General features: G+C 40.3%; 53 protein-coding genes and 1 pseudogene (2 of these 54 cut by a window edge). 31 read left to right on the forward strand and 23 right to left on the reverse strand.

All coding sequences use genetic code 11. The features are described 5' to 3' along the window. Window positions 1–311 carry the 5' portion of a hypothetical protein gene (locus tag M4S28_RS25805; RefSeq protein ID WP_132714993.1) on the reverse strand. It extends 172 nt beyond the left edge of the window, so 311 of the gene's 483 nt are visible here — the first part of the coding sequence; the start codon lies at window positions 309–311; the stop codon falls past the left edge of the window. 709 nt (window positions 312–1,020) lie between these two features. Between M4S28_RS25805 and M4S28_RS25810 the strand changes: the two genes are divergently transcribed. Then, window positions 1,021–2,517, forward strand: a complete 1,497-nt coding sequence (locus M4S28_RS25810; protein ID WP_249633855.1) for a nuclease-related domain-containing protein — start codon at window positions 1,021–1,023, stop codon at window positions 2,515–2,517. 228 nt (window positions 2,518–2,745) lie between these two features. On the opposite strand, the gene M4S28_RS25815 is transcribed toward M4S28_RS25810, so the two are convergent. Beyond that, a complete protein-coding gene (locus M4S28_RS25815) occupies window positions 2,746–3,048 on the reverse strand; it encodes a type II toxin-antitoxin system RelE/ParE family toxin (protein WP_249633856.1) in 303 nt (100 codons plus the stop codon). Beyond that, window positions 3,048–3,308 carry a type II toxin-antitoxin system Phd/YefM family antitoxin gene (locus tag M4S28_RS25820; RefSeq protein WP_249633857.1) on the reverse strand — a complete coding sequence of 87 codons (261 nt, stop codon included), beginning with the start codon at window positions 3,306–3,308 and terminating at the stop codon, window positions 3,048–3,050. The genes M4S28_RS25815 and M4S28_RS25820 overlap by 1 nt, the downstream gene beginning before the upstream one ends. Before the next feature lie 215 nt (window positions 3,309–3,523). Between M4S28_RS25820 and M4S28_RS25825 the strand changes: the two genes are divergently transcribed. Both M4S28_RS25825 and M4S28_RS25830 read left to right on the forward strand, forming a co-directional pair. After that, window positions 3,524–4,090, forward strand: a complete 567-nt coding sequence (locus M4S28_RS25825; protein WP_249633858.1) for a recombinase family protein — start codon at window positions 3,524–3,526, stop codon at window positions 4,088–4,090. 171 nt (window positions 4,091–4,261) lie between these two features. Then, window positions 4,262–4,531, forward strand: coding sequence for a hypothetical protein (locus M4S28_RS25830; protein WP_102340850.1), 270 nt, complete (start codon window positions 4,262–4,264; stop codon window positions 4,529–4,531). 120 nt (window positions 4,532–4,651) lie between these two features. On the opposite strand, the gene M4S28_RS25835 is transcribed toward M4S28_RS25830, so the two are convergent. From M4S28_RS25835 to M4S28_RS25855, 5 genes are all read right to left on the reverse strand, one after another. Continuing rightward, window positions 4,652–5,074: a VOC family protein gene (locus M4S28_RS25835; RefSeq protein WP_249633859.1), complete on the reverse strand. Its 423-nt coding sequence runs from the start codon at window positions 5,072–5,074 to the stop codon at window positions 4,652–4,654. 289 nt (window positions 5,075–5,363) lie between these two features. Further along, entirely contained in the window at window positions 5,364–5,987 is a 624-nt protein-coding gene (locus M4S28_RS25840; protein ID WP_249633860.1) for a DJ-1/PfpI family protein, read from the reverse strand. 375 nt (window positions 5,988–6,362) lie between these two features. After that, entirely contained in the window at window positions 6,363–6,860 is a 498-nt protein-coding gene (locus M4S28_RS25845; protein ID WP_058118984.1) for a DUF4865 family protein, read from the reverse strand. Beyond that, window positions 6,857–7,261, reverse strand: a complete 405-nt coding sequence (locus M4S28_RS25850; RefSeq protein WP_249633861.1) for a tautomerase family protein — start codon at window positions 7,259–7,261, stop codon at window positions 6,857–6,859. The genes M4S28_RS25845 and M4S28_RS25850 overlap by 4 nt, the downstream gene beginning before the upstream one ends. Then, window positions 7,252–7,587 carry a carboxymuconolactone decarboxylase family protein gene (locus M4S28_RS25855; RefSeq protein WP_058118982.1) on the reverse strand — a complete coding sequence of 112 codons (336 nt, stop codon included), beginning with the start codon at window positions 7,585–7,587 and terminating at the stop codon, window positions 7,252–7,254. Before M4S28_RS25855 ends, M4S28_RS25850 begins: the two co-directional genes overlap by 10 nt. 106 nt (window positions 7,588–7,693) lie before the next feature. Between M4S28_RS25855 and M4S28_RS25860 the strand changes: the two genes are divergently transcribed. Continuing rightward, entirely contained in the window at window positions 7,694–8,563 is an 870-nt protein-coding gene (locus M4S28_RS25860; RefSeq protein ID WP_249633862.1) for a LysR substrate-binding domain-containing protein, read from the forward strand. 183 nt (window positions 8,564–8,746) lie between these two features. Here M4S28_RS25860 and M4S28_RS25865 read toward each other — a convergent pair whose 3' ends face one another. The 3 genes from M4S28_RS25865 to M4S28_RS25875 all read right to left on the reverse strand — a co-directional run bounded on the left by M4S28_RS25865 (window position 8,747) and on the right by M4S28_RS25875 (window position 10,336). Further along, entirely contained in the window at window positions 8,747–9,112 is a 366-nt protein-coding gene (locus tag M4S28_RS25865; protein WP_249633863.1) for a VOC family protein, read from the reverse strand. 97 nt (window positions 9,113–9,209) lie between these two features. After that, on the reverse strand, window positions 9,210–9,656 hold the full coding sequence (locus M4S28_RS25870; protein ID WP_249633864.1) for an NUDIX hydrolase: 447 nt from the start codon (window positions 9,654–9,656) through the stop codon (window positions 9,210–9,212). Window positions 9,657–10,069: 413 nt separating this feature from the next. Further along, window positions 10,070–10,336 carry a hypothetical protein gene (locus M4S28_RS25875; protein ID WP_249633865.1) on the reverse strand — a complete coding sequence of 89 codons (267 nt, stop codon included), beginning with the start codon at window positions 10,334–10,336 and terminating at the stop codon, window positions 10,070–10,072. Between the two features lie 1,034 nt (window positions 10,337–11,370). Between M4S28_RS25875 and M4S28_RS26490 the strand changes: the two genes are divergently transcribed. The 3 genes and pseudogenes from M4S28_RS26490 to ltrA (M4S28_RS26495) all read left to right on the forward strand — a co-directional run bounded on the left by M4S28_RS26490 (window position 11,371) and on the right by ltrA (M4S28_RS26495) (window position 16,264). After that, the gene (locus M4S28_RS26490; protein ID WP_277868847.1) at window positions 11,371–11,499 is read left to right on the forward strand and encodes a hypothetical protein; all 129 of its coding nucleotides are present in this window, start codon (window positions 11,371–11,373) and stop codon (window positions 11,497–11,499) included. A gap of 1,360 nt (window positions 11,500–12,859) precedes the next feature. After that, on the forward strand, window positions 12,860–14,332 hold the full coding sequence (gene ltrA / locus M4S28_RS25880) for a group II intron reverse transcriptase/maturase (RefSeq protein WP_249633879.1): 1,473 nt from the start codon (window positions 12,860–12,862) through the stop codon (window positions 14,330–14,332). 460 nt (window positions 14,333–14,792) lie between these two features. Further along, window positions 14,793–16,264: pseudogene (gene ltrA / locus M4S28_RS26495) on the forward strand (group II intron reverse transcriptase/maturase). Between the two features lie 299 nt (window positions 16,265–16,563). Here ltrA (M4S28_RS26495) and M4S28_RS25895 read toward each other — a convergent pair. Next, a complete protein-coding gene (locus tag M4S28_RS25895) occupies window positions 16,564–17,598 on the reverse strand; it encodes an IS110 family RNA-guided transposase (protein ID WP_136994737.1) in 1,035 nt (344 codons plus the stop codon). A gap of 566 nt (window positions 17,599–18,164) precedes the next feature. Further along, on the reverse strand, window positions 18,165–18,656 hold the full coding sequence (locus M4S28_RS25900; protein WP_017098132.1) for a YjaZ family protein: 492 nt from the start codon (window positions 18,654–18,656) through the stop codon (window positions 18,165–18,167). Window positions 18,657–18,960: 304 nt separating this feature from the next. Between M4S28_RS25900 and M4S28_RS25905 the strand changes: the two genes are divergently transcribed. From M4S28_RS25905 to M4S28_RS25925, 5 genes are all read left to right on the forward strand, one after another. Further along, window positions 18,961–19,197: a hypothetical protein gene (locus tag M4S28_RS25905; protein ID WP_017098130.1), complete on the forward strand. Its 237-nt coding sequence runs from the start codon at window positions 18,961–18,963 to the stop codon at window positions 19,195–19,197. Between the two features lie 116 nt (window positions 19,198–19,313). Next, a complete protein-coding gene (locus M4S28_RS25910; protein ID WP_017098129.1) occupies window positions 19,314–19,541 on the forward strand; it encodes a hypothetical protein in 228 nt (75 codons plus the stop codon). A gap of 5 nt (window positions 19,542–19,546) precedes the next feature. Further along, window positions 19,547–19,963: a hypothetical protein gene (locus M4S28_RS25915; protein WP_249633866.1), complete on the forward strand. Its 417-nt coding sequence runs from the start codon at window positions 19,547–19,549 to the stop codon at window positions 19,961–19,963. 34 nt (window positions 19,964–19,997) lie between these two features. Further along, the gene (locus tag M4S28_RS25920) at window positions 19,998–20,315 is read left to right on the forward strand and encodes a BrxR family helix-turn-helix transcriptional regulator (protein WP_249633867.1); all 318 of its coding nucleotides are present in this window, start codon (window positions 19,998–20,000) and stop codon (window positions 20,313–20,315) included. Between the two features lie 175 nt (window positions 20,316–20,490). Next, entirely contained in the window at window positions 20,491–21,174 is a 684-nt protein-coding gene (locus M4S28_RS25925; protein WP_249633779.1) for an IS6 family transposase, read from the forward strand. A gap of 21 nt (window positions 21,175–21,195) precedes the next feature. On the opposite strand, the gene M4S28_RS26500 is transcribed toward M4S28_RS25925, so the two are convergent. From M4S28_RS26500 to M4S28_RS25935, 3 genes are all read right to left on the reverse strand, one after another. After that, entirely contained in the window at window positions 21,196–21,318 is a 123-nt protein-coding gene (locus M4S28_RS26500) for a hypothetical protein (RefSeq protein WP_283780503.1), read from the reverse strand. Window positions 21,319–21,478: 160 nt separating this feature from the next. After that, on the reverse strand, window positions 21,479–22,255 hold the full coding sequence (locus M4S28_RS25930; protein ID WP_102442279.1) for a 2,3-dihydro-2,3-dihydroxybenzoate dehydrogenase: 777 nt from the start codon (window positions 22,253–22,255) through the stop codon (window positions 21,479–21,481). Between the two features lie 77 nt (window positions 22,256–22,332). Beyond that, the gene (locus M4S28_RS25935; RefSeq protein WP_249633868.1) at window positions 22,333–24,465 is read right to left on the reverse strand and encodes a condensation domain-containing protein; all 2,133 of its coding nucleotides are present in this window, start codon (window positions 24,463–24,465) and stop codon (window positions 22,333–22,335) included. 409 nt (window positions 24,466–24,874) lie between these two features. On the opposite strand from M4S28_RS25935, the gene M4S28_RS25940 reads away from it, so the two are divergent. From M4S28_RS25940 to M4S28_RS25965, 6 genes are all read left to right on the forward strand, one after another. Then, on the forward strand, window positions 24,875–25,819 hold the full coding sequence (locus M4S28_RS25940) for an ABC transporter permease (protein WP_011154635.1): 945 nt from the start codon (window positions 24,875–24,877) through the stop codon (window positions 25,817–25,819). Continuing rightward, the gene (locus M4S28_RS25945) at window positions 25,816–26,769 is read left to right on the forward strand and encodes an iron chelate uptake ABC transporter family permease subunit (protein WP_249633869.1); all 954 of its coding nucleotides are present in this window, start codon (window positions 25,816–25,818) and stop codon (window positions 26,767–26,769) included. The genes M4S28_RS25940 and M4S28_RS25945 overlap by 4 nt, the downstream gene beginning before the upstream one ends. 53 nt (window positions 26,770–26,822) lie before the next feature. Then, on the forward strand, window positions 26,823–27,791 hold the full coding sequence (locus M4S28_RS25950; RefSeq protein WP_017094254.1) for a siderophore ABC transporter substrate-binding protein: 969 nt from the start codon (window positions 26,823–26,825) through the stop codon (window positions 27,789–27,791). Between the two features lie 103 nt (window positions 27,792–27,894). Continuing rightward, window positions 27,895–30,075 carry a TonB-dependent receptor gene (locus M4S28_RS25955; protein ID WP_249633870.1) on the forward strand — a complete coding sequence of 727 codons (2,181 nt, stop codon included), beginning with the start codon at window positions 27,895–27,897 and terminating at the stop codon, window positions 30,073–30,075. A gap of 84 nt (window positions 30,076–30,159) precedes the next feature. Continuing rightward, complete coding sequence (locus M4S28_RS25960) at window positions 30,160–33,306, forward strand: non-ribosomal peptide synthetase (RefSeq protein ID WP_249633871.1); 3,147 nt, start codon at window positions 30,160–30,162, stop codon at window positions 33,304–33,306. Next, complete coding sequence (locus tag M4S28_RS25965; RefSeq protein ID WP_249633872.1) at window positions 33,303–34,061, forward strand: thioesterase II family protein; 759 nt, start codon at window positions 33,303–33,305, stop codon at window positions 34,059–34,061. Before M4S28_RS25960 ends, M4S28_RS25965 begins: the two co-directional genes overlap by 4 nt. A 97-nt stretch (window positions 34,062–34,158) precedes the next feature. Here M4S28_RS25965 and angU read toward each other — a convergent pair whose 3' ends face one another. Together angU and angN are read right to left on the reverse strand one after the other, a co-directional pair. After that, complete coding sequence (gene angU, locus M4S28_RS25970) at window positions 34,159–35,487, reverse strand: anguibactin biosynthesis histamine N-monooxygenase AngU (RefSeq protein ID WP_011154641.1); 1,329 nt, start codon at window positions 35,485–35,487, stop codon at window positions 34,159–34,161. Window positions 35,488–35,610: 123 nt separating this feature from the next. Then, window positions 35,611–38,481, reverse strand: coding sequence for a multifunctional 2,3-dihydroxybenzoyl-L-cysteine cyclase AngN (angN, locus tag M4S28_RS25975; protein WP_249633873.1), 2,871 nt, complete (start codon window positions 38,479–38,481; stop codon window positions 35,611–35,613). 355 nt (window positions 38,482–38,836) lie between these two features. On the opposite strand from angN, the gene M4S28_RS25980 reads away from it, so the two are divergent. The 6 genes from M4S28_RS25980 (at window position 38,837) to M4S28_RS26005 (ending at window position 47,808) form a co-directional block, all read left to right on the forward strand. Further along, window positions 38,837–39,997: a histidine decarboxylase gene (locus tag M4S28_RS25980; protein WP_020977926.1), complete on the forward strand. Its 1,161-nt coding sequence runs from the start codon at window positions 38,837–38,839 to the stop codon at window positions 39,995–39,997. 115 nt (window positions 39,998–40,112) lie between these two features. Then, window positions 40,113–41,723 (forward strand): ATP-binding cassette domain-containing protein, encoded by a 1,611-nt coding sequence (locus tag M4S28_RS25985; RefSeq protein WP_249633874.1) that lies wholly within the window; start codon window positions 40,113–40,115, stop codon window positions 41,721–41,723. After that, the gene (locus M4S28_RS25990; protein ID WP_249633875.1) at window positions 41,720–43,402 is read left to right on the forward strand and encodes an ATP-binding cassette domain-containing protein; all 1,683 of its coding nucleotides are present in this window, start codon (window positions 41,720–41,722) and stop codon (window positions 43,400–43,402) included. The genes M4S28_RS25985 and M4S28_RS25990 overlap by 4 nt, the downstream gene beginning before the upstream one ends. 133 nt (window positions 43,403–43,535) lie before the next feature. Then, window positions 43,536–44,612, forward strand: a complete 1,077-nt coding sequence (locus M4S28_RS25995) for a 3-deoxy-7-phosphoheptulonate synthase (protein ID WP_249633775.1) — start codon at window positions 43,536–43,538, stop codon at window positions 44,610–44,612. Between the two features lie 393 nt (window positions 44,613–45,005). Continuing rightward, on the forward strand, window positions 45,006–46,187 hold the full coding sequence (locus M4S28_RS26000) for an isochorismate synthase (RefSeq protein WP_011154674.1): 1,182 nt from the start codon (window positions 45,006–45,008) through the stop codon (window positions 46,185–46,187). Between the two features lie 13 nt (window positions 46,188–46,200). Then, window positions 46,201–47,808 carry a (2,3-dihydroxybenzoyl)adenylate synthase gene (locus M4S28_RS26005; RefSeq protein WP_283780502.1) on the forward strand — a complete coding sequence of 536 codons (1,608 nt, stop codon included), beginning with the start codon at window positions 46,201–46,203 and terminating at the stop codon, window positions 47,806–47,808. A gap of 50 nt (window positions 47,809–47,858) precedes the next feature. Here M4S28_RS26005 and M4S28_RS26010 read toward each other — a convergent pair whose 3' ends face one another. From M4S28_RS26010 to M4S28_RS26025, 4 genes are all read right to left on the reverse strand, one after another. After that, a complete protein-coding gene (locus M4S28_RS26010) occupies window positions 47,859–48,722 on the reverse strand; it encodes an isochorismatase family protein (protein WP_011154672.1) in 864 nt (287 codons plus the stop codon). A 198-nt stretch (window positions 48,723–48,920) separates the two neighbouring features. Then, the gene (locus M4S28_RS26015) at window positions 48,921–49,676 is read right to left on the reverse strand and encodes an iron ABC transporter ATP-binding protein (protein ID WP_249633776.1); all 756 of its coding nucleotides are present in this window, start codon (window positions 49,674–49,676) and stop codon (window positions 48,921–48,923) included. A gap of 149 nt (window positions 49,677–49,825) precedes the next feature. Then, window positions 49,826–50,545, reverse strand: coding sequence for a 4'-phosphopantetheinyl transferase family protein (locus tag M4S28_RS26020; protein ID WP_249633777.1), 720 nt, complete (start codon window positions 50,543–50,545; stop codon window positions 49,826–49,828). A 137-nt stretch (window positions 50,546–50,682) separates the two neighbouring features. Further along, complete coding sequence (locus M4S28_RS26025; RefSeq protein ID WP_249633778.1) at window positions 50,683–51,639, reverse strand: replication initiation protein; 957 nt, start codon at window positions 51,637–51,639, stop codon at window positions 50,683–50,685. Window positions 51,640–52,257: 618 nt separating this feature from the next. On the opposite strand from M4S28_RS26025, the gene M4S28_RS26030 reads away from it, so the two are divergent. Then, window positions 52,258–52,941, forward strand: coding sequence for an IS6 family transposase (locus M4S28_RS26030; protein WP_249633779.1), 684 nt, complete (start codon window positions 52,258–52,260; stop codon window positions 52,939–52,941). 330 nt (window positions 52,942–53,271) lie between these two features. Here the strand turns inward: M4S28_RS26030 and M4S28_RS26035 are convergent, their stop codons facing one another. Next, entirely contained in the window at window positions 53,272–53,793 is a 522-nt protein-coding gene (locus M4S28_RS26035) for a helix-turn-helix transcriptional regulator (protein ID WP_249633100.1), read from the reverse strand. A 123-nt stretch (window positions 53,794–53,916) separates the two neighbouring features. On the opposite strand from M4S28_RS26035, the gene M4S28_RS26040 reads away from it, so the two are divergent. The 6 genes in view from M4S28_RS26040 to M4S28_RS26065 are tightly spaced (at most 18 nt apart) and all read left to right on the forward strand, a layout consistent with a single transcriptional unit that may run on beyond the window. Beyond that, window positions 53,917–54,144 (forward strand): hypothetical protein, encoded by a 228-nt coding sequence (locus tag M4S28_RS26040; protein ID WP_249633099.1) that lies wholly within the window; start codon window positions 53,917–53,919, stop codon window positions 54,142–54,144. An 18-nt stretch (window positions 54,145–54,162) separates the two neighbouring features. After that, window positions 54,163–54,507 (forward strand): primosomal protein, encoded by a 345-nt coding sequence (locus tag M4S28_RS26045; protein ID WP_249633098.1) that lies wholly within the window; start codon window positions 54,163–54,165, stop codon window positions 54,505–54,507. Further along, window positions 54,497–54,832, forward strand: a complete 336-nt coding sequence (locus tag M4S28_RS26050; RefSeq protein WP_249633097.1) for a helix-turn-helix domain-containing protein — start codon at window positions 54,497–54,499, stop codon at window positions 54,830–54,832. The genes M4S28_RS26045 and M4S28_RS26050 overlap by 11 nt, the downstream gene beginning before the upstream one ends. Beyond that, complete coding sequence (locus tag M4S28_RS26055) at window positions 54,833–55,804, forward strand: hypothetical protein (protein ID WP_017096339.1); 972 nt, start codon at window positions 54,833–54,835, stop codon at window positions 55,802–55,804. 6 nt (window positions 55,805–55,810) lie between these two features. Continuing rightward, entirely contained in the window at window positions 55,811–57,568 is a 1,758-nt protein-coding gene (locus M4S28_RS26060; protein ID WP_249633096.1) for a transposase, read from the forward strand. Continuing rightward, window positions 57,540–57,671, forward strand: partial view of an ExeA family protein gene (locus M4S28_RS26065; RefSeq protein ID WP_249633095.1) — the beginning only. It continues 981 nt past the right edge of the window; only the first 132 of its 1,113 coding nucleotides appear in the window; its start codon is at window positions 57,540–57,542; its stop codon lies beyond the right edge, outside the window. Before M4S28_RS26060 ends, M4S28_RS26065 begins: the two co-directional genes overlap by 29 nt.

A 57,671-nucleotide genomic window follows, 5' to 3' on the forward strand; every position in this document is an offset into this window, starting at 1 on the left:
ACCTCTGCCCCTACCTGAAGAACGCTTTCAATAAACTTAACCACATCCTCTGCATTTTGAGAGTTTAGTTCATCCCCGTGCTTGTCCCAGATGTGCCGTAGCCCAAAAGCTCCTTTAGGTTCGTGATGGTTATGGCTATAAAAACCACTATCGCCTAGTTTTAGATGTATTTCCCCTTTTGGAAAATTATCATTCAACTTAGGAATAGTTCCAAAAGACAAATCACCTTTATTATTCGTAACCCTTGAGTTCTTCATGTTTTTCTTGTCAAGGACGTCATTGTCGATGTCTGTTGGATTGAAAATATTCATTTGGTCTTGGATGATGAAGAATTATTCAGAATCATACCAACTATTTCAAACGTATGCCCCCATTTATTAGAAGTGTTATATCTACTTTTGACATTATTTGTTAAGGAGTTGCGTTATTGACATTAACCATCAAAACTGGACACCAACGTTAATCTAACTTCCCATTCTTTTGGTTATTCATTGTTGCAATGATTAATTTTTGAGTCTCTACTTAATTTTAGTGACTGTCCATGAAGGTGTACTTTTCGTCGATTCGGTATGTGCTTTGGTTGAATCAAAAAGATGTTAACTCTTGCTGTAAATCGCTCTGAAAGCGTCACAAACTTACAATGCCTTTTGGATGCGTATTGGTGGTTAAGTGTCGTAAATCTTCGCTAAGAGCGTTTGAGACGCTATGAGGTCTGTTTCCGGTGGCTAACTCGCGGTTTTTACATAATAGGAATAATGACTACCGATTTTGAGTGCTTAGAGTGACACTTATATTTGAGAATAGAGCAGGACATGTAATGCTGCTCTCACACGAAATCTAAATGTGACAAGGTGATGATTTACTATCACCGTGACTTATAAAACGGCAATTAAAATGTAACTCATTGATTTGACATCTAAATTCTTTTTGATACTCTCGTCCCATAGATATTAAATATTAATAGCGCAGTATGACATGTCAAGATCACGAATAATCTATTTGTTGCAAGAATATGGTCCTATGACCAGTAATAAGCTGGCTCAATTGCTAGTTTCTGAATATGAAATATCAATAGATGCAGCTAGAAAGCAAATTTCTAGGGGATTTGATGGTTTTTTTAAGCTTGATTTTCTACCTCTACCTAAAAATACAAAATTCGTATACTTGAGAGATCAATATCGATCTCCAGAATATTGGGATAATTTGTATTCAGCGTTAATGGCGGAAAATAATGTTTATGGTTATGCCATAGCTTCAATTAAATCAAGGTCAGGGTTAATGCCCTTAGACCACTTTTCTATAGCTTGCGGATCTCCGATTAAGCAAAAAAAACACATATCACAAGAAGATGTTTTAAAACGTTTGATTAAAGCTGAGTTAGTAACTGAAAAAACCTTAAGTAATGGTAATAGATATTTATATTTATCTAGTTGCGAGGATTACATAACGATATTAGAGGCTGAATTACAAGCAAGGTTGTTAGCTGAAAACATATTACTTCTTGCGGTTGAGCAATGGGTTAAAAATCTGGGCTTGGTTAGTTATGATTTAGTCCGAAAAAGAGGTGGTGATTTTAAACCTACAGTCGGTACATTTTATTGGGATTTGACTGCGCCATCTTATCTATCTGCGCTAACTTCAAATAAAAAAGATGGGAGTGTATCGCCTGGTTTCTTGTGTATCGATATGTTACTTGCTAGGCGAATCTCCTTGACAGATATAAAACCATGGCTCAATAAAGTAGCGTCAACAAAAAGCTTAAGTAAGATTGGTAAATGTATATTTATATTTTTGGCGGATGAATACGATAAGGATTCTTTTGTTGAAATAAAAAAAGTGGGAGCAATACCTGCAACAACTGAGTCACTTTTTGGACAGAATGTTTCAGAGGGGCTTAAACTTATCATCCCAATGTTAACCAAATTCATTAAATCTTGTGAGATAGACCCAAAACAAATAGATTTTATATTTGATAATTTGGGGAAGATTGAAGGGGCAGCAAATAATTTAAGAGGTGCTCTTTTCGAGTATCTAGTCGCCGAAATTGTAAGGGAAAAGTACTCTCCTATTGAGGTTAGAGTCAATTTTAAAATATCAGGTGGAGAGTCAGATGTGGTCGTAATTACTTCATCTGAGGTAATCTTTATTGAATGTAAAGGGCACCAACCCTATGGTCATGTTGATCACGAAGAGGTTAAAAAGTGGTTATTTCAAAGAAATAAGACTTTCTATGATTATGCCAAAAAACATCCTGATTGGCATAAGAAAGAGGTGAGATGTGAATTTTGGACCACTGGTAACTTTAAAGAAGAGTCTATTGAAATTCTGGAAAAGATGAAGCGTGAAACAAAAAAATACAAGATTTCTTACTTGCCACAAGAAAAGGTTGTTAATGCATTTAAAGGGTCATCTAACAAAGAGTTAGATCGAACATTTAATAGCCACTTCATCAATGTTGAATTTTTCAAAAGAATGTCATTAAAAAAGATACAGGGAAACAGAGTCCATTTACCATAACGGCACTTAATCCGCACCATAGCCCTAACCTTTTTGCTAGTGTGATTTACTCATCGCACTAGATTGCCGTAGCTGTAGCTATCGTTGGCTTCCTAATTTAGCAAAGGCGCTAGTACGTTTGCTAATATCATTTAGCCTCATTCTTACTCAGTAGGCTTTTCTCCTTAATCATTGTTGCAATGATTAAGGAGCTTTATTTAGTGAATGTCCATTAGGGTGTTAATTATATTAAGATAGCTGTGAAAAGTGCTTAGCCGGAGACATGTGCTTACCAAGAACGGCTGTAATAATTATGTGATCTTGTTTCTGGATGTAATAAATCACATGGCGCTTTAAAGGAAAACGGAAGTAGTTTTGGCCCACCTCAGAAACCTCTATGCCGAGCAACTTGTTGTTCGCCAGTAATTCCATTGATTGCTTTAGTTCTGAAAAGTAAGTAGTCCATTGTGCTTGCCCCCATCGCTCTAATGTATAGCGACGAATCTCAATCAGATCAGATTGCGCTGAAGAAGAGAGCTTATAGTGCGTCATTAATCAAACTTTCCTTGGTTAAGTGCATTCATGAAATCGTCACCGTCGACTAGTTTATCTGATAGAGCATCGGCTTCTGCTTGTTCGAAGCGTGATTTCACCACCATCAATTTCAGTGCTTCAAGTTGTTCATATTCTTCAAAAGACATCATCACCGCAACGGGTGAACCATTCTTATTAATTTGTATAGGTTCACGTTGAACTTTCATCAGTAAGTCGCCAAATTTGGTTTTAGCTGTATTCGCAGTAAGTGATTGCATAATATTCCCCTTTTCGCTCATTATAAACGAATCGAACGATTTAACCAATTTGTATGATTCTGTGATTGGAGGTAATCTAATGTAGTGTCCATAAAGGTGTAACTTTATGGACATTGCTCACAATCATCGAATAACTGTTCAGTTAGTCTTTATAATTTAAAGTGAACATGTACACTTGTGTATCAATATCTTTAAGTTCACTTTTAGGCCATTTTATGAAAATTGGTTATGCTCGTGTTAGCACCCAAGACCAAACGCTCAATGTTCAACTTGAACAACTTAAACGTATTGGTTGTGACAAAATTTACCAAGAGCAAGCGAGCGGTAAATCCTCTGATAGAGAACAGCTTCACCTGTTGCTGGATTTTGCAAGGGAGGGAGATATTATTCATGTTACCAAAGTCGACCGCATTGCTCGAAATACCATTGATGCTTTGCAAATTGCCGATCAACTAGCGCAAAAGAAAGCGGGATTGGTGTTTCATGACTTGGGGGATTTAGATATCAATAGCGATGTAGGTAGAGTCATTTACACGACCATATCAGCGTTTGCTGAAATGGAAAGAAAACGAATATTACAGCGTTGTAATGAAGGCCGAGAGCGTGCTCGCGCTGAAGGGAGGCATCTTGGCCGATTTCCTAATAAGACGCTTCATACGCGTATTCAAGAGCTTGCAGACCAAGGAATGAACAAGCATGCGATCAGTAAAGAGTTAGAGTGCAGTAGGACTACGGTCTATAAGGTTTTAGGAAAAAATATCTCTCTTTCGAATCGCGAATAAAGCTGTTCTTTAAATGAGTAAAGAGCTGACTGACGTTGCTTCGCTCTGTCGGCTTCATACTGACTCTACATGCAAGCATATAGCAGCCAGTACGAACCTATCCCTTGATGAAATAAATAAATTTCAGAATTTTAATTTAATTATTGTTGCAATGATTAAGAGGCAGAGAGAATGAAAAGAGCAAGAATGAGCCAGGTTCAAAAAGAGGTCTTAAGATGTTTGGCCAAGGCGTTCATCAAAGGAGTAAAAGAAGGTAAGTCAACCGTCATCAACCTGGCCGTCAATCAAGTGCTTGGGAGAGATATTCACCCGAACAACTTCCGAGTTTCATGTAAAGCTCTTGAAGAGTGTGGACTGGTCATGCGCAAAAAAGTGGATCTAGATTGGTACATCAATATAACGCCAGAGGGATTTGATAAGGCACTCACCTGGCTTGATTAAACGATGCTTCTGAAACTCATTTTTGGACAAAAACACGTTAGAGTATGAATTCTAACGTGCCAAATTGGATTAGAAAAAGTATCTTGAAAGCCTAAATATTTTGTATGCGCTTTTCAAAACTTACTCATACAAGTACATTTCATCTTCTACGTCAGACAAAAACTCTGTTAATTCCCACTCGAAGCCAGCTTTGTCGAAAAAATACGCCCTTTTACGATATGTCTCTTCGGGAGCAAAAATACCTCTACGATATCCTTGTTCAATCAGGCGGCTCTCTGTAGCTTCAAGATCATCCACAACCAAGCCAATATGGTTTAGCCCGTAGTTTTTATACGTTTTTTGAAAACTTTGGGGAACAAGTGAGTCTAGATGAGGCTCTTGAAGCGCAAAATAGCTTTGCCTGTTGCCCACATGAACCCAACGATGTCTATCTGGAGACTTAACATCTTTTCGTACATTAAAATCTGGAGCTACAATAACTAAAAATGCCAATGCAGCGTCAATATTTGGAACTGTAATATTTAAATGCTCGATCCTTGTCATATTCAAATATATCCTTTTTATCAATAAGCTAAAGTATCAACTCAAAATAGCCTAACACCTCAACTTAACTTGAGGTCAAGCAAAAATTTACGCCATCGCATAACATTTAGTAGGGCAAAAGCACATTAACAGGATGTGAATGAGTGAAAGGTCTACCAAATAATGGGGCATTTTCGAGCTAGAAAATGCCACGCGTGAAAATTCAGGTTGTGATGTTTTTGGACAAAAACCGTTTAGTGGTATTAATCTAAACGCCCTGTACCAGATTAGAAAAAGTATTTTGAATACCTTAAACACTTGTATGCGAATTTGCCAATTCAGCAGATTGAATAGTTGTGGAAATAAGCTCTTCAAATAGGTCTAATTGCCCAGCAGGGATTAACTGATTTTGTATGCTTTGTCGTTTATTAGAGTCAAACAACCTCTCAGCTAACCAACCAACTAGATACATCAGTGAAAGACAACCCCCGGCAGTTGCTATATTGCCTTCTATCACTAGAGGTAGGTCTTGAACGTCCCCTCCCATGCTTTCTAGAACAGTCTTTGCATCTGGGTTTGTCGTTAACGGCTTGCCTTTAAGTAAACCGAGCTCATGAAGGATGAATGACCCCGCACAAATTGATCCAATTAGCTGTTTATTCGGATCAAGATTCAATGCCGACATAAACCCAAGATCTTTTATCGCCGCTGGGATACCACGTTTGCCACTGGTGATAAGAACTACATCTTGATTAGCAACTTCTGATACATGTCCGTCCGTTTTAACTTTCATACCAAGATGGGAATTATGTTCAGATTTAGTTCCAAGTACACTAACCGTCCAACTATCAGATGTTCGGCCAAGTAAGTCATACATAAGAAAGAAATCTACATCTGTAAAATCATCAAACAAAACAATACCGACTTTATACATAATATTTTTATCCTTTATCGCAGCACTCGTGAGTCGCATAACGCTTTCTATGTGGCGCTAAGCCGTTCTTTACGTGGTAATAGTGCAGCCTATATTTTAAGCTTTCAACAAAAAATCATTAACTAAGTCAGCAAATTAAAAATTTAGTCTGCTCAGTGAGGTATAATTTCTGGGTAGGTGAGTTTGGATAAGTTTTAGTTCGGCAAAAGTACGCCTTAGAAAAGGTGTAGTGTATTTACACTAAAACATTTTGGGGCATTTTCGAGCTAGAAAATGCCACGCGTGAAAATTCAGGTTGTGATGTTTTTGGACAAAAGTGTGTTTTGGCTTAGGTCAAAACACACTTAATTATGTTAGTGAACCTAATGCATCTCATTACTCAATATCATTTTGACCATGAGCAACATACCCCACAGAGTAAACTTCACCGCTACTATCATCAATACCTTCTGAGCTACTCAACCACGTTAAACCGAGCGTTTCCCACGAGATATAATCTAAGCCGTGTACATCTGTATGTTGACTGACTTTATTATGAATACACGCAAGAGAATGGTGCGAATCAGGAACTGTTGGCTCGTCGTCAACGAACCAAATATCAACCTTTGGGCGACCGAATTGTTCGCAAAGAGCTTTGAACCCATCACTTTGGAGAAATAAGACCATTGCGTGATGATCTCTCCAAACATAAAACGGGGCGTAGCTATTCATCTGATTTTCATAACTTTTAGCGTCTTTACGCGAATAAAGATAGGCTTTAAAAATTAACCCTGGGAACCCATCTAATAAGTGACCTTTTTCCTTGATACGAGCTTCTATTTTTTCCATAGGATAATCAGACGGGAGAACGATTTTATATTGCATTGCTATCATTGTATTATCTCCATTTCATCTTTCCATGACTGACCAGAGGAAAAAGACCAGTCTTCTGGGCCATTGAATTGAACAATGATCATAATATCTTCTTTACGAATGGGGGTTTGGGCCTGAAGTTGCTCACACAACGCTTTGTACAAGGCTCGCTTTTGTTCATGGTCACGTGATTTTCCAGCGAATATGTGAAACAAAATTCCAGATTCACTACGACTTTGAGCCAGATTTGGATAATTCGAATTAAAAACCTTTTGCTGTGGGGCATGAATGTCGAATATTTGAAAACAGTCTCCATTCGGTACTGCAAAATAAGCTTCTAAACATTGCTGGAGAATGTATGATATTTGATGCTTATAGCTTTCAAATAACTCATTACCTATAGAAATTCGTGTCATTGGCATTTGTCATTCCTCTCGTGGTCCATCTCATCTAACCGCTCAAGTGCAGAAGCCGTTACAGGCCAACCTGCATAAAAAGCAAGATGAGTCATTGTTGCACTCAGTTCTTTTACTGTCAGTCCGTTGCTGAATGCCCGAGCTAAATGACCCGGTAGTTGTTCCACACGATTTAAGACCACTAACGCGGTGATGGTTATCAGACTTCTATCACGAGTGCTCAGACTCTCATCACGCCATATCTGTCCAAATAAGATATCTTCCGTAACTTTATGAAATTGTGGAGCAATTTCAGCAAACAGTTTCATTAAGTATTGTTCTTTTGTATCCATATATTTCCCCTGTTTTTTCGTCTACTGGAAAAGAATAAGTTGATTTTTTAATATAAAAAATCAAAACTATTTTGATGTATAGTTTTGATTTTCAGGATAGTTGAACATGCGGAGTCTGGATTTAGATGCCTTACGATGTTTTGTCTTAGGAATTGAGTTAGGCAGCTTTGCAGCTGCAGCTGAACGACTTAATCGTTCACCCTCTGCGGCCAGTGCCCAGTTAAAAAAGCTCGAACAGCAGTGCCACACGTCATTAGTGACCAAAATCGGCCGCCATCTAGAGCCGACTGAAGCAGGTGAAATTATTCTGGCTTATGCCCGTCGCATGCTTCAGTTAAATGACGAAGCTCTAAACCAGTTAGTGGAAAATTCATTGACGGGGAAAGTGGTTTTTGGCTTACAAGAAGATTTTAGTGACGTACTATTGCCTCAGTTGCTAGGTGTATTCTCTCGCTCACATCCAAATTTACAATTGCAATCCATTGTTGGGCGCCATCAGGAGTTGATGGATGGCATTCAATCTGGTGAGTTAGACTTTTCATTGGGCTGGAGAGGTGAAAAATCGGCGCCATATAGTGAACTTCTGACAGAATTACCACTGTACTGGTATGGGCCAGCAAATAAATATCTTAAAGAATCCATTAATATTTCTAAACCTGTACCACTAGTCATGCTTGATGGTTCTTGCATTATCAGACAACAAGCCATAGCAGCATTAGATCGCGAGGGGATTCCATGGAAAATTACCTTTGTTGGCCGAAGTCTGAGTAACTTATGGAGCGCTGTTGATGCCGGCTTAGGAGTTACGGTTCGCTCTTCTTTCAGTCACCCGGATACTATTAGTAAGTTGGATGATTTGCCGGTCCTTGGAAAACTTAGGTTGTGCCTCGATCGTAATCAATATAAGTTAGAAAAAGTACAGGAACAGTTGTATGACGAATTAAAACAACAGCTTACACTCTATATCAAAAAGTAAAGTGATTGAATTGCTGCCAGAATTGTGGACATAAAAGTCCACACTATGAGCAAGCCTGAGTCAGATTAAATCATTAGGTAAACTAATCCAAAATCACATTAATTCGATGTGAATGAGTATTTGCTCTAACAAGCTTTGGGGCACTTTCGAGCTAGAAAGTGCCACGAGTGACAATTCATCTTATCAAGGTTCTGGAGGCATAGTAGCTCCACGAATCCCAATTAAATTGCCAAATGGGTCTTCAACTTGGCACATTGAAAGTCCATTTTCGATATCCATAGGCCCACGATACAGATGAGCACCTAGTGTTTCGAAATGAGCCAGAGCAACAGGTAGGCTTGCAACAGACCAATATAAAACTGTACCACTTTTACCCGAACAAACTTTTTCGTCTGCTTGTACGGTTTCCAAAGAAAAACCATTTAGGTCAAGTATCGTGAAATCAAACTCTGGATAATACACTGAGATTGCGCCAGGAAAAGCTTTCTTATACCATTCAAGCCCTTTAGCCACATCTGGGACATGAATGAGCACTGCTGATGGATTCATAATTCTCTCCTACCACATAACGCTTTTAATAGGGCAAACGATCGCCCACTACATCGCAAAGACCGTTTGCTCTAAATGATTTCGGGACAATTCGATTTTATACCTTCATGTGATGGGATTTAAGTCGTTCACATATTTCCCATAAAGCTATTCGATTTGAATCGTACTTGAGAAGTTTGCTCGCGTCAGATGCCTTACACCAACGGAACTCTGTGTGTTCCGAAGATAACTTTGGCTCACCCGAAACCTGCACTGAGAATGAGTATTCTGGTATCACATACGGGTGATCACTCCATTTTTCATGACCAGAATAAAAAACTCTAGGTAACATACATATAGAATCTAGTTGAACCCAAACTATGCCTGTTAACGACGTCTCTTCACATAATTCTCTTTTTGCAGCATCGAGCAAAGACTCTTGATCTTCGCCACCGCCAGAAATTGCCTGCCATTCACCATTATCTGTTCGGCAAGCAATCAGGAATAAGGGTTCTGCTATTTCAAGTTTATATGGGAATATCAGTACCTGAAATGGTGCTCTCATTTAATTGGTTCCACTATTGTCACGCATCAATAGATATTACAGCCATTAGGAAAAATTGGGTAATTCCCAGATTATATTTTTCACGGCTTGATTGCGCAAACTCGGAAAGGGGCATTTTCGAGCTAGAAAATGCCACGCGTGAAAATTCAGGTTGTGATGTTTTTGGACAGAAATGAACTACAGCTTTCGCTAAATTAGCATTTAACGGACAATCTGAGGTATTGCAAATCCTCTTATTGATTGGTCAAAATCACTCATCCACTACATTAATTATGTTTAGATCTTGAGAAGCATCCATAAAAAATCCAAGTGCATTAAATACACTTGGATTTTGACAGCTTTGAAGGGTCGTTCAACCGATCACTTTGGCTTTCAATAATCAGCATTAGCGTATAAGAGGTGTCATTTTTTTATTAATTTGATTCAAGCTCTTTTATAACTGACTTTATATCAATTTCATTTTCAGTGAATTGATAATTGTCATTTTGGAATGTAGTCACATAAAGGTAATTAATAGTTCTCATTCCTAGAAAACCATTCCAAAAACCCTCACCTGTTTCTAATCCTTTCAATCCACCGAATAAGCCACTATCATTTTTCTTTCTCGAGGAAATACCAAAACTTTTTATGTTTGATCTTTTAATTCTTGTCCCGTTTATAGCTATAAATTGATTAGACATAACATCTCCTTATTTTAGAAGCAGGTAGGCACATAACGCCGCATCCTTGGAGAACCCCATCATAAATAGGCATAAAAACAATGAGGTAGATGCGCGACACTCAGATTCTACAACAAATCATACAGACCAATGTTCCTTAGTACACTAAAACAGCGCTAATCCTGTGATACTTACAACAAAAAGTGTACTTGATGGCTTAGACTTAACGCTGACCAAACTAGTTCAGAAACTGGAAACTTGCTAAACAACTTTGACTATAATATCGAAACGGTTACTAGTGAGCTTTGCAGCAGAGTAGTGAAGCTAAGGCTTTCTTGTAAAGACGAAATTAATAATCATCCAGAAACCAATAATAAGTTGATTAATCTCGCCTCAGATTTAGACATTGTAATTGGTAAGGGTTGAGGTCCTTTTTTCGTTTTCAGTTCAGCTTGTTATTGAATTGTAAGGGACTGATAGCTCCCCCTTTCTTATTTATGACTCTATTCCAGTACACTTACAGCGTGGGCATTCTATAGGCTCATCATCATCCTTAGCTAAGTGCTTCTTAAAGATACGCTTGACGGTACTAGTGCTTATTTTCTTACTTTTACATTTCTTACAAACATCTTTATCCATACGCTAACTCTCCTTATTTAACAGGAAATTTAATGATAGCTATCCAGTCCTTTAGATAAATTACTGGCATTACGAAAAGTAAGTCAAATGTTACTTTTATGAGTGAGTGGTCAAGTGGTCGTGACTTACAATGGGGCATTTTCGAGCTAGAAAATGCCACGCGTGAAAATTCAGGTTGTGATGTTTTTGGACAAAAGCGCGTTAGCGTTGACGCTCAAAGTCGACTGCTTCGGATAAGCTGAGTTTGGGTAAATGAAGCAGATGAGTCTAACTCGGGCGTGTCTATCAAGTCGGTGGCTATTCAATATGCATATTTCAGTGTTCGCTAAAATTTGAAATGCAGCACATTTCATAACTTATAGTTAATCTATTATTTTTGGTATTCAAACCACACTAAGCCGTAGTAGGAGATACCAATGGGCATAAAAACTGGGCCAAAGAGAAAAAATGAAGACGGAACACCCGATAAACGACAGCGTGTCCGTCCAGAAACAAAGAAAAAACACCCAAAACTAAAAGAGCATAACCACGAGAAAGGTGATTAAGCACGATGAAAAGCAGCGTAATTGAGCTGCTTTAATCTGACAGATACCAAGACAAAGTGGGTAACTGTCAGATTAAGTCTGAGTCAGTATAAGTTAGGCTTTCAAGGGTGAACCGTTTAATCGACGGTTTAATCGCGTTTAAGGCCTCTCTGTATTTCTTTCCTTGGAATTCATTGAGTTGTTGTAGCTTTCCTACTTGTGAACTTACGGAACTGAATACTCTCAGGTAATCTTCATATGTGCAGTGATCATCAGTAAATAAGGTGCTGAGGTTATGAACAGCACTTCTCACTTTTTTCTTCTCTTCTTTACCAAAGCTAGGACGGTTTCCATTAACCCCGACTCGATGCACGGTCTGGTGTGTACCATTACCTAAGACTTCATGTTTACTTTTATTTGGTTCAACACCGTAATAGTTTACAGATAGTCAGTTAATTAATGTGCATGGCCGTTGTTCAAATAGCGCTTATGGGGAGGTTATGTGCTTTTCAATCGCATAAATTCAAGTCTGGCAAAACTTGGTGCGCAGGATATATATGCTCTTATGTTCTAACAAGCAATGGGGCGTGCGACGTGAAGTCGTATGAAGCGCTGTTCACCGCTTAACGTGTGAACCATCTGTATCACCAGATGAACCTAGGGCTCTGAATAAAGTAGCGAGCCTGACAATGTAATGAAGAATGGTCTTGACCATTCGGGATTTGAATCGTGAGAGAACGATCCTCCTGATAACCACAATCGGGTGAATGCTAGGTAGTCAGCATGATGAACATATGTGAATCCGCTTAGTGCGACATGAAGTCGTATGAATCGTTGTTCGCCACGAAAAGAGCGAACCATTTGTATCACCAAATGACCCTACGGCTCTGAATAAAGAAGCGAGCCTGACAATGTAACAAAGTCTATCTGATGGACGGGAACTGAATCGCGAGAGGAAGCTCCTCCTGATAACCACATAAATCGGGTAAGTGCTAGGGAGTCAGTATGATGAACAGAAGTGAATCCACGTCAGATGCGTAATTTCACAAGCAGCGGAAGTGGTTTAGACGCTGTAGCTAAATAAGCAACGAGAGTAGGAAAGAAGTTTGTGCGTATTCTTTCGTGATCGAAATGCTCTCCGCATTATAGTGGGCATCTCCCCTGACATTGCGAGACATACGGAACATGGTAAGCCTGTATCACTCCCTCTGGGAAAGCCTATGTGGCCGATAGTGATGCAGGTAAAGGAGGTTGGAGAAAGCGAAAGCTGGATTGTAATGATGCAGATACAGGCACATGCCTGATCACGAAAGTGAGCCCACTTCCAACTGGTCTCCCGTTGCGAGAGAGTTTGAAGAACTTTATTAAGGAAGAAAAGCAAATGATGATTTCGAACGAGATTAGTGCATCTTCTGACAGTGCACAATGGCAATCCATTAACTGGAAGGCTGTGGAGGCGCATGTCTTAAAGCTCCAAATGCGTATCGCAAAGGCAACTAGAGAAGGTAAACACGGTAAAGCAAAAGCCTTACAGTGGATACTAACCCATTCTCGTTCAGCAAAACTTCTTGCTGTTAAGCGAGTATCTCAAAACAAAGGTAGTAAAACGCCTGGAATAGATGGCGTGCTCTGGAATACAGATGCACGTCGCATGAATGCAGTGAATCAATTGAGTCGGAAAGCTTATCAAGCTAAACCACTCAAGCGTATCTACATCCCTAAAAAGAACGGTAAGCTTCGACCACTTGGTATTCCTTGTATGGCAGATAGAGCGCAACAAGCGCTCCACCTCCTTGCATTGGAGCCTATCTCGGAAACAATTTCAGACCCAAATAGTTACGGCTTCAGACCAAACCGAAGTACTACTGATGCAATAGCGCAGTCTTTTTTATGCTTGGCTCAAAAGAAGGCAGCTAAATGGGTTCTTGAAGGAGATATTAAATCCTGTTTTGATAAAATCGGGCATCAATGGCTTCTTGATAACATCGCTGTAGACAAGCGTATGCTGGAACAATGGTTGAAGTCTGGTTTTGTAGATAAAGGGTTATTTTATCGTACGGAAGAAGGCACGCCACAAGGTGGCATAATTTCTCCAACGTTAATGCTAATCACTCTCGCAGGGCTTGAACAACAAATAAAGTCTTTGGCTCTCAAGAAGAAAGCAAGAGCCAACTTTATTGGATACGCTGATGATTTTGTTGTCACTTGTACATCAAAGGATGTATTAGAGAACGACATAAAGCCATTGATTACTGAATTTCTACTAGAAAGAGGTCTAACACTTTCCGATGAAAAAACACGCATAACTCATATTGATGATGGTTTCGATTTTCTAGGGTTTAACCACAGAAAATACAAAGGAAAGCTACTCATAAAACCGAGTAAAACCAATGTACTGTCATTCTTAAGTAACTTGCGTAGACTCATCAAAACTCACGCAACGATCCCCGTAAATAACCTTATCAAAATGATAAACCCCAAAATACGGGGATGGGCGAATTACTATCGCCACTGTGTTGCCAAACGAGTTTTCGGATACGTTGGACACCAACTATTCCAAGCATTATGGCTCTGGGCTGTTAGGCGTCACCCAACTAAATCAAAAAATTGGGTCACCCATAAGTACTTCATCAACCGAAAAGGCCAGTGGCAATTTCACGGTTGGCAGAAGATCATGAATATGGATTGTCAGTTCAATCTATTTCAAATAGCCAAAGTATCAATAGAAAGACATGTGAAAATCCGAAGTGCCGCAACGCCATTTGACCCTCAGCACCAAGAATACTTGGCGAAGAGGAAATTCAAAAGGAAAGCTCGCAACTCTTGGAACGATCCTGTTTTAACTGCTTTATAAGTTGCTGGGTATCAAACGATGCCTTTGTGGAGGCTTGAGCCGTATGCAGTGAAAGTTGCACGTACGGTTCTTAGGGAGACGGCACTTGGTAACAAGTGTCGTCCACCCGACAGGTGCGTTATGTGATGAAACAGCGGAAGTGGTTAATACGCTGTAGCCAAAAGGCACGAGAGTCGGAAAGAGATTGCCCCATGCTCTTTCGTGATCATTGAACTCTCCGCACCATAGCGGGCATCTAAACTGATATTGCGCGACATACGGAACACGGTAAGCCTGTATCACTCCCTCTGGGAAAGCCTCTGTGGCCGATAGTGATGCTGGTATAGGAGGTTGGAAAAAGCGAAGGCTGCATTGTAACGATGCAGATACAGACTCATGTCTTGTCACGAAAGTGAGCCCACTTCCAACTGGTCTCTCGTTGCGAGAGAGTTTGAAGAACTTTATTCAAGGAGAAATGCAAATGATGATTTCAAATGAGATTAGTGCCTCTCCTGACAGCGCTCAATGGCAGTCAATAGACTGGAAATCCGTTGAATCGCATGTGTTAAAGCTTCAGATGCGTATCGTAAAGGCAACTCGAGAAGGTAAACACGGCAAAGCGAAAGCCTTGCAGTGGCTACTGACTCATTCTCGCTCAGCCAAGCTTCTTGCTGTTAAACGAGTATCTCAAAACAAAGGCAGTAAAACGCCTGGAATAGACGGCGTTGTCTGGAACACAGACACGCGTCGTATGAAAGCAGTAAATCAACTGAGTCGGAAAGCTTATCAAGCGAAACCACTCAGGCGTATCTATATCCCCAAAAAGAATGGCAAGCTTCGACCTCTGGGCATCCCATGCATGATAGACAGAGCACAACAAGCGCTACACCTATTATCGCTAGAGCCCATATCAGAAACAACTGCCGACCCGAATAGTTATGGCTTTAGAGCAAATCGTAGCACGGCTGACGCTGTCGACCAGTGCTTCAAGTGTTTGGCTTTAAAGAAATCGGCTAAATGGGTTCTTGAAGGAGATATTAAAGCTTGCTTCGACAAAATCGGGCATTAATGGCTTATGGATAACATCGCCATCGATAAACGGATGTTGGAGCAATGGCTAAAGTCAGGCTTTGTAGACAAAGGGCTGTTTACGACACCGACGAAGGCACTCCTCAAGGCGGAATTATATCCCCCTCCTTGATGTTGATGACGTTATCGGGTCTCGAACAGCGCATTAAGTCTACCGCGCTTAAGAAAGGAGCAAGAGCTAACTTTATTGGATATGCCGACGATTTCGTCGTCACTTGCGCTTCAAAGGAAGTGCTCGAGAACGATATCAAACCGTTGATTGCTGATTTCTTAGCGGAAAGAGGCTTAACATTATCCGAAGAGAAAACGCACATTACTCATATCAACGATGGCTTTGACTTTCTTGGGTTCAACCATAGGAAGTACAAAGGGAAACTGCTCATTAAGCCGAGTAAATCCAATACGTTAATGTTCTTAAGCAATCTGCGTGAACTCATCAAAAAGCACGTAACCCTTCCAGTGAATGATCTTATCAAACTGATAAATCCTAAACTCAGGGGATGGTCGAACTATTATCGGCACTGCGTAGCTAAACAGGTATTCGGATATGTAGGTCACAAGTTATTCCATACGTTATGGCACTGGGCTAAAAGGCGTCATCCAACAAAGTCTAAAACTTGGATTGCCCTAAAATACTTCATCAACCGAAAAGGCCAATGGCAGTTTCACGGTTGGCAGAAGATCATGGATATGGATTGCCAGTTCAATCTATTCCAAATAGCCAAAGTGCCAATAGAAAGGCATGTGAAAATCCGAAGTGCAGCGACACCCTTTGACCCTCTTTACCAAGAATACTTGGTAAAGAGAAAATCTAAAAGGCTAGCTCGTAACTCTTGGAACGAACCTGCTTCGACTGCTTTATAAGTTGCAGGGTATCAAACGATGCCTTCGTGGAGGCTTGAGCCTAGTGCAGTGAAAGTTGCACGCTGGGTTCTTATATGGACTCCCAGTTGTAATCAACAAAAAGTTTTAGATAAAGCAGTCGAGATGCGCGCTTATATACGGGCTTTTTTGAGGTGCTACCTCGCCCTAAAATGTAGTCGCACCAATAGGCCAAGTCTTAGGAACGGCATCATCATTTTGTGCCCAAGAACCCAACTAGCTTCTATTGGTCGGTCTTACCTGTTTATCATTGTCGCTCTCTGTTGATTATGCTGAGTGTATCAAGCAAGTTTTTCTGGCTGATACACCAAGTCATTTTTTAAAATGGCATAAGCTGTTCGTACCGTTTTATTTGCTAATGCTATCGCAGCTACTTTCTTCCCACGTCTCTCTATCAATGCCAGTAACCACTGATCTTTGTTTGTTCTAGGTGGACGATTTACTACTTGGGCAATAACTGAAAGCGCTCCTTGAAATAGAGTTGAGCGGAGTCGCTTGTCTGCACTACGTTTTGAGATATGCCCGATTCGCTCTTTGCCACCAGAGGAGTGTTGCTTTGGTGTTAGCCCAATACTTGCCGAAGCATTTCTTCCGTTTGAAAAGTTCTCACCTTTACCTAGTCGTAAGGCTAATCCCAATGATCCTATAGGCCCAACACCTTCAAGCTTCATTAGTTTCTGACACAGCGGATTATCTTTAATCGCTTTTTCCAATTGTTTTGTAAGGGCATCAACATGGTCAATTTGAAGAAGTAAATGCTCCCATAAACGCAAAAGCGACTCTCGAAATTTAGCAGGCAAACCATTTTCAGCGTCCTCAAGAACATACGGAATTTCTTTTCTGAGTACCGCTAGCCCTTGCGGGAGAATAATTCCAAATTCAAGTAACAATCCACGGATCTGATTACTTTGGGAAATCTGATTAGTTAACGCTAGATTTCTGGCTCGTTCCATGGATTGCATAGCTTGTTCATCTACTGATTGAATTCGTATGCTATGGATATGGTCGAGAGATGAAGCAGTAGCGATCGCAAGAGCATCATTTCTGTCGGTTTTTTGTTTTGTTTGGAACCCTTTCACCGACCTAGCATTAATGACTTTAACCTGGTGACCTGCTTCTTTTGCATATCTCGCCCAATAGTGGGCACTGGAACACGCCTCCATGGATACTAAAGAAAGCTTTTCTTTGATTAGAAGCTGTTTTAGCTTCGCCCGACTGACCTCCCGATTATATAAAACTTTTCCGTGTGGGCTAACTTTGCATACTTGGAAAACATTTTTTGCCAGATCAATGGCGATAATATTATATTTATTCATTGTATGGACTCATGTTGGTTTTTGGTCAACTTAAACGTAGCTCTCCGAGGAGAGGGAGTCCATACATCTTAGGGAGACGGCACTTGGTAACAAGTGTCGTCCACCCGACAAAAGTGAGTTTCAGAAGCATCGTTTAATCGTGTGATCACCGAGCGATTCTGTCGTATCTTAATTACCAAACAGCATTGACGCTATAAGAGATGGTCCAAGAAACATACCCCAGCATTCAGCCCTTATAAATAAAGATCTGGCGACTCACATTGGACTTTTCTCTGAAATGGGCACAAAACCCCAGATACAAATACTGTGAGTATACTAACAATTGCTGATATGGCTTTTTAGATAGGAATATGGGGGGGGGATTTGATTTTTTGATAGGTAAAATCTATTGGTAATTGATACGCTATTGCGTAATATTAGGGGTGTCAACACATACTGGAACTCTCTTTGAGGGTGTTGGTGTCGGAAGCGATTCCCCTAGTCAGTGAACAGGATAATCCAAGATAAAGACCAGACCAGATTTTTTATTTGTTAAAAGCACCTTTAGGGTGCTTTTTTCATATCTACTACTTTCTTTTAAGCACCGACTTTCCCTGAAGTCGTTGTGAAAGTATCCAGCTAACACGCTTGGCTTTACCCTTCGGTAGAGTTCCTTTACCCCAGTCGTCCACCTCATAAGCTGAATTGACTCTAAGTTTCAATTCATTGGTAGTGCCATTTGGTTTAGAAATACTAAAGAAGATAGCGTAATCAAATGCTTCCATGTAATGATAGGATTCGCCTTTCTTGGTCATGTAAGGCACAGCATAGTTATCGATAAGCTTATTTTTGATGAGATCCGGAAGTTCTATGCTGCATTGGTATCTCTCATGACACCAGTATCGCCCTTCCTGCCTAAAAAGTATTGGCCCATTTTCTTTCTCATCAGTAAAGCAGTGATTGGCGTAACTAACATGTAGTTTTACTGAGTTACCATCAACCTCGATGTCATGAGAGGTACTTTGTAGATGGGTTAAGTCATAAAAGTCGCCTTCAATAGTGAAACCTTTCCAAGTCATTAACTGTCCTTAACCTTCCTCTTAGCGCTTCGCGTAAGGATTTCTCTAGCCCATTCACTAACCGACTCGTGATCTTGGGCTGCAAGTTTCCACAGCGCTTTATCATTCTCTGTACATCGAATTTCTTGTTTTTTATCAAGAGTTACGTCCTGTTTAGGTCGCCCTCTTTTGCCGTTTTGAATTTTCATGATTTTTATTTTCTGTCATGACGTTATTTAAGTCAAGTCGTTTGCTTTCTATACATCAGTATGTATAGTATTTGTCATGACGTTAATTTGATCTCATATCGTAGGGAATGGAGAACATGATTTTTGAATTTTTTGATTGGAAAGTTAAGACTGGAATAATTATTACCGTTGCTCTTATGTTAAGTAGCGTTATTAGTTTCATTATTACGTGGACATCACCAGTACCAACGGATGCATTGTCAGCCGTAACTAAATATCTAAATTATCGTTGGTTTGCTTTCTTTGCTGTTAGCACATTGTCTATAGGGGCGGCAACAATGAAGTATCACGATAAAACATTAAGACGCTGCTAATAGAGAAAGTATGCGAAAAATAAGAGAATGGAAAATTAGTTCGACCACATTTATTCAATGGTCGCGTGGTACAGTAACAGCCAGCGGCAAGTCTAATTAGCGAGGGATAATTTGTTATGAACAGTGAAATTAATCCGAAGGGATTAACGTGTCTAATTAAGCCTACGGTTATGATTGATGATTACCAGGCCGATGTTTTAATGGTGTCCCTATCGCCAGAGCTCCCACTTTCTTGTTTTTCGTTGAAGCAATGCTTTGACGGAGTGTTATTTAAAAGCGGCTCTAAAGCAGAATGGGTCAGGCAACTCCGCGAAATTGCCGATAGTTTAGAAAGTAAAGGTTAGAGCACTTGGCAAAACTATTTTTTATTTGTGATCAAGTTATTTATAGCGATGACTATTTAGACTTTGGTTTAAACGAAGTAGTTGTACACGATATTTTCGAGGCAAAAAATCGTAAGGAAGCGGAACTGATTTTTTCAAAGATAAAAATTAGGACTCTGCGTTCTGGAACCATACGACATCGGTTAAAGATGGCTGGTTATAACGTTAAATTTGAGTTTCATCCACGATTGGATCACCCTCATCTTTATGCACTTCAAGCCAGTGGTTCGTTACGCACTCAATATCCTAATGTAGTGCATGCCTTGAAAGCTTACTCGGATGAATTGGATGATAAACATTTATTAAGAAATCACATTGAACAATCGATTGAAAAAATAGAACAATCTAAGATATGGACTCATTACGACATCGTTCCAATGTAGAATTGATTTTGAGATTATTTAACGAGGAAAAATCGTGTCACGTCCATTACTTGATGATGCTGTATTAAAACTGATTGATGCAAAGCTAATGCTCAATGGTCACGTTACCAGTAAAGATATTTACCGTCATTTGGGCTTAGGCCGTCAAAAGGTGAGTAAGGTCTTTCAATACTATTTAGCGGCTAATCCAGATTCGATGATCTACGTTCCTGCTAAGAAAAAATATATGGTTACAGATTCCTTCAAACCGTGTTTTCTTGGTGAAGTTAAAGCCGGTGAGTTTGTTGATGCTTTAATCACTGTTTTTGGAACATTTAACGAGAGCGAAAACAAAAATGATAGAAAAATTTAAGTATTTCATAAGAGTTAGCCAGGATAGTGAAGAGGTAGAGCGTTCAGAAGGGACTATTGCGTATTTTGCTAATCCAGTAGGCAAAGGCGATACAGTCTATTGGGGGGGGTCTGTCGCAAACTTTGAGCCTTTAAGTTAAGATTTGCTTAATTTCTATTCATGATACTGATTCTTAATGTTTAAAGGCTGCCACTTTCCCTCTGAAGTTATTCTCGAAACCGTACGTTATTATCTCGCCTATAAACTCAGTTATCGTGAAATTGAAGAGATACAATTAGAGCGCGGAGTCGTTGTGGATCACGCGACTATTAATCGTTGGGTTATCAAATTTACACCAGTATTGGAGCATAGAGCGAGGCGTAGAAAGAAGCCGGTTTCTGACTCGTGGCGTATGGATGAAACCTACATCAAAATAAAGGGGAAGTGGGTCTACTATTACCGAGCCGTCGATAAATTTGGAAATGTGGTCGATTATTATCTTAGTCAGAACCGTGATGAGGCCGCTGCTAAAGCCTTTCTGAATAAGGCCATTGCACAAAATGGCTTACCAAGCAAAGTCGTCATAGATGGAAGTAAGAGTAACTACGCGGCCATTGATTCGATGAATGTTCAGCTTTGGTTGACGGGTTATTTTATGCTCTCACTGGTAGAGATTTTGGACATTAAATATCTGAACAATATCGTTGAGCAGAGCCACCGTTGGGTGAAGCAGAAAACACGTCAAGCACTCGGTTGGAAGTCAACGGAAGGAGCTTTGTCCAGTTTGCATGGGCGGGAAGTGTGGACGATGTTGAAACAAGATCAGATAGATATTGAAGGCCAGACGGCCTTTGAGCGATTCTACGCACTCGCAGTATAATTGTATCTGTCGCAAATCTAGTTAGAAGTGTGACAGAACCGTTACTTTTATCTGCATCCGCTCTTTGATAACAGCTTTCAGATCTGACTGCTCTTGCTGCATGCGTTCGCATACCAGCTCCAGTGAATCGATGATGGTTGTCATTATGCCCTCTTCGTGCCTTATCTATTTGTAGACACAATAAGACACTAAAGAGGATAATTAAACCATCAATGCGTTCATTTTCTTGGTAATGGTTTATAATCGAGTTTGTAATTATGTATTATTTGAATCTACTTTTTATTATTAGTTTTTACCAATTGGTTTAGTTGTCCAAGGTAGCCCCACCATCTACTCGTAAGTCATGCATGGTAATATGGCTTGCTGCTTTTGAAAGCAAAAACAAAATAGCGTTGGCAATATCTTCAGGTTGAGCTAGCTTGGCGAGAGGGATTCCCAAGCGAAATTGATTTATATCTCCTTCAATTACTTCTTTTTCACCATAATTTTCAGTCCACAGCTGTCTTTGCATTGGAGTATCTGTTGAGCCTGGGCTAACTATGTTACATCGAATGCCAAACGGAGCTAGTTCAATACCCACACATTTTACCATCATATGTAGAGCCGATTTTGAGGCACCGTATGCACCAATAGATTGCCTTGGTGTATTTGCAGCATTTGATCCAACTATGACCATACTTCCAGAACCTTGAGTCTTCATTGTTTTCGCTATGGCTTGCATTAATGCGAGCACACCAAAAGTATTTACATCAAAAGTTTGTTTAATCGTAGACATAGATAATTCGTGTAAAGGACCGACATGTAACACCCCTGCACAGCAAACTAAATGATTAAATAGCTCTTTTTGTTGCCAAGCATCCACACTTTCTAGCACTTTTACTTGGTCTGCCAAATCTAACCAGTGGCATTCAAACTGCTTTGGGTATTCTTTGGCTAAGGCCTGAGTATTTTTTTCGAGCAATTTTAATTTATTGTCTGCAACAATTACTCTAGCGCCAGCCCGAAGTAAACTTTCTAATGTTGATAAACCAATTCCGGTCGCAGCACCAACTAGCAGTACTTTTTGATTATCTAATGACATCGTAATTTCCATTTTAAAGACCCTCCCCATCGCCGAGATTTAGGGAGGATTTCAAGTAAGTATTTTGTCTCTGGTGTTTAGGCTGGCTCTTGCTGATGAACGGTTTGGCCAGTCAAGGTTGCTTTCATTTGTTGGCCAATACTTACAACTTGCTTTGCGTTATAACGAGCTGTTTGATAAGTCACAATTAGGCGCAATGTCCGTTCATCACCAATAACGTTTTCCATTATTTCAAAGTGTAAACCAAACAACGATTTGTTCTTGTTTGGAAGGATTTGTTGATATGGAACCGGTATGTTATTCGGCGTTTGTAGAGAACCATATAGCGCATTGTCAGCATGGATTTGAGCATATACATCGAACAGTAATCCATTTTTTGGATCCAAACCTAGCTCTCGTTGTACCATATCAATAGGTACAGTTGCATGTGGCATTGAGTCATTGATGGTCATAGTTACATTCTCAATCAATTTGCCAAAAGATTGGTCCGGTTCAAATATAACTCGATGGGCAACCATGGTCGTGAAGTATCCTACTGAATCAAAATATTTCGCATCATCACGGCCCGATGCAGATGTTCCGATCACTAAGTCTTTTAAATTCCCTGCATTATGTAGAGCTTGTGCTATTGCAGAATACACAACGCTGAAGATAGATGAATTGTATTCTCTTGCTAGTGAGTGTACGGAGTGGTACGCGCTTGGACCTAAGTCAATTTCTATCCAATTGGCTTCAATCGGGTTTACTTCTGGCCCATTTTGATCTGGTTCTGTGCAGGTTAAGTTAAGGCCTGAAGTTGAGCCTCGTAAGTGGTTCACCCAGTAATTGATGTCCTCTTCAATTGGACCTCGATTTTTTTGGGCGAGTGCATAATCATGAATACTATAGGCTGATTTATCCCACTCAGGCTCTTGATTTTGACTGCGAGCTAAATATGCATCAGAAAGTTCGGACATCAAATTATTTAATGACCATTCATCAATAATCATATGATGGATTAGGAAAGATAAAACTTGCTGATTAGTTTTTCTATCTTTAAAAAATCGAATGCGAAGTGGTAACTCTTTCGATAAATCAAATACATAAGATGCTTCTGATTCTAGACTCGAGGTGCCTGATTCTGCGCTGCTCCAAAACCATGAGTACTGAATTAAGTCTTTCTCGTCAATAACCTGTTGTATGGAACCATCAGTACCCTCGTTAAATAAAGTTCTTAATCCTGTATGACGAATCAACAGGTCTGAAAAAGCGAGTTTAAATACTTCCTCGTCAACTTCAGCATCAAAGCGCATTGCAAACGGCAAATTAAAAATAGCACACTGGCCAGTTGCGAGGTGGGCGTTCCATAAAAAGCTTTGTGCAAATGACAATGGTAGCTTACTACCTATAGAGGTTGAACCGTGTGGGAGAGCCATATCTACTGGCTTATTGCATGACGACTTATCGGTTAGCGATACGCAGCGAGCGAGTGCTTGTGCGCTTGGTGATTTGAAAAAGTCATTAAAGCTGATTTCAATATCATGGTTATTCATTAAGTTACCAATGATTCTTGTTGCTAATAACGAGTGACCACCCATTTCAAAAAAATCATCACCTAACTCAACCTCGGGGTCATCAAGGCTGGCTCTGAATTCAGACAGTATTATTTGCTCGATGTTGTTATTGTTATTGTTATCAATTTTACTTATATCTAAGTATATTGGATTTAGCTTTGACTCAAAATTAAGGGTGTTTAAAAATTCATAATTAGACTCAATATTATTAATGATTGATTTATTTTTAAGGTGTAAGTCTAATATAGGATGTGTTGAGATTAGTAAGTATTTTTCTTTCCCTTCTTGTAAAATGTCCACCCCAAATGGCGGTTGGAAATCTGGATCCCAAAGGCGTAGTTTTATATCTGCTACCCGGTCTGATAGTTTTTCACCTTCTACCTGAGCAACATTTGTTAACCCCTCACTATCAACTGAGTGCCATTTCTCCAACTCAAATTCATCTGAGAATCGATAGCGCAGATTTAACTGTATGTCATTTAAAACTAACTTTTTTACAGCTTGTATAAGCTGTTCATTTTTACTATTTATATCAATAGTATAAGCGTCTACTGTCCATTCTATGCTTCTTGGATCTTGAAGCTGCTGTATCCATACCTCTTCTTCATGTTCACTAATTGACAGTAGGGTTTTAGGTTTACTTTTGACGTTGTTCATGTGAGTCCTGATTCTTATCTGAGGGTTTCTATGTTGTCGATCTTATTTTTATAAATTATGCGTTAATTTGCTTACGCATCAAGAGTAATAGTGATAGTATTGATTATCATTTAGATTTGCATTTTCCGTCAAGTTAATAATTTTATTAAGTTTAACGATGTATTTATAACTGTTGAGGCTCTGCTAAATCCCTGCTGTGACCCTAATTAATTTACATCTGTAGTAGCTCTAAAAATTTTGAGAGTTTAGTTGTGACCTTATTTTTTATTAAAAAGAAACATAGTTACCATTTTTTAGAATTCGACATTTTCATTATGGTAATTCTATTTTATGAGTACTTCATTCTATTTGCTTTTTCCCTGAATTTTGATGCGTCTCAATATTCCTACTATTTTGGAGAGCATTCTAAATGACTTTTCGTATGATTCTGGCGTTCTTTACTTTGTGCGCTACATCTCTTTTTTTTGGTGCGAACCAGATCGAGTGGTCATTATTACCGACGTTTAATGAGAAAGCTTGGTTGCCTATTATAGCCAGCAGGCTACCAAGGCTAGTTGCTCTGATTCTTACGGGGTCCGGCTTGGCGATGTGCGGCGTTATTCTCCAACACATCGTTAGAAATCGTTTTGTTGAACCTGGAACTACAGGCAGCCTTGATGCGGCTAAACTCGGTATTTTGGTTTCAATCGTGATGCTGCCATCATCAGACAAATTGGAACGTATGTTCTTTGCTGTCCTGTTTTGCTTTGCCGCTGGCTTGGTCTACATCGCTATAATACGTAAGGTTAAGTTCAGCAATACTGCGTTGGTTCCAGTGATTGGCTTGATGTTTGGTAGTGTACTCAGTGCACTTGCTGAATTTTACGCCTATCAAAACAATATTTTACAAAGTATGTCTGGCTGGTTGATGGGGGACTTCTCCAAAGTGGTCCAAGAGCATTATGAAATCATTTTTTTGATCTTGCCTATAACCTTGTTGACCTACCTCTATGCTCATAGATTTACAGTGATGGGGATGGGGGAAGATATAGCCTCCAATTTGGGCATCAGCTACGCCATGACCGCCGCATTAGGGTTGATACTCGTTTCAATCACGGTTGCAGTCACAGTAGTGACGGTGGGCGCCATTCATTTTGTTGGCTTAGTTATCCCTAACTTAGTGGCGCTAAAATACGGCGACCACCTCAAAAACACTTTACCTATTGTTGCATTGGGCGGTGCCTCGCTACTGATTTTTTGCGATGTCATTAGTCGGGTTGTGCTTTTTCCGTTTGAGGTACCAGTAGGTTTGACCGCAAGTGCCGTAGGTGGAGTTATGTTTCTTGCCTTTTTGCTTAAGGGAGCAAAAGCATGACATCACTCAACTTAAACTTACGAGTGAGTGTTGTACTCGTGATCCTGTTATCTATCGCTTTTATTTTCATTAATTCAGGGTTTGACCTTGAGTACATCATCCCAAGAAGGCTCATTAAACTCAGTGCGATCATAATCGGGGGAAGTTGTGTGGCTATCTCTGCTGTCATTTTTCAAGCCTTGGCCAGAAATCGCATATTGACGCCATCTATTATGGGTTACGAGTCCATTTATCTTGTATGGCAAGCTCTGCTCTTATTATTTGTTGGCACCTCTGGTAGTGCAGTTTTGGGTGTGGTAGGTAATTTTGTCGTATCAGCGGTACTCATTTTGTTGTACTCATTCGTTATTCAATTCTGGGTGCTCAAGCGATTTCAACATGATATTCATCAAGTGTTGTTGATTGGGTTTGTGCTGACCATGGTGCTGACAACGGTTGCTCAATTTATCCAGATTAGAATAAGTCCTGGAGAGTTCTCTATCTTCCAGGGGTTAAGTTACACCTCGTTTGAAAGAGCGAAGCCGTCCACACTTTTATTTGCTGGCACGGTGTTGAGTATTCTCGCCCTCTTTGCCAATAAATGGGTGAGTGAGCTAGACGTGATTGGGTTAGGACGAGATCAGGCAATGTCTTTAGGGCTCAACGATGCGCACTATATTCCTAAATACTTTTCTGTCATCGCAATTCTTGTGGCCATCTCTACTAGCTTAATTGGACCAACTGCGTTCATGGGGGTTTTCATTGCCAACATTGCTTATTCCATCACGGGTTCTCCGCAATACAGACACACCTTACCGGTTGCTTGCACCATCGCTATTGTGATGTTTTTAACTGCTCAATTGATGGTTGAACACTTTTTTAATTATAAAACAACAGTCTCTATTTTGGTCAACGTCCTTTGTGGCGGGTACTTCCTTATCATCACGATGAGAGCAAGAAGCCAGCTATAAAGTCTGTTCATCGCCTGTTTATTGGCAACTTACTGCAACATAAGGAAATCACCATGTTTAAGAGCACCCTAAATATTGCTGTCGCGATCGTCTGTAGCTCTCTTGTAACCTTAACGGGTTGCGAACCAAAAGTGGCTCAATCTCAAGTTATTCAACCATTAGAAACCCCCATCGTGATTGAACATAATCTAGGTCAAACCGTGATTTCAAATCGACCTCAGCGAGTGGCAGCTCTCGATATGAATGAAGTGGATTTCTTAGATCAGTTAAACGTACCTATTGCAGGTATGGTGAAAGATTTTGTACCCCACTTTTTGGCAAAGTATAAAAACACTCCTGACATTTCGGACCTTGGAGCAATTGTTCAACCCAACATGGAAAAAATCTATGCTCTTAAACCCGATCTAGTTTTGATGACCCCACTGCACGCCAATCAGTATGAAGAACTGTCTAAGCTCGCACCAACGGTACACTTTGATATTGATTTCCGTAACAGTCATGGGCATCACGTCGACATAATCAAACAGCACGTTATTGATCTCGGTGAAATCTTTAATAAACAAACACTCGCTCAAAAGAAAGTGGCTGAAATCGATGCCAAGGTCGATGAGGTTCAAGCCTTGACGGCCGAACGCTCAGAAAAAGCTTTAGTTGTGATGCATAACAATGGCTCTTTTAGCTCATTTGGTATCGAGTCTCGATATGGCTTTGTCTTCGATGTACTGGGTGTAAAACCTGCGAGTACTGAAATTGCAGCCAGTTTACATGGCCAGCCTATTTCCAGTGAATTTATTAATCAAGCCAACCCTGACATTCTTTACATCATTGATCGCACAGCGGTCATGGAAGGCAAGCCGGTTATTGATGCGGAACATTTGGCAAACCCTCTTCTTCGACAAACCAAAGCATGGAAAAACGGCAAAGTAATCTTTGTCGATGCTGACGCCTGGTACATCACTTCTGCCAGCATCACATCACTGAAAATCGTGATTGACGACATTATAAAAGGTTATCAGAGCTAGATTTCAAAACAATAAGCTAGACCAACGTAGTCCAGCAAAAAACCGTCACTGCTTTCCAGTGCGGATGTGAGCCAGCCTAAAACAGGATAAAAAGGAATCAACCATGACTCATCAGGTAGCGACCTGTCATAAAAAACAATCATTTAGTGGTAAACCAACTCTAAGTCGTATCGCTCTTTTGGTCGCGCTTCAGATCAGCGCGTCTGCATTGCCCATCAGTATCACTCACGCTGAAGAGCAGGCCGACGAATCTATCACCGTTTACGGCCAAGCCAATGAGGCGTATGCGGCAGGTAAAATCTCAAAGGCGAGCAGCATAGGGATGCTCGGCGATAAAGACTTCCTAGATACCCCATTTAATGCCATTGGGTACACAGACAAACACATTCAAGACCAACATGCACAAGATATATCCGATGTAATATCCGCGTCTGATCCTTCTGTTTTTACCAGTGGGGAAACCGGGTTAAACAAAGAAAGCTTTAAGATCCGAGGTTTCAGTTCGGATATTGGCGATGTTATGTTCAATGGTTTATATGGAATCGCTCCTTACTATCGTAGCTCTCCAGAGATGTACCAACGCATAGATGTACTGAAAGGCCCGGCTTCTTTGCTTAATGGTATGCCACCGAACGGTTCAGTTGGCGGTTCGATCAATTTGGTGACTAAACGAGCTCAAGAAGCACCAATCACATCCTTTACTGGCACTTATATGTCGGATTCTCAATTTGGCGGTCATATTGATATTGGTCGCCGTTTTGGTGAAAACGAACAATTTGGGGTTCGTTTTAATGGGGTTTTCAGAGATGGGGATGCGTCAGTTGATGGTCAAAGTCGTAAAGCGCAACTCGCATCGCTGAGCCTTGATTGGCGTAATGATATTGCGTTGATTGAAGCTGATTTATACTTTAGTACAGAGCGAGTTGATGGTGCAAATCGAGGTTTGAGCATAGCTTCTGGCGTTGACGTCCCGTCCCCCCCTTCGTCAGATACCTTACTCAGCCCTAGTTGGGCATACAATGACAGTGAAGATAAAGGCATGATGATTCGTGCTGAACTGGATTTGAGTAATTCCGTAACAGCTTACGGTGCTGTGGGTGCCAGTCGTACAGACTTTGATTCTAATGTACCACAAAGAGTTAAAATCATCGACGACAGCGGAACTCTTGAGGTGTCTCTTGGCTCCGTTAAGTTAGAAAGCAAACGCACTTCCGGTGAGGTAGGGATTCGTAGCAGTTTTGACACAGGGCCTATAGAGCATTATTTGGTGCTTAATAGTACCTACTTTAGAGAAGATAAAAATGATTCTCCGACAGGGAACAATAATCCTGAGTCCTGGAATCCTAATATATATAACCCAGTGTGGGGGCCTGAAGATTCCACATATGACAACTATTATGAATTACCGGTCGATTCCACACAGATCAGCTTTGGTGTAGCCGATACCTTATCTTTAGCTAATGGCAAATACCAACTCACATTAGGTTTACGTCATCAGAGTATTGATTACGAATCAGGTGTTACTTGGAATGGAAATGCTTTTCCTACCACAAAGCTTAAGGAAAGTACCTACACACCGGCTATTGCTGTGTTGTATAAAGTTTCTGACTCAGTTTCTCTTTACGGTAACTATGCCGAAGGCCTAACAAACGGAAAAACGGCAGGCTCGGGGGCCGCTAACGTGGGTGAAGCGTTTGAACCACAAAAAACCAAGCAAACAGAAGCCGGCTTAAAGCTCGATATGAACGACTTTGCTCATACTTTTAGCTTGTTTGAGATCAAAAAGCCCAACGGATACCAAGACCCAGACACTAACATTTACTCTTTTGGTGGCGAGCAACGTAATCGAGGTATTGAATGGGGGTTCTATGGTACGGTGTTAGAGGACTACACGCTGACTGGTGGTATCGCTTATACCGACGCAGAGATCACTAAAGCAACAGATGTCACGACTGAAGGAAAGCAAGCGACTAAGCTACCCGATCTTCAAGCTAAGTTAGCATTGGAATGGAACCTACCAGTGATGCGTCAACTTACTCTTATTGGTCAAGCAAATTACATGTCAGAGCAATATATTGATGCACAAAACACTCAATCACTGTCTGCACAGACTATTTTTGATTTAGGTGCTCGCTATAACTCTACCATCGCCAATCAAAGTGTCATTTGGCGTCTTGCGGTCAACAACGTAACCGATGAAGCATATTGGACTACCACCCATTACGCTAGCCTTGCGTTGGGTGCCCCTCGTACGGTGATGCTATCTGCTACAGCGGATTTTTAATCTCGGTCAATTTTGCCCTTGACCTTTCTGGTTAAGGGCATCGTCTTCCCCTTCCCCCCATTTGGCTTTTTATGAGAATTTAGAATGAATCAAAATGAACATCCCTTCGCTTTCCCTGAGACAAAATTACCTTTAACCTCCAATCAAAATTGGCAGTTATCAACCCAAAGACAGCGTACTGAAAAGAAATCGATTACCAATTTTACGTATCAGGAATTTGATTACGAAAACATTTCGAGGGATACATTAGAACGCTGCCTCACAACAATAATTAAGCATCACCCAATATTCGGAGCTAAGCTCAGTGACGACTTCTACCTCCATTTTCCGAGCAAAACTCACATTGAAACCTTTGCAGTTAATGACTTAAGTAATGCCTTAAAACAAGATATTGATAAACAGTTGGCCGATACGCGTTCTGCAGTAACGAAAAGCCGCTCACAAGCGATAATCTCTATCATGTTTAGTATATTGCCAAAAAACATAATCAGGCTTCATGTACGCTTCAACTCAGTTGTTGTAGATAATCCAAGTGTTACGCTTTTTTTTGAGCAGCTTACTCAGTTATTATCGGGAAGTCCCCTTTCTTTTTTAAATCAAGAACAGACTATCTCCGCATACAATCACAAAGTTAATAATGAGTTGCTTAGTGTTGATCTTGAGTCCGTAAGATGGAATGAATATATTCTAACACTACCTAGTTCAGCAAACCTTCCCACAATTTGTGAACCCGAAAAACTGGATGAAACCGATATCACTCGCAGGCGTGTGACACTGTCACAAAGGAAGTGGCAGCAGTTGGTTACTGTTAGCAAAAAACATAATGTCACACCGGAGATAACTCTTGCCAGTATATTTTCGACCGTTTTATCACTCTGGGGACATCAAAAATACCTCATGATGAGATTTGATATCACCAAAAGCGATGACTACACGGGCACCATAGGCCAGTTTACCGAACCTTTATTAGTGGGTATGTCCGGCTTTGAGCAGAGCTTTCTTTCTCTTGTTAAAAACAACCAAAAAAAGTTCGAAGAAGCTTATCATTATGACGTTAAAGTACCTGTTTTTCAGTGTGTTAATAAATTATCTAATATTTCGGATTCTCACCGTTATCCTGCTAATATCACTTTTTCTAGCGAGCTTTTAAACACAAACCATAGCAAAAAAGCTGTATGGGGATGTCGTCAATCAGCCAATACTTGGCTTTCTTTACATGCTGTAATCGAGCAAGAACAACTTGTCTTACAATGGGACAGCCAAGACGCAATCTTCCCAAAAGACATGATCAAAGATATGTTACATAGTTACACCGATTTATTAGACTTACTCAGCCAAAAAGATGTCAACTGGGCACAGCCTTTACCAACTTTGCTGCCAAAACATCAGGAGTCCATACGCAATAAAATAAATCAACAGGGAGACCTAGAACTAACTAAAGAACTCCTCCATCAGCGTTTTTTTAAAAACGTAGAGTCCACCCCTAATGCTCTTGCGATTATCCATGGACAAGAGTCATTAGATTATATAACTTTAGCAAGCTACGCCAAGAGTTGTGCGGGTGCACTAACCGAAGCTGGAGTAAAATCAGGAGACCGCGTTGCTGTCACTATGAATAAAGGCATTGGTCAAATAGTGGCAGTATTGGGAATATTATATGCTGGGGCTATTTATGTTCCTGTCTCTCTAGATCAACCACAAGAAAGGCGGGAAAGTATTTATCAAGGTGCTGGAATTAACGTTATTCTTATTAACGAATCAGATAGTAAAAATTCCCCTTCAAATGATCTTTTCTTTTTCCTTGACTGGCAAACAGCGATAAAGAGTGAGCCAATGCGTAGCCCTCAAGATGTCGCGCCAAGTCAACCAGCCTATATTATCTACACATCAGGCTCAACAGGAACCCCTAAGGGAGTGGTGATTTCTCACCAAGGCGCTCTTAATACATGTATCGCGATCAATCGACGTTATCAAATTGGGAAAAATGATCGAGTATTGGCTCTTTCAGCACTACATTTTGACCTTTCGGTATACGACATCTTTGGCCTACTTTCTGCCGGCGGCACTATCGTATTAGTCAGTGAGCTTGAAAGACGTGACCCGATTGCTTGGTGTCAAGCAATTGAGGAGCATAATGTCACCATGTGGAATAGCGTCCCAGCATTATTTGATATGTTATTAACTTACGCTACTTGCTTTAACTCTATCGCTCCCTCAAAACTCCGTTTAACCATGCTTTCGGGAGACTGGATTGGATTAGATTTACCGCAGCGTTATCGCAATTATCGTGTAGATGGCCAATTTATTGCGATGGGAGGAGCCACCGAAGCATCGATATGGTCAAACGTCTTTGACGTAGAGAAAGTTCCGATGGAGTGGCGCTCTATCCCTTATGGCTATCCTCTACCTAGACAACAATATCGAGTTGTCGATGACTTGGGGCGAGATTGCCCAGATTGGGTAGCTGGCGAACTTTGGATTGGTGGTGACGGTATCGCACTGGGGTATTTTAACGATGAATTGAAAACGCAAGCTCAGTTTTTACATATTGATGGCCATGCTTGGTATCGTACTGGTGACATGGGCTGTTATTGGCCAGATGGTACTCTTGAGTTCTTGGGGCGAAGAGACAAGCAGGTCAAAGTAGGAGGTTACAGAATTGAGTTGGGAGAAATCGAAGTTGCACTCAATAATATACCGGGGGTGCAGCGTGCGGTTGCTATCGCAGTGGGCAATAAAGACAAAACTCTAGCAGCATTCATCGTTATGGATTCGGAGCAAGCACCAATAGTTACAGCGCCGTTGGATGCAGAAGAAGTTCAACTTTTGTTGAACAAACAACTGCCTAACTACATGGTTCCCAAACGCATAATTTTCCTTGAAACCTTCCCCCTAACCGCTAATGGTAAAGTCGATCATAAAGCTCTAACTCGAATGACTAACCGAGAAAAGAAAACATCTCAAAGCATAAATAAACCTATTATTACTGCGAGTGAAGATAGAGTCGCCAAAATTTGGAATGACGTTCTTGGCCCTACAGAACTCTATAAATCGAGTGATTTCTTTTTGTCGGGAGGAGATGCATACAACGCAATAGAGGTAGTCAAACGTTGTCATAAAGCTGGCTATCTAATCAAGCTATCAATGTTGTACCGTTATTCTACGATTGAAGCTTTCGCTATTATCATGGACCGTTGTCGATTAGCACCTCAGGAAGAGGCTGAGTTATGAGCCCTTTAATCAAACTTGCAGCCTCTTCGAGGCTGCATGATGCAACTCATTATGTTTTATGCCCTTTTGCAGGAGGTGGTAGTGGTGCATTTAGACACTGGCGTACATTATCCCTTGAAAATGAAGTGATTTCGGTAATGCTTTATCCTGGTAGAGAATTTCGTATAGACGACCCAACAGTCATAAACATCGGCACATTAGCAGAAGAAATGATCCAAGCTTTAAAAACCTGTAATCAACGAATAGAAGATACGATCATTGTCGGTCATAGTATGGGCGCGCAAGTGGCGTATGAAGCAAGTAAAAAACTAGTAAATCAGGGGCTATTTCTGAAAGGGCTGATCATCTCTGGTTGTCAAGCTCCTCATATCAAAGGGCGAAGGTTACTAGGTGAATGCGATGATAAAACCTTTATTCATAATCTAGTCGAGATTGGAGGGTGTGATCCAAGTTTAGCTAAAAGTCCAGAGTGGTGGTCGATATTTCTGCCAGCTTTGAGGGCGGACTTTACGGCTACAGAACAGTATATTTTCACATCACTTCCAAATGATAAGGAAGGCCTTCCTATCCCAACTCTATTGATTTCAGGTGATCAAGATAGAGAAGCTAACTTTTCAGAAATAGAAGAGTGGAAACTTTGGTGTAATAAAGTCGTTGATCATTTAGTGGTCGAGGGCGGGCATTTCTATATAACAGAGCAACCTCAAATGATGCTTGAATGCATCCGGGCTTTATCAACCGAAACGACTGCCTAATACTAAGGTTCGGTTGATAGATTTTTAGACAAACAACTTCAGACGACAAGGGTATGCATTTAAGCAATGCATACCCTGGGCTTTTCGATCAACACTATTACTTGGTTTCCGGAATTCCATAACTCTGGAATGCTGAACTTTCTGGCAATCGATAAATTTGCTTACCTAATACTTGGTTAATAATAGAAGCGTTTCTGTAAGCACCCATCCCAAGATCTGGACCACCAACCCCATGTTGGAAAATCTCCGGATTTTGTACAAAGACACGCCCAACACCTTGGTCACAGCGTTGAGCTATAAAATCTTTTTCAACAATCAAGTCTCCATGTTCATCTGTAGCCAAGACTGAACCTTTTAGATCATTCAACCACTTAGGCCATTGGTGAGCATATCCTGTGGCACAAATCACTGCATTAGTACGGAGGTGAAAAGTTTGCTCTTGTTGCGATTGGTAACATTGGACTTCCATCTCCTGGTTATTAACAGATATAACCACCTCGTTGACTTGACTATTTGAATATAAGCTAAGCCCTGGTGAACGCCCACCAATAGAACGTTCGTATAGCAAATCAAAAATCTCAGCGATAGTGTACCCACTGATCCCTTTGTAAAGCTGTCCTTGACCTTCTACGATACTGCGACGTTTTTCACGCGAAAGAGTATGGAAATAATGCATATATGCAGGAGTAAAGCATTCTTGTCCTAACTTAGAAGCCTCCATTGGATGGAAACCAGCAGAACGAGTTACCCAGTTGACCCTTGCCCCGGCTTCTATTTGTTCAAGAGATAAATCACGGTATAAGTTGAGTACACACTCAGCGGCACTTTGACCGGAGCCAACTACGGTAACACTATTACACTTGGCCAGCTGCTCTCGCATGTGACCAAACCTAGCGGAATGTTGAACCAAAGAGTGATTCGTACTTTTTGCCCATTGAGGTAACCAAGGGATGGTACCGACACCAATAGACAAGTCTCGGCTATATCGCGTCTTAACTTCCCCTTCGTTTAACTGACTCTGAATAGTAAAGCATTCAATATCCTTTAAGTACTTTACATCTACAACAGTTTCACCATAAGCACAATTTTCTAATTTACCTGCAGCCCACTGACAGTAATGATTGTATTCGCTTCTTGGCACTAGAAAAGTTTCGTAATAATAAAATTGGTATAATCTGTCGTGTTGTTTGAGGTAATTTAAATAACTTAAAGGGTGAGTTGGGTCTGCCATAGTGACAAGGTCAGCTAAAAATGGAACTTGCAATGTTGCGCCCGGAAGCAGCATCCCGCTATGCCAATTGAACTCTTGTCTACGTTCGATGAACTCAACATCAAGTTCAGGGTGATGAGAAGTTAGAGCTGCCAACCCTAAATTAAACGGCCCTATACCAACACCGATGATATCTTTTATTATTGTATTCACTATTTATCCTTGCTATGAGATTAAAATATTATAGTCATCAGGTGACCTAAACCTCAGGGATTGATTTACCCTAACAAGTCACCTTCTTTTGGAAAGTTCGTGTCAAATTTACAAACCAGCTTATATCTAAAAATCAACAACCTGCTGTAAAGCGAGATCTTTTACATCGTCAGCATTTCGGCAACGAATAAGTTGCATTACTGGCAAATCCACTTGCAACTCCTTATTGAGGTCTATACTGATTTGTTTAAGGTGACTAGGCCTTAGTCCCAATTGAGAAAAAGATAGGTTGTCGCTGTCAGAATTATTTTTTTCTTTACCAATAACTTGGCAGTAAATATCAAAGATCTTTCGCTTAGTTAAATCAATGTCCCAACTTTCGTTTGGATCTCGATCTACCAACTCGATAACTCGAGACCGGCCAATAGGTAATAGCTTATGCGACTGAACCACATATTGAGAAGTCTCAACCATGTGATCTAAAATCATGTCAATACGATCCAATATTGCCTTCACTAAATCATCTGCAACTGCTTCACTGGCATAATCAACACTGAACATGATTGAGCCTCCCGTAATTGCAACAAAACGTATATCCATTGCAACTTGTGGGGTTTGCGTCAAACCTCGTTGAAGGGTCATTGACGCATCGTCACTTAAAACTGGCCATGACAAGCCATTAGTAATGACGATTGGAAGAGCTGGTGCCGGCCCACACCGTTCAAATAGAACTCGAGCTAAATCGACCCCCGAAAAAGCCAAATGCTCAAGACCTTCTAAAGTATCTACCTGTAAAGTTTTTGCTCGCTGAAGAAAGTCATACTGATGAGCATTCCACTGTGTAACAATAAAACTCGACTGACTTGCATAATTAGCACTCGTCATTGGTAGTACGGGTACTGCAACACAAAGCTGACCATTACAGACATGAGAAGACAACGCTTCCATTGCAACCGACATCATCAGAGTATTTTTGTATAACCCCTCCTTCCCAGCAACACGAACCAATTTTTTTACAGTTTCTTTTTCGATTTTCAGACTCTGCCTTTGATATCGAGAGTGCGAAATTGATTTGAGAGGTTTATGCCAAGGGAAACACATCGACTTTTCAACAGTAGCCAGTTTATTCAGCCAGTACTTTTCATCCTTAGCCCGTGCACTTTGCACGTGTTCATGGTCCGGCTCAAAGTCAAAAGAGGGTATATATGGTGCCTGCTCATCAAATAGCTCCACTAATAAAGAAGCAATGGAGCGAGCATCAAGAATTAATGCATCAAAGCGAGAAAATACATAAGTATCTGTTTCAGAAAGAGAGAAGGTAGTGACATTCCATAACGGCTGATCTAGATCAAACATATTATGATTATATGTATATCTGAAACGAGCTAACTCTTCCTCTGCCTTATCTTTTTCTAAGTGCCTTAAGTCCACATGTGCCAAATTAACTTGAGGACATTGACTTACCTGTAACTTAAGCGATTTACTATCAATAAATGTTCTCAAACAAGGGTACTTAACCACCATGGTAGATAACCGATGACGAATTGAAGAAGCAGAAAGAGTCCCTCGATGTTCCAAAGTTTCTTGCATTGCAACGCCACCAAGAGGCATTTGGGTCGTTCTGCCTAGTAAGTAAGCTCGCTGCATTGGAGTCAATTCAGACTCAAAATGAGAGAGGCAAACTAATTTAGGCTGCAAGTTATCTAATGGTGCTACTAGTAAGTCAGGAGTCGAAATAACGCTTTTAGTTAAAGCGACAAAATTCTCAAACATTGCCGACGTCCATTCTTTAGGTAAAGCTTCTTGACGAACATCCCAATTGATCATGATTCCGTCATCAATACTCACAACTTGTGAATCAAGCGCTACATGTGAGCCTTGAGAAATCGTCCAGTTCATTTTGCCAAAATGTTTATGGACACGACGAGAAAATAGATTCCCACTAGGTAAATCAATCGCAGAAGTAAAGACGACCGGCGCTAACTGAGTGCAGCCATGATGTAAAGAAAGGTCTCTCATCATACTCACACCATCATATCGACTGTGGCCAAGTAAAAGTCCCATTTTATCTGCGACCGTATGACAAAACTCAAGGAGAGTCTTAGACTCTTTCATGTCCACACTAAGAACAACAAAATTGACGAAATCCCCGACTAAGCTTTCGGTCCCTTCAATGATTGGCGGTCGCCAAAATGTTGGGACGTTAATTCTAAATGTTTCATCTCCGGTTGCTTTACCTAATGTCCTGGCAAACAAGCCGAGCATCAAATTAGCTGGCGTAAGGTTGTTTTTACGAGCAAGAGTGATGAGATCAGTTCGCTGTTCAGCATCTAACCAGGCCGAATAATGGTGGCTTTCAGCTTTATTAGTATTGGGCTCGAAAAAAGGCAATGAAGGAGAAGGAGCTATATTATTCAAATTCGATTTCCACCACGCCCTATCGGATTTCCTCTGAGACTTGAGAATAGGGTCATTTTTTGCCATGCCATGCCAAGAAAAAAACGTCGGATTGTTCTTAACCTCGGAAGCTCCACTTTCGTAAAGCATCGCTAAATCCTCAATTAAAACTCGGCAACTATCTGGGTCAATAGCAATCATATCGCTATCAATATGTAAGCGGAATGCATTATCAGGTAATAAACTAACGGAGAATCTTGCAACTTGCCCTTGCGTCAGGTCAAGCATTTGATGAGCCCAGCTTTGTCTTTTTTCAATCAATGCTTTATGCATATTCTCGGGCGATAGATGAGTGAAATCTTCTATTTCTAAAAGAGCGTGATTAGGAACATCAATAATAGAACTTTCGCCTAAATGGTTTACTTTCAGCCGCAGCATTTCATGTCGTTTATATAAACTCCCTAATGCTGATTTGAGTTTATCAATATTAATATTTTCGCCATCGAATTCGGTGTAAAGGTGAGAAGCAACACTGCCTAGTTGCCCATTATCTTTTCTTCCAAACCAACATGCAGCCTGCATTGGTGTTAATTCACTCATCAGCTTTCACTTTGTTGACAATTCATTTGTTAGGCGTCATTATTTTGCAAACGATAATCATTTACAATAAAAACCTTATTATTATTAACTAGATAAGAGAAATACGTCACTTAACACGCTCTATTCAGGTCAGAAAAAATAAGAAACACCACCACATAGTGATATAGTCAGCAGTATGCATATCAAAGGCTTGACAAATACAAAATCAGGAGGGTAATTGAAACATTCCCTAAATAGTTGGCTTTATTAAAAATGACCAAAAAAACATGATAATTATAAATAGTTAAATAAGTTCAGAGCGCATGATAATCACATGCTCTTTAGTCCATTTCGACAACGATTAATAGGCAACGTAATGAAGCTATCTAATGAGGATCTCTGTAAGCTTAATAAATTCTGGCTTTACTGTGAGGAAAACCAATATTTTAATGTTGGTTACCCTGAATCAGCAGCTTTTGATTACTCTATACTAGAAAAGTTTATGAAATTCTCCATCAATAATTGTGGTGACTGGCGAGAAGAGAGTAATTACAAACTAAACTCCTTCGAATTTGAGAAAGAAGTTATGCGTTTTTTCTCCCAATTATTTAAAATACCGTACAACGACAGTTGGGGGTATATATCAAATGGCGGTACTGAAGGAAACATGTTCTCGTGTTACTTAGCTCGTGAAATTTTTCCGACAGCTTACATTTATTACTCTGAAGAGACACATTACTCGGTAGATAAGATAGTTCGATTACTGAATATACCTGCAAGGAAAATACGTTCGCTTCCGAGTGGAGAAATTGATTATCAAAATCTAGTAGATCAAATCCAAAAAGACAAACAAAAGAACCCTATTATATTCGCTAATATTGGCACTACGATGCGGGGTGCAACTGATAATATACAGCGAATTCAACAAGATCTCGCGTCAATAGGGTTAGAGAGAAATGATTATTATATTCATGCTGATGCAGCTCTCAGCGGAATGATCATGCCATTTGTAGAGCAGCCACACCCTTATTCATTTGAAGATGGTATCGACTCAATCAGCGTCTCTGGGCACAAAATGATTGGATCCCCTATTCCGTGCGGTATTGTTCTTGCCAAGCGACATATGGTTGACCAGATTTCGGTAGAAGTCGACTATATCTCTTCACGGGATCAAACTATCAGTGGCTCAAGAAATGGTCATAGTGCCCTATTCATGTGGACAGCAATCAAAAGTCATTCATTCGTAGATTGGCAAGGTAAAGTAAATCAGTGCTTGAACATGGCTGAATATACTGTTCAACGATTCCAAGAGGTAGGAATTAATGCTTGGCGTAATAAAAACTCCAATACTGTTGTATTTCCTTGCCCTTCTGAGCCTGTTTGGCGAAAACACTCTTTAGCCAATTCGGGCAGTGTGGCACACATTATCACCATGCCACACCTCGATGGTCCGGATAAGTTAGATCCACTCATCGAAGACGTCATTTACGACTTGCTCCCTAACTACAACATCCTCAACGTCAGCGGTCAAAACTAACAACAATATTCTATCAACCTCATTTCAATAGGCTTTATATGAAATATCGAGAGAGCTCAATAAGCTCACCAAAACTCACTCTATCTCAACTTTGTGGGTTAACTAGGGTGAGAAAATGATAAATAAGATCAGCCAACATTACGTTACACCAGCCTTAATACCAGCCTTAAGACCTTCATTAGCAAAACTTACTTTAGGGACTCTAAGTGAAATTTTTTCTGCAGTGGCAAAAATTGGTGCATTGCTATGTTTAATACAATTAATCGATGATCTATCTAACCAATGGGTTTACGGAGCCATCGGGCTTTGGATCTTTAGCGCATTGCTCTCATCTTTGTCCTCTTGGTTAGTACACAATGCTGAATCTCTATTTTCAGCAAGATTACGTCGTCAGGTGGCACAACACTTAACGCGCCTTCCAAGCAAGACTCTCTCTCGGTATGGTGATAATCAACTTCGCCGCTTGGTTTCAGAAGACATCAATACTTTACATCATATGGTTGCTCATCTGCCTTCAGAGTTTGTAACTTTCGCCATCGTTCCGGTAATGTCCATTACCATTATGCTAAATATGGCTGGTCCTATAGCGCTCTTAACCTTACTCCCTGGCCTTATTGCATCATTATACTACCTAGTCTTTCTGCCTAGATTCGCAGCTAAATATGGTGCAGAACGTATGAACATAATGGGAGAAATAGTCACCGCAGTAAATGACTACACCAGAGGAATTAGAGTTAACCGGGTTTATGGAACTCAATCAGGTGCGCTCGCGAGTTATCACGGGGCAACTCAACGCTTCACTAATGGCATTATAAAATGGGTAGGGAGTGTGGCACTTCCAGCTTCCATCGCTATAGCTTTACTTCAAGCAGTTTCTACTTTTGCTATAGCTTATTCAATTTCTTACCGACTAAGTCCATCAGCAATGGCTTCTGTGTTTTTTTTCGGCCTGGCTGTCGTTTCACCAGTATTAAAGCTTGGTCACGGATTAGACTATGTCACTGCAGGTAAGAATGCAGCTAAGAACATTGGTAAGCTTTTGAAACAAACACCTATAGGTTGTGGAAACGTCAATGTAGGTTCAAAAACACTTCCTTTACAGGCTTCAAAAATCTCGGTAATTAATGACACAACAACCATTATCGATAGCTTCACCCACTGCTTTCCAACAGGTTCATGCACTGCCATTATGGGACCAAGCGGCATTGGAAAAAGTACGTTGCTGCGTATTTTAGCCGGTCAAGAAGTACCTTATTCAGGAACCACCATGCTTGGCAGTTATGAACTGTCCACACTTACCGAAATGTCACGTCACATGGCGATACGTTATGTTCCTCAAGATATAGGGGTACTTAAAACGACAGTTAGACAGAACTTACAACTAACGGCACCAAATGCCTGCGATAGCGAATTCTTTGACGCCTTAGCTCTAGCCGAAGTAGATATTAACCTCGATTATGATGCCAGCCTTCTTTCTGGTGGCCAGCAGCAACGCGTCGCTCTAGCTAGTATATTTCTCAATCAAGCCAGCATTTTCTTGTTAGATGAACCAACGAGTGCACTTGATAAAAAAACAGCCTTATCCATCATGAAAAACCTAACTGAATTCGCGCAAAAAGAAAATAAAACCATAATCATGGTAACCCATGATGCAGAGCTAGCCCAACGAGCCGACTTTATATTGACACTACAAAAAAATGCTCAATTACAGGATGAAGAAGTATGACTTATCAAAATACCCCATCTTCCAAATCAAACATTCCCGCGAGCGCAAAATATCGTTTATACAGGGTGGGAGCTGGATGGGCGTTGGTTGCGGCACTCGAAGCCTTAACCTACACAGTTCTTGCACTATCATTGGTAAAACAAGCCCCGCCACTAGGTGTCATATCAGCAGCAATTGTCGCTATTTTGGTGACGGTTCTAGTAACACGAGCGGGGTTTATATCTGGTGCGCAATTAGCCGGAGATTTGTACTCGGCAGTCGGTCAATCTCTTAGTAAAGCAAAACTTTCTTGGTTTAACGATCAGCATCGAACGCAACTAACTCAACTTGCCGAACGAGGCATTCCTGGCTTTATGTCAATCCCAGCTCACCAATTACAAACATTTTTGCACACGCCATTAGTACCCTTATTCTTGATCGCTGGCATCGGAATCGTTGGGGGGGCAGATGTTGCACTAATCAGTGCAGTCTCATTGATAGGCGCATTGCTGCTGCAATACAAAGCACAGAATCACCTCAGTAACTCTGACAGCGAAAGACACAACGCTGATGTTCAAGCCACAAAATCAACGCTCGAGCTCATAGATCACCTTGATTTGCTTCGCTCAACGGCAGGACCTGAACGAGCGATAGAAAGGATTGACCAAAGTTGGTGTACACAAGAAAAAGTACATTCGAGAATCAACCTAACTGCATCCATGGCCACTTTAACCTCTGCACTTGCAACGGTCTTCCCTTTGGCCTGCGTCACTATCTACCTAGTTGTAGAAGGGGTTACCCAACCACTATTGATTTTGGGGCTGCTGATATTAATTACCAGAGCGGCTGCACCACTAGGAGAATTAGCCTTAGCTGGTTTCGCCATCAACGACGTAAAGTCCTCAATAAGAGATTACAACCAGCTAACCAATGTACCAACTCTACCTGAACCCAAACCAGAAAATGCTATTAGTCCTAATAACTACAATTTCGAACTAAATCATGTTGGCTATTTGGATCTTTTCAAGGACGCCAATGTAGAAATAGTACAAGGTGAAAAAGTTGTAATCAATGGCGTAAGTGGTAGCGGAAAGAGCACGTTATTAGGATTATTCTTAAGGTTTGATGACCCTAACCAAGGTCATATTTCGCTTGGTGGCATAAACCTCCAGAATATTCCATACGACATATTAATCCAGCACATCGCCTATGTCGCTCAGGATCCAATAATATTTACTGGAACATTGGCCGAAAATATTCGTTTAGGTAACCCAGAGGCAAGTAATGCTGAAGTAGAACTCTTTGCTAGGCAAGCTCAACTGAGTGAACTTATTGACTTATCAGGCGATGGAATAAACCAAAGTGTAGGCCAGAAAGGATCAAGGCTTTCTGGAGGGGAAAGACAAAGAGTCGCACTTGCTCGAGCTCTAATAAAAAAAGCACCTATCCTAATTTTAGATGAAGCCACCTCTGCACTTGATGAAGTAACCGAACAGAAAATAGCACAACAAACTCAAGCATTAGGTTCAACTGTTATTGTGGTAACACACAGAGACAAGAAAGTTTGGCATCCAACGCTAGAACTCACGATTGATAAACAAAGAGTCAATGTTCTTCGTCTTAGAACCAACAGTATACAAGATTACGAAAAATCGGCGGCTCCGCGATTAAGTAGAGCAATAAGTTCGAGATCTTTTTAAAAAAAATAATGCTAAAACTACTACTTATGGTGTTTATCTTTCGAATCCACATGCTGGCTTTAACCTTATAGTCAGCATCATCTTAAGAAACCATTATCTTTAATAAGTGAATTAAACTTTACGGATAGTATCCATGAATACGTTAAAAAACGTCATAAAAATCAAGTCAGCGATGTCTTTACCGAACCTAGAAAATATCTTAGATGAAACTATCATTAGCACAGAAACTAAAGAATTCATTTTCAACCAAAGACAAGAAATAGCCAATATCCTCTCAGGCGACGACTCAAGATTATTAGTCATTATCGGACCATGTTCAGTACATGAACCTAATGCAGTTATCGAATACGCGACTCGATTAGCAAATGCACAAAAGCACTACAATGGCACTTTGAAATTAGTCATGCGAACTTATTTTGAAAAACCACGAACACGAAGAGGATGGAAAGGATTTATTGTTGACCCAGATCTCAATGGTAAGTTCGATTTACTCAAGGGGATTACTCACAGTCGGAAACTAATGCAATCGATTCTAGAACTTGGTGTTCCCACAGCCAATGAGTTTCTCGATACTAATATCGCCTTATATATTGCAGACCTAGTATGTTGGGGAGCCATCGGTGCTCGCACTACTGAATCACAACCTCATCGACAGTTGGCTTCTGGGTTACATTGCCCTATTGGCTTTAAAAACGGTACTGACGGTAATATTGACATATCCATTGATGCTATACACGCAGCACAAGATTGTCATACGATGCTAACACAAACAACCGACAACCAAACTGTTGCAATACAAACTCAAGGCAACAATCACTGCCACGTAATCTTACGTGGTGGGGCAACTCCAAATTATTCGTCCCAACATATAAAACAAACCTCGCTCCAACTTAAACGAAGTAAACTCTCACCCAAAATAGTTGTCGACTGCAGTCATGGGAATAGCGGAAAACTCGCAAAAAACCAGTTAATCGTTGTTGAAGATATTGCTCGCCAGATCTCTTCCGGTGAAATCAACATCGCAGGTGTCATGTGTGAAAGCTATCTAGTTGGCGGCAATCAAAAACTCGGTAACGGAGCTCTCAATTACGGCCAATCAATTACTGATGAATGCTTAAGTTGGGAAGATACTTTAATATTTCTCGACCACTTGAATGTTGCAATGTTAAAAAAAGTGAGCTCTCAACTAACTCCAATCGAGTACGTTTAAGTCCTATTAACCATTTGCGAAAGTAAACAGTTACTAATCAAATGGTTAATAATCATATAACTCTTAATGCGATTAAACATCGCTTAACCCTCCAAGCCCGACAACATGTAAACTACAAAAATATCAATAAAAACATAAGCTTAACCAGATCGGGATCACTAAATGATATCGATTATCAATTGATATTGATTATCACTATCAATTATAATTCGCTCCATTACTAATTCAGAAAATGTTATGGCGAAGAGGTCCAACCTGTTTTGTCAAACCTATTGGTCTAAGCGTCACATAGAAAAATTTTTTGTATTACTTACTCGTCTATTTCTTATCAGCGATAAATAGAAACTTTAGTTTATGAGCTCGAGTAAATTAACATATTAATAAGGACAGTTTATGAAACGAGAGGTTGTCGGTTTTTCCAAAATGGCCAACGAGATGTTTAACAAAGAACTGTTAAAATCACCGTTCTTTTTTTCATCCCCCTATAATTCAATGCTTGGTGTTGGCATCAAAACACAATGTAGTCATTCCATACCTTTCTCACAACTAGCAAGCAAAGCTGAAGAGCTATTAAAAAAGGCTAAAACAAAGGATAGCGATAACCCTGTACTATTTGCGACCGTTCCATTTGACGAAAGAACACCCACTCAATTTTGTATTCCTGAAACGCTTTATGTTTCCAGCAGTACACGTAGTCAAGGTAGCAGTGATTGTACGTCTCAGAAAGCCAAGGTAATCTCGCCACCAACTGGGGAAGATTATAAAAATGGCGTATCTCATTTGCTGGACCTTTTTGATACCACTGAACTATCAAAAGTCGTACTTTCTCGATCGGTAAAAATTACGACCGATGAAAACATCAACCAATGTTCGCTATTACGTAACTTATTATCAATAAACACAAATGGTTATACTTTTTGCTCTCAAATCTCGGAGCGTTCTAAGCTTATGGGAGCGAGCCCAGAGCTGCTCCTTTCCAAAAAAGGCAGCCACGTATTATCTAATCCGCTAGCTGGATCTCGAGCTAAATCGTCTTGTGGTGTTGAAAACCAAAATGCGTATTCTTCTTTACTTGATACTCAAAAAGATCTAAACGAACATAACTTAGTAGTTGAGGAAGTCGAAAAGGTTCTCAGTAATTATTGCCATAACCTATATACGCCAATGGTTCCCTCTGTAATTGAAACAGAAACCATGCTGCATTTGTCTACTGTGTTACAAGGGCAAGCAGATGATCCAAATATCAACGCCTTAAAAATTGCAGCAGATCTTCACCCAACACCGGCAGTATGTGGTTTCCCACGACAACCAGCCTATGCTGCCATAAAAGAAATTGAAAATTTCGATCGCGGTTACTTTACCGGAATGGTGGGCTGGTGTGATGCAAGAGGCAATGGCGAATGGGTCGTAACCATTCGATGTGCAGAAGTAAGCCTACGATCTATGTCGATTTATGCTGGTGCAGGGATCGTTCATGAATCCTCACCTCAAAGTGAACTCGACGAAACCGGAGCTAAAATGAAAACCATTTTGCGTGCGGCTGGAATACAAGTAGATGAGTTACTCACTGTATAAGGGATATAAAATAATGATGAACGATGATTTTACACCTTGGCCTGAAAACATAAGTAAAAGGTATAAAGAACTAGGCTATTGGCAAGACAAAACCTTATTTGATCACCTTCATGAAACTGCTATGTCTTCCCCAGATGCGCCTGCCATTTGCTGTGGTGAAATCACCTACAGCTACCAGGACTTCTTGGATCGTATCTATAAGCTATCTGCCGGGTTTATGCAATTAGGTCTTAAGCCCGGGGATAGTGTCGTATTGCAAATCAATAACACTGCTGAATTCTATTTTTCATTTTTCGCTTTGACTATGAAAGGGATAACACCCGTTCTTGCTTTACCCGCCCATCGCTACTTGGAGTTAAGCTACTTTTGTAATCATGCTGGCGCTAGAGCCTACATTTTTTCAGATCATGTATCTGGTTTAACCTCGCGTAACATGGCTAATCAATTGATTAAAGAATGCAAAACTCTAGACTATGCTATTACAACAGGTGAAACAGGTCAGAGTAACCTTATTTCATTACAAAATTTATATATCACCCCTTGTATGAAGCAATATACCACTGCAGATAAAGTGGCTTTTTTCCAGTTATCAGGAGGGACAACAGGCACTCCTAAGCTCATTCCCAGAACGCACAATGATTATGCTTATAGTATTGTGGGAAGTAATCGCATCTGTCAATTTAACGCCGAGACACGTTATCTTTGTACCCTTCCTGCTGCTCACAATTTCCCACTAAGCTCTCCGGGAGCTTTAGGAACCTTCTTTGCTGGAGGGTGTATCGTGCTCAGTTTAGATAGTTCCCCTGAGAATAATTTTTCATTAATTGAAAAACATAGAGTCAATACATGCGCACTCGTTCCTCCCCTAGCCTTACTATGGATGCAATATGCACAAAACGCGCAACAAGATATTTCGAGCTTAGAGCTCATTCAAGTAGGGGGAGCAAAATTTAGTGAAAATGCCGCAAATAAATTCCCGCTGATTTTGGACTGTACGTTACAACAGGTATTTGGTATGGCTGAAGGTCTTGTGAATTACACACGGTTAGACGATCCGATAGATATCATCACGAAAACACAAGGTCGTCCTATTTCAGAACATGATGAAATACTAATAGTGAATGAAGAAGGCCTACCCGTAATGTTAGGAGAAGAAGGTCAGTTAATGACTAGAGGCCCATACACCATACGAGGTTACTACAAAGCGGCAGGACACAATCAACGTTCATTCGATAAAAACGGATTTTACGCGACGGGAGATCTTGTTCGGCAAACTCCTGAAGGTAACATCATTGTGACAGGAAGGAATAAAGACCAAATAAATAGAGGTGGGGAAAAAATTGCCACAGAGGAAATTGAAAATATACTACTTGAGCATAATGGCATTCATGACGTAGCACTAGTAGCAGTTCCTGACGAGTTTTTGGGAGAAAAAAGCTGTGCGATAATCGTATGTAACCAAGATGTTAACCTTAAGCCAGTTTCAATAAAGAAATTTTTATATGAGCAAGGTATCGCAGAATATAAGATCCCAGATCACATTAATTTTCGCCAAAAATTACCTAAAACTGCTGTTGGAAAAATAAACAAAAAGGCCTTGAGAGCCGAATATAGTACTTAAATACTTTCCCCCTTACTAACACCAAGGGGGAGCTATTTGGAGAAAAAGAATTAAGCAGCTACCTGAACAGAATCCCACCAATCTTTAATCGTATTTTTACCGACCATCTCAGCAAGTTCAATATCAATACCTATTTTTTTCCAACGGCTATGTAGTGTCATTATGCGTATCGAATCAAGTCCAAGGAAAATCAAGTTTTCATCAACATCGACTTCATCCAAATCAACGTCCAAAATATTCGCAACATCCTGTCTCATAGACTCTAAGCTCAATTCACCAAAAGAACGTGTAGTAACACTGTCAATAAACTCATCCACAGATTTAACGCTACCGCTTCTACTAGCAACATATTTTAATGTATTCATATGGTCTTCTTTAGAAAAATCTGCAATAGCATCACCAATAACGAATGGTTTAATATCTAACATAAAAGCATCCAACGCTGTTGAAAGAATACCAATATGGCCATAAACACCAACGATGACTAACTGATCCCTTTGTTCTTCTTTCATCCATTCAAGTAAAGGCGTTTTCTTAAACGCACTATAACGCCACTTGGTATATTGAATATCCTCAGGTTGCGGTGATACCTCAGGTACTATCTCTGTATCTTGTGTCAGCCCTACCCCCCAAAAATCAGTAAGGAGTGCCCTTTCGTTTGGGTCTTGGTTAGCTGGCTGAGCAGTGTAAACTACGGGTATACCAGCAGATCTAGCACTCTCTGTAACCTTGTTTACATTCCTTAGAAGCTCAGGAACCGGAGACAATGTTTTATCAAAAAAATTGAGAAAATAAGCCTGTAAATCGTGAACTAGAACAACCGATTTCTTAGGATCTATTACCCAATCGACTTTGTTAGTTGGGAATGATTCTAACGGGAGTACTTGGTATGAGGCGATCTTAGGAATGGCCATCTAATTATCCTTATTAAGAACTATCACTGCAAAATTCAAGAGTATTTGCGCCTAACATCAGAGTGCAAATACAAGTAAGAATCGATATCATTTACACTCATTCTAAATCAAACAAGCATATGAAATCAATTGATAAAAAAGGATTGATGGAAATAAGAATCATTTGATAAATGTATCAATAAAGAAGCTATTGGAGTGTTATTGGTATGTACACATTCGCTTACCATTCACTTCAATAATATGAAAAGGGACTTCGTAAATACTGCTAAGAGTCTCTGCTTGGATAACCTCCTCAACAGAGCCATTAGCCACAACTTTGCCTTGCTTTAAAGCCACGATCTTATCTGAATAACAAGCAGCAAAGTTTATATCGTGGATGACAAGCACTACGGCTTTGTCCATATCTTTTGTTAAACGTTGTATGTTTTTCATGATTTGCAAAGAGTGTTTAATATCTAAGTTATTTAAAGGCTCATCTAAAAATATGTAATCAGTGTCTTGAGCAATGACCATGGCGATATAGGTAAGTTGACGCTGGCCTCCACTCAATTCATCAAGATATTTATTCTGTATATCATGTAACCCTAAATAGTTAATTGACTGCTCAATCATAGTTTTATCACAAAGGGTAAGTTGACCCTTTGAGTATGGAAAACGTCCGAAAGAAACCATTTCTTTCACTGTAAACCGCATATTCACTGAATTCGACTGACGTAAAACAGCTAAATTCTTAGATAAATCTTGATAACTCCAATCCTTCAAATCCTTACCATCAATAAACACGCTACCACTATCACTAGAAGCTAAGCGTGAAGCCATGGACAAAAATGTGCTTTTCCCGGCCCCATTAGGCCCGATAATAGACGTCACCTGGCCCTTTTCAAACTTAGTACTGGCTTGTTCAATAACTTGATATTTTCCATAAGCCTTTGAAATATTTTCAATAACAACCATACTTTTCTACCTTCTACCTTCTACCTTCTACCTTCTACCTTCTACCTTCTACCTTCTACCTTCTGGCTTAACGATTTTCCGCCTAAATCAGGCTATAAAAAACCTACTTCAGTAACTTTTCTAGCTCGATCTAATAAACTGGTTGAAAACTACATCACCAGTGTTGTCATTAAATTCTCTTGATACGAATACAGACCGCTGAACTTAGTACCTTTTGTCAACTCTGTAGTTAAGTCTTGAGTTAACTCTAAACTGACTCTCCCTACTCTGTTATCAATGCTACAAATTTTTACTGCATCAAAGCCAAAATAGCGACGAACCGTTGGGTAGAGTGATTTATATAAGCTTTCTTTAACAGAAAACGTAACCAATAAAGCAAGCTCATACTGTATGCTGCTCGCCTTCAAAATGTTCCGCTCTGTCTTGGTAGTAAATACATTTTCGGATTCTTGAATCACTGCAGGCGAAAATACTTCGATATCGATACCAGGCGAACAATGGTGAGGCTGTTGAGAAACCACAGCTATAGCTTTACCGTTTGTGTGAGATAAACTACCACTAAACCCCAAAGGCCATATAGGCGCTCGGTTCTGAGACGACCCCACACCAAGCTCACACCCTAGTTTTTTTAGCAATATTTGGGCAGCGTATCTTGCAGCGATATATTCCGCTCTCCGCTTCTGTACTGAAGACACTAACGAAGTAGGAAAAGGTATATTTAAATAATCAAACAAACCATCTTGATAACCATCGGAATCGAACATTATAGAGCAATAATGTAAAGTCGGATTGGACCGAACATACCCCACCTCAATGTCTTTAATAAAAGGAAGAAATGACTGCTTAGAAAGAGAGAGGGATACAAACATAATTTTCCGAATAACAAGAGTGAAATCAGGCTGCAAAACAGGTCAAAAAGGTCAATTTTTAATACAAATTTTTCAATATGAACTCAACAAAAATAGTACTAACAAAAGATATTCCAAAACACTTAACGGATCTCTGACTAAAGGTCATCTAAAAAATCGGCATTAACGAGTTCTTCAAGCTTGCGACTTTGGCTTTGTTCCTTTTCTTCTTTAGCTCTTAATTCTTTATTTCTCCGCTCCTGTTGAATTGTATCTATTCTGAGTGCGATTGATTTAGCTTTATCTTCATAGCCAAGTAAATCTATGAGAGGTAACGATTCAACCAAAATGTCATAGATATCTTCCCCTTTCTTTTTCTTGATAGAAAGTTCACTCGATAATTGAAGAGCTTTACCTGCCGCTTCATTCAACTCTTCTTTGGTTACTTCACTCTTCCATTTAACTAAAAAACGGATTTTCTGATTCATTCCGTCTTCACAATCAACCAATTCATAACCAACTTTTCCATCCTTTTCTAGAATGACCATTTTCTCTAAGGCCTCTTCTGATTGAGATATCTTTTTCAATGCAGGAGCGATCAGTCTTGATACAAATTGAACTGGTGACTTATAGGTCTCTTTAAGTATTTGGCCATCTTCCGTTTTGATACCAAAGATCACTTGTAATTTATTCAATGTAATAAAATACATTTCTTTGTCGTAGCGATAACGGCAGAGAAACTCAAAGATTTTCTTTTCATTTGGATTCGTTAAAGCTCTAAATATTTTGTTATCTACTTTAGCAAAACCGTTCTGACTTAAATTAACGATGTAAGTACTCTTTAGTTCATTATTTGGCTTAATCGCTAAAGTACCATTCTCGTATGCTACATAGGACAGTATTGGGGTATATCTGAAACTACCATTTTGCTCGATACCTAATGTTTTGGAAGCAAGCTGCTTAGATGGTTCTTTAAGTCGGGAATACAACTGCTTTTTAGGGCACCCGAACCATTCACAAAGTTTTTTCGATTTAAAACAGTACGTTGGAGCTTTATTTGCATCCCAGTCGGCTTGTTTCATCTCTGTCAGTAAAAGAGCAAATATATCCATCATTCACGCAGTCAGATCGGAAGCAGCATAAATTAAACTATGACTTTTCATGTGATAATCATAGTAATGCTCATCTTCCACTAAGATTGTCCCTAACGATTGATAAGTCATTAATAAGTCCTTAATGTATTTAGTATCAATAAGCATCCAAGTCGATAGCGTAGGCATTCAAGCCGATAGCGATAGCATTGAACTTCCTCGTAAATAGCACGCAATCATACAAAACCGATCCATTAAGTCAAAAAAATTAATATGCAATAACACATTTAAGTGATCAATAGCACATTTATAAGAAGGTAGTAAATATTAGAACTCATTATAAAATGAGATAAGTTTGAAAAAACGAATCTCATAAAATTAAAATATTTAACTGGTTTTGATTATGAAATGATAATTTTTGACCAAAAATATCCTAAAGTGAATATTTCCCATCACAAAAAGCATAAAGCTAAATAGCAATAGCATTAATGTTGATATTTTTGCTTATTTGAAAAAAATAGGCATCAAACATGATAGACAGATACTTATTTTAAGTTGCATAGCATTAAAATTGGTTCTGTCGCAAACTTTGAGCCTTTAAGTTAAGATTTGCTTAATTTCTATTCATGATACTGATTCTTAATGTTTAAAGGCTGCCACTTTCCCTCTGAAGTTATTCTCGAAACCGTACGTTATTATCTCGCCTATAAACTCAGTTATCGTGAAATTGAAGAGATACAATTAGAGCGCGGAGTCGTTGTGGATCACGCGACTATTAATCGTTGGGTTATCAAATTTACACCAGTATTGGAGCATAGAGCGAGGCGTAGAAAGAAGCCGGTTTCTGACTCGTGGCGTATGGATGAAACCTACATCAAAATAAAGGGGAAGTGGGTCTACTATTACCGAGCCGTCGATAAATTTGGAAATGTGGTCGATTATTATCTTAGTCAGAACCGTGATGAGGCCGCTGCTAAAGCCTTTCTGAATAAGGCCATTGCACAAAATGGCTTACCAAGCAAAGTCGTCATAGATGGAAGTAAGAGTAACTACGCGGCCATTGATTCGATGAATGTTCAGCTTTGGTTGACGGGTTATTTTATGCTCTCACTGGTAGAGATTTTGGACATTAAATATCTGAACAATATCGTTGAGCAGAGCCACCGTTGGGTGAAGCAGAAAACACGTCAAGCACTCGGTTGGAAGTCAACGGAAGGAGCTTTGTCCAGTTTGCATGGGCGGGAAGTGTGGACGATGTTGAAACAAGATCAGATAGATATTGAAGGCCAGACGGCCTTTGAGCGATTCTACGCACTCGCAGTATAATTGTATCTGTCGGATGGTACTGTCACACTTCTAACTAGATTTGCGACAGAACCATTACGCAACAAAGCCGCTTTTACTTGCCACGACGAGTTATCATGCTGTATAGAACCAAGATAATACTAGGCTCCCGTCAGGATAATACGACCATAGGTTAGGGATCACATTGACCTTTGAGGATGTCAAACGAATGAGTTTTAGGATGGTTGTCTCATGTGAGATAAGGGAAGAAAGTTTATAGGTTTATAAATATCAGTCAGCTCATGTGTACTTGAAATGACAAAATGAACTGACTGACTTCGAGTTAATGATTTTCAAAATGCATACAAGGTTCTACTTACTTTTTCCGCCCAGAACCATATTGTTGGCAGTTATGTACATCATTTCATGGTAGTGAGCAACAAACCTCATCACACCAGTATCCAGTTCTCCACGATGTCTCTCTTCATCAAATATAACGTCTTCGCCAAGCATATCCTTTACGAAGTTCATAGCAGATAAAATTGTCGAAAGTGTTTCACCGTTCAAGCCTTGCTCAGTAAGTAATAACTCTTCATCAAGCTTTTCATAGACTAGTTTTGCTAAATTTATATCAGCGATACGCTTTGTCCAATGCTTAAAGTCAGGCCTCTTTGTTAATACAGCCTTATGCTCTCCAAATAATAAAAAATCGATACTCAACTTATGTCCAACAGCGACCTCAACAATGTTGTCTAATGGAACCTTATCTCTTTTTTTCCAAGTAGCGATAGTCTGTTTGGCAACTCCTAATTTTAAAGCTAGCTCTTGATCTGATGTTGTTCCTAGGCTTGAAGTAAGCCTACTAAGAACATCATTTGCTGCAATATGAATCATAGTACCCTCCCGAAAATTTCATACTGAACTTGACATTTCATTTTGAACCATTAAAGTACTCATTATGCGAACCGAAAGTGCAAAACGAAAATTTAAGTTATTACTATAGCAGAGAGGCTCAAAATGAAAAGTCAAATTAACCTAAACAATTCGAACAATGATCTATACACCAAAGTAAAAGCTGGTTTTCTCCTAAAGGGAACGTCTTTGCATCGCTGGTGCATAGACAATGAAGTAAAAAGGCAGGCCGCAGCACAAGCTTTAAAAGGTATCTGGAACGGCCCAAAATCCAACGAACTCAAGCAAAGACTGACTGAGGCCGCAGGCCTAGTGTCAATGGAAGATGAATGATCTAATGAGGGGGTTACTATGAAAACCACGAAAGAAAAATACGCACAAGAGAAAATTATGGACATTCTGCTGATGCTAAATGTCGTTGAAGCAAGAAATGTGCTTGATGCCATATGCCAATCTCTAGGTCAGAAAACTCCAGCATTCAAGAAGAGAGCAGGCCAGAAGAGCAAAATAGAGTTAGACCGAGAACTCTATGAATTTATCTTGTCTTTAGACTTAGAGTTTATGACCCAAGGCGATGTTCTAGTTGCCTGTATAGATAAGTTTGGAAAGGAACGCTCACCTTCAAGAACATCACTTAATAGAGCATTCAACAATGGTGTGCTCTTAGCCAGAAAGGACATAAATCATGAAGAGTAAATTTCAGAGTTCTATAACAGGGTATAACCTGAAGCCGACACGATTTGCACTCGATCTTCTTGAGTTTATGGTTTCTCAAGGAGTTGAAGGGACAAGCTTAAAGCAGCTAGGCGATCATACTGGCATCCCTAGAGCAAGTCTTCATCGTTACTTACAAGTTCTTGTCGATAGCGGATGGGTCGATACCGTTGGAGGGCAGAAATCGATGTTATGGAAACCTTCTAACCATTTCATCAAGTTAGCGTTCAACTACAGAAATGCTGTACGTAAGCAAGTAGAGGCCATTGGGTCTGAATTTAAAGATTTGACGGGTGAGGAGCTATAGATGTCAGATGAAATGAAAAAATTAGCATCAGCGCAGCAAGCATTAAGTGATGCAAAAGAAATCAATGCAGCGGAAGCTCTTTCAATATCTCAATCTGAGGGTGAAAGACTGGGTGAAGCGGTGGATTTTGGTGCGCTACTTGGTCGCGCTCAAATGGCAGAGAGACTGTCAAAAATTACCGACGCTGTGAGTTTAAGTGCGCTTAAGGAAATCAAAGAATCCAAGCAATACAAGGCTTTGAAAGGAATTACCTTTGCAAAAAGCTCGACAGTCGGCAGTAATTTAGTCGTTCTAAGAGGGACATGGGAAGAGTTCTGTGAAATCTATGGTAGCTCAAAATCGACAATAGACGAACGCTTAAAGAATCTGGATGTCTTTGGTGAGCAAGCTTTAGAGTCAATGCACGCAATCGGTATGACGACAAGAGACTTACGCCGCTTGCGTAAACTCCCACAAGAAGATTTGACCACCATTATTGAAGGTGAAGAAGTCAAAGTTCAAGACCGTGATGAAGCCTTAGAAATCATTGAAGAGTTGTCTGCGAAACATCGTCAAGAGAAGCAGTCACTTCAAAATGAGGTCAATAGCTTGGCGCAAGAAAAGCAGTCTAATGAACGCTTACTTATTGATAAAGATAAGAAAATAAACAGTTTATCTAAAAAGTTAGATAAGCCTCTGTCACCTGCGCAGACTCGCCAGAAAGAAGAAGAGCTGAACAGTCAATTGTTAGAGCAATTGAATATTGCGGCACTTGCGGTAGATAGCGGTTTAGCGCGTCTTTTTGATGCAATTCAAACCATTCAAGACAATGACCACCCTATCGATATTGATCAAGCGTGTGAAGATACACTCTTTCGAGTGTTAGAACGTTTTCTAAGCCTTTCTGGGGATATGGGTATCGCTGCTCATGTCATGACGCATTTAGAGCAATGGCATGAAGAGAGTGCTTTGCTGATGGATAGCGAGGGTTAATCCACTATGAATGCACTTGAGCTAGAGCGAGCACAATACCTCACGCGCTTAATGGCTGAGTTAGACAGTGCAGGACGTGGTGATAAAGGGACAATTGTTCAGCGTGCCACGGAGCATCTGTGTATCTCGAAAAACAAGCTGTATCAAGAGCTTGCTGAGTTAGGTTGGGTATCGGGTCGCAAGAAACGCACTGACAGTGGTGAATTAGCACTAACACGCTCTGAAACTGAATTGCTCGCTAACTTGATGCGTCAAAGCGAACGAGACAGTGGTAAGCGACTAATGACCATTCGTGATGCAATTGATATTGCACTGGCAAATAAGCACCTTACTAGGGATGTCTCTGAATCCACGGTCTTACGCGCCTTCAGTCGTTTTCGAGTTCACCCTAACCAGTTGAATGTAATGGAAACCACAACAAGTCAACGTTCATTACACCCGAATCATGCGTGGCAATTCGATGTGTCTATTTGTGTGCTGTATTACCTCAAAGGTGGGAAAGGCTTGCGAGTCATGGCAGAAGACGAGTTCTACAAGAACAAGCCTAAAAACCTTGATCGTATTGTGAATGAACGTGTGCTGCGCTATCTCGCTACTGACCATTACAGCGGTGCTTTCTTCTTGCGCTACTACGTGGCACCAGGTGAAAACACAGAGACCATCACCAAGTTTTTATTTGAAGCTTTTTGTGAGCGTAGTACGAATGAATTGATGTATGGCGTGCCTAAGTTGCTTATCTGGGATGCAGGCTCTGCCAACATCGCGCACCAAACACGCCATATGCTGGACATGCTTGAGGTCAAACACATCGCGCATACGCCTGGTCGCCCTTGGGCAAAAGGTCAGGTGGAATCAACCCACAACCTTGTCGAGTGTCGCTTTGAGAGTCGCCTTGCTTTTATCACGATCAACTCGATTGAAGAGTTAAATCAATACGCTATCAAGTGGTCTATTGGCTTCCAATCGTTGAAAGCACATAGCCGACACAAAAGCAGTCGCTTTGGATTGTGGCAGACCATACGGACGGAACACTTACGTTTAATCAATAACATAGAGTTGGTGAAAAGCATGATGCAGCAAACCAAACCAGAGGTAAGAAAGGTACGTCCTAACGAGTTGAGTATCAGCTTTGCACCGAAAGGCTATGCGTCATTGGATTATTCGTTAACACATATCCCCCACATTATCGCAGGGGATGAAGTCAAAGTGTTTGTGAACCCATATAAAGCCCCTGCCATTCGAGTGATTAGCATGGACGAACAAGGGCGAGAGCACACGCATGAAGCATTGCCCATTGAACGTGATGCCGCTGGGTTTAACTTACAAGCCCCGATTATCGGTGAGCAGCACAAAGCCGTTCGAGAAACGCAATCAGACATTAACCGTAAGCGACTTGATACCGCTGCATGGGGCACGGACAACCCACGAGCGATTAAGAAAGTTCGTAAAGGGCGTACGCCCGCCTTCGATGGTGCCATTAATCCAATGGCTGACATTGAGCAACAATCAACGCCGTCGTTCTTATTAAGAAAAGGCACCACCATGGATATTGAAGGACAAGCGTTAACGGAGCATAAAACAACGTTTATAGGGGCTTTAAACCGCCTTAAAAAAGCCCTCAACCCATCGAGAGAAGAATTGACAACCCTTAGGGCTGTATTGAAGCAAAAACACCCTCAGGGAGCCTCTGAGCGCGAATTACAGATATTTATTGAATTGTGGGAGCAAGAAGCCAATGAGCACACTCAGAACGCGGCTAGATGAGGCAGGGTTAACCATCCGCTCGTTAGCTGACTATTTAGTGATGAATTACAGCACGGTTTACAAGGCCGTTCGTCAAAATGAACCGCCAAAGCGACAAGCAGAA

The sequence above is a fragment of the Vibrio sp. J383 genome (assembly GCF_023503985.1).
Lineage (GTDB): Bacteria > Pseudomonadota > Gammaproteobacteria > Enterobacterales > Vibrionaceae > Vibrio > Vibrio splendidus.

Excerpts from the sequence above, each read along its gene's own strand:
- M4S28_RS25810 (WP_249633855.1), top strand. The coding sequence starts at position 1,021 with ATGACCAGTAATAAGCTGGCTCAATTGCTAGTTTCTGAATATGAAATA.
- M4S28_RS25815 (WP_249633856.1), bottom strand. The coding sequence starts at position 3,048 with ATGACGCACTATAAGCTCTCTTCTTCAGCGCAATCTGATCTGATTGAG.
- M4S28_RS25820 (WP_249633857.1), bottom strand. The coding sequence starts at position 3,308 with ATGCAATCACTTACTGCGAATACAGCTAAAACCAAATTTGGCGACTTA.
- M4S28_RS25825 (WP_249633858.1), top strand. The coding sequence starts at position 3,524 with ATGAAAATTGGTTATGCTCGTGTTAGCACCCAAGACCAAACGCTCAAT.
- M4S28_RS25830 (WP_102340850.1), top strand. The coding sequence starts at position 4,262 with ATGAAAAGAGCAAGAATGAGCCAGGTTCAAAAAGAGGTCTTAAGATGT.
- M4S28_RS25835 (WP_249633859.1), bottom strand. The coding sequence starts at position 5,074 with ATGACAAGGATCGAGCATTTAAATATTACAGTTCCAAATATTGACGCT.
- M4S28_RS25840 (WP_249633860.1), bottom strand. The coding sequence starts at position 5,987 with ATGTATAAAGTCGGTATTGTTTTGTTTGATGATTTTACAGATGTAGAT.
- M4S28_RS25845 (WP_058118984.1), bottom strand. The coding sequence starts at position 6,860 with ATGATAGCAATGCAATATAAAATCGTTCTCCCGTCTGATTATCCTATG.
- M4S28_RS25850 (WP_249633861.1), bottom strand. The coding sequence starts at position 7,261 with ATGCCAATGACACGAATTTCTATAGGTAATGAGTTATTTGAAAGCTAT.
- M4S28_RS25855 (WP_058118982.1), bottom strand. The coding sequence starts at position 7,587 with ATGGATACAAAAGAACAATACTTAATGAAACTGTTTGCTGAAATTGCT.
- M4S28_RS25860 (WP_249633862.1), top strand. The coding sequence starts at position 7,694 with ATGCGGAGTCTGGATTTAGATGCCTTACGATGTTTTGTCTTAGGAATT.
- M4S28_RS25865 (WP_249633863.1), bottom strand. The coding sequence starts at position 9,112 with ATGAATCCATCAGCAGTGCTCATTCATGTCCCAGATGTGGCTAAAGGG.
- M4S28_RS25870 (WP_249633864.1), bottom strand. The coding sequence starts at position 9,656 with ATGAGAGCACCATTTCAGGTACTGATATTCCCATATAAACTTGAAATA.
- M4S28_RS25875 (WP_249633865.1), bottom strand. The coding sequence starts at position 10,336 with ATGTCTAATCAATTTATAGCTATAAACGGGACAAGAATTAAAAGATCA.
- M4S28_RS26490 (WP_277868847.1), top strand. The coding sequence starts at position 11,371 with ATGGGCATAAAAACTGGGCCAAAGAGAAAAAATGAAGACGGAACACCC.
- ltrA (WP_249633879.1), top strand. The coding sequence starts at position 12,860 with ATGATGATTTCGAACGAGATTAGTGCATCTTCTGACAGTGCACAATGG.
- M4S28_RS25895 (WP_136994737.1), bottom strand. The coding sequence starts at position 17,598 with ATGAATAAATATAATATTATCGCCATTGATCTGGCAAAAAATGTTTTC.
- M4S28_RS25900 (WP_017098132.1), bottom strand. The coding sequence starts at position 18,656 with ATGACTTGGAAAGGTTTCACTATTGAAGGCGACTTTTATGACTTAACC.
- M4S28_RS25905 (WP_017098130.1), top strand. The coding sequence starts at position 18,961 with ATGATTTTTGAATTTTTTGATTGGAAAGTTAAGACTGGAATAATTATT.
- M4S28_RS25910 (WP_017098129.1), top strand. The coding sequence starts at position 19,314 with ATGAACAGTGAAATTAATCCGAAGGGATTAACGTGTCTAATTAAGCCT.
- M4S28_RS25925 (WP_249633779.1), top strand. The coding sequence starts at position 20,491 with ATGTTTAAAGGCTGCCACTTTCCCTCTGAAGTTATTCTCGAAACCGTA.
- M4S28_RS26500 (WP_283780503.1), bottom strand. The coding sequence starts at position 21,318 with ATGACAACCATCATCGATTCACTGGAGCTGGTATGCGAACGCATGCAG.
- M4S28_RS25930 (WP_102442279.1), bottom strand. The coding sequence starts at position 22,255 with ATGTCATTAGATAATCAAAAAGTACTGCTAGTTGGTGCTGCGACCGGA.
- M4S28_RS25935 (WP_249633868.1), bottom strand. The coding sequence starts at position 24,465 with ATGAACAACGTCAAAAGTAAACCTAAAACCCTACTGTCAATTAGTGAA.
- M4S28_RS25940 (WP_011154635.1), top strand. The coding sequence starts at position 24,875 with ATGACTTTTCGTATGATTCTGGCGTTCTTTACTTTGTGCGCTACATCT.
- M4S28_RS25945 (WP_249633869.1), top strand. The coding sequence starts at position 25,816 with ATGACATCACTCAACTTAAACTTACGAGTGAGTGTTGTACTCGTGATC.
- M4S28_RS25950 (WP_017094254.1), top strand. The coding sequence starts at position 26,823 with ATGTTTAAGAGCACCCTAAATATTGCTGTCGCGATCGTCTGTAGCTCT.
- M4S28_RS25955 (WP_249633870.1), top strand. The coding sequence starts at position 27,895 with ATGACTCATCAGGTAGCGACCTGTCATAAAAAACAATCATTTAGTGGT.
- M4S28_RS25960 (WP_249633871.1), top strand. The coding sequence starts at position 30,160 with ATGAATCAAAATGAACATCCCTTCGCTTTCCCTGAGACAAAATTACCT.
- M4S28_RS25965 (WP_249633872.1), top strand. The coding sequence starts at position 33,303 with ATGAGCCCTTTAATCAAACTTGCAGCCTCTTCGAGGCTGCATGATGCA.
- angN (WP_249633873.1), bottom strand. The coding sequence starts at position 38,481 with ATGAGTGAATTAACACCAATGCAGGCTGCATGTTGGTTTGGAAGAAAA.
- M4S28_RS25980 (WP_020977926.1), top strand. The coding sequence starts at position 38,837 with ATGAAGCTATCTAATGAGGATCTCTGTAAGCTTAATAAATTCTGGCTT.
- M4S28_RS25985 (WP_249633874.1), top strand. The coding sequence starts at position 40,113 with ATGATAAATAAGATCAGCCAACATTACGTTACACCAGCCTTAATACCA.
- M4S28_RS25990 (WP_249633875.1), top strand. The coding sequence starts at position 41,720 with ATGACTTATCAAAATACCCCATCTTCCAAATCAAACATTCCCGCGAGC.
- M4S28_RS25995 (WP_249633775.1), top strand. The coding sequence starts at position 43,536 with ATGAATACGTTAAAAAACGTCATAAAAATCAAGTCAGCGATGTCTTTA.
- M4S28_RS26000 (WP_011154674.1), top strand. The coding sequence starts at position 45,006 with ATGAAACGAGAGGTTGTCGGTTTTTCCAAAATGGCCAACGAGATGTTT.
- M4S28_RS26005 (WP_283780502.1), top strand. The coding sequence starts at position 46,201 with ATGATGAACGATGATTTTACACCTTGGCCTGAAAACATAAGTAAAAGG.
- M4S28_RS26010 (WP_011154672.1), bottom strand. The coding sequence starts at position 48,722 with ATGGCCATTCCTAAGATCGCCTCATACCAAGTACTCCCGTTAGAATCA.
- M4S28_RS26015 (WP_249633776.1), bottom strand. The coding sequence starts at position 49,676 with ATGGTTGTTATTGAAAATATTTCAAAGGCTTATGGAAAATATCAAGTT.
- M4S28_RS26020 (WP_249633777.1), bottom strand. The coding sequence starts at position 50,545 with ATGTTTGTATCCCTCTCTCTTTCTAAGCAGTCATTTCTTCCTTTTATT.
- M4S28_RS26025 (WP_249633778.1), bottom strand. The coding sequence starts at position 51,639 with ATGATGGATATATTTGCTCTTTTACTGACAGAGATGAAACAAGCCGAC.
- M4S28_RS26030 (WP_249633779.1), top strand. The coding sequence starts at position 52,258 with ATGTTTAAAGGCTGCCACTTTCCCTCTGAAGTTATTCTCGAAACCGTA.
- M4S28_RS26035 (WP_249633100.1), bottom strand. The coding sequence starts at position 53,793 with ATGATTCATATTGCAGCAAATGATGTTCTTAGTAGGCTTACTTCAAGC.
- M4S28_RS26040 (WP_249633099.1), top strand. The coding sequence starts at position 53,917 with ATGAAAAGTCAAATTAACCTAAACAATTCGAACAATGATCTATACACC.
- M4S28_RS26045 (WP_249633098.1), top strand. The coding sequence starts at position 54,163 with ATGAAAACCACGAAAGAAAAATACGCACAAGAGAAAATTATGGACATT.
- M4S28_RS26050 (WP_249633097.1), top strand. The coding sequence starts at position 54,497 with ATGAAGAGTAAATTTCAGAGTTCTATAACAGGGTATAACCTGAAGCCG.
- M4S28_RS26055 (WP_017096339.1), top strand. The coding sequence starts at position 54,833 with ATGTCAGATGAAATGAAAAAATTAGCATCAGCGCAGCAAGCATTAAGT.
- M4S28_RS26060 (WP_249633096.1), top strand. The coding sequence starts at position 55,811 with ATGAATGCACTTGAGCTAGAGCGAGCACAATACCTCACGCGCTTAATG.